Origin of the sequence: Streptomyces sp. NPDC046465 (assembly GCF_040646035.1) — a bacterium.
In the GTDB taxonomy this organism is placed as follows: domain Bacteria; phylum Actinomycetota; class Actinomycetes; order Streptomycetales; family Streptomycetaceae; genus Streptomyces.
The window spans coordinates 1-55712 of sequence record NZ_JBEYZK010000028.1 but is presented as its reverse complement, the minus strand read 5'-3'; the positions used below and the strand labels follow the sequence as shown (position 1 = coordinate 55712).

Annotated in this window: 53 protein-coding genes and 3 pseudogenes; 32 read left to right on the top strand and 24 right to left on the bottom strand. The window is 72.5% G+C overall.

The features are described 5' to 3' along the window. The first annotated feature begins 85 nt into the window (after window positions 1-85). Window positions 86-502 (top strand): ATP-binding protein, encoded by a 417-nt coding sequence (locus tag ABZ953_RS33420; protein WP_361732051.1) that lies wholly within the window; start codon window positions 86-88, stop codon window positions 500-502. Between the two features lie 150 nt (window positions 503-652). Here the strand turns inward: ABZ953_RS33420 and ABZ953_RS33415 are convergent, their stop codons facing one another. Further along, window positions 653-2605 carry a hypothetical protein gene (locus ABZ953_RS33415; protein WP_361732048.1) on the bottom strand — a complete coding sequence of 651 codons (1953 nt, stop codon included), beginning with the start codon at window positions 2603-2605 and terminating at the stop codon, window positions 653-655. A gap of 3 nt (window positions 2606-2608) precedes the next feature. Continuing rightward, on the bottom strand, window positions 2609-3478 hold the full coding sequence (locus ABZ953_RS33410; protein ID WP_361732045.1) for a hypothetical protein: 870 nt from the start codon (window positions 3476-3478) through the stop codon (window positions 2609-2611). Window positions 3479-3773: 295 nt separating this feature from the next. Between ABZ953_RS33410 and ABZ953_RS33405 the strand changes: the two genes are divergently transcribed. From ABZ953_RS33405 to ABZ953_RS33370, 8 genes are all read left to right on the top strand, one after another. Then, a complete protein-coding gene (locus tag ABZ953_RS33405) occupies window positions 3774-4355 on the top strand; it encodes a sigma-70 family RNA polymerase sigma factor (RefSeq protein WP_361732042.1) in 582 nt (193 codons plus the stop codon). Then, complete coding sequence (locus tag ABZ953_RS33400; RefSeq protein WP_361732039.1) at window positions 4352-4537, top strand: hypothetical protein; 186 nt, start codon at window positions 4352-4354, stop codon at window positions 4535-4537. Before ABZ953_RS33405 ends, ABZ953_RS33400 begins: the two co-directional genes overlap by 4 nt. A 21-nt stretch (window positions 4538-4558) precedes the next feature. Next, window positions 4559-6850 carry an Hsp70 family protein gene (locus tag ABZ953_RS33395; protein WP_361732037.1) on the top strand — a complete coding sequence of 764 codons (2292 nt, stop codon included), beginning with the start codon at window positions 4559-4561 and terminating at the stop codon, window positions 6848-6850. A gap of 64 nt (window positions 6851-6914) precedes the next feature. Further along, a complete protein-coding gene (locus tag ABZ953_RS33390) occupies window positions 6915-8918 on the top strand; it encodes a dynamin family protein (RefSeq protein WP_361732034.1) in 2004 nt (667 codons plus the stop codon). Beyond that, window positions 8915-9619: a hypothetical protein gene (locus tag ABZ953_RS33385; RefSeq protein ID WP_361732031.1), complete on the top strand. Its 705-nt coding sequence runs from the start codon at window positions 8915-8917 to the stop codon at window positions 9617-9619. Before ABZ953_RS33390 ends, ABZ953_RS33385 begins: the two co-directional genes overlap by 4 nt. After that, window positions 9612-10220 (top strand): hypothetical protein, encoded by a 609-nt coding sequence (locus ABZ953_RS33380; protein ID WP_361732028.1) that lies wholly within the window; start codon window positions 9612-9614, stop codon window positions 10218-10220. Before ABZ953_RS33385 ends, ABZ953_RS33380 begins: the two co-directional genes overlap by 8 nt. Continuing rightward, a complete protein-coding gene (locus ABZ953_RS33375; RefSeq protein ID WP_361732025.1) occupies window positions 10210-11787 on the top strand; it encodes a dynamin family protein in 1578 nt (525 codons plus the stop codon). Before ABZ953_RS33380 ends, ABZ953_RS33375 begins: the two co-directional genes overlap by 11 nt. 72 nt (window positions 11788-11859) lie before the next feature. Beyond that, window positions 11860-12813, top strand: a complete 954-nt coding sequence (locus tag ABZ953_RS33370; RefSeq protein WP_361732023.1) for a GNAT family N-acetyltransferase — start codon at window positions 11860-11862, stop codon at window positions 12811-12813. Window positions 12814-12842: 29 nt separating this feature from the next. Here ABZ953_RS33370 and ABZ953_RS33365 read toward each other — a convergent pair whose 3' ends face one another. The 3 genes from ABZ953_RS33365 to ABZ953_RS33355 form a co-directional block, all read right to left on the bottom strand. Beyond that, window positions 12843-13418 (bottom strand): dioxygenase, encoded by a 576-nt coding sequence (locus ABZ953_RS33365; protein ID WP_361732193.1) that lies wholly within the window; start codon window positions 13416-13418, stop codon window positions 12843-12845. A 174-nt stretch (window positions 13419-13592) separates the two neighbouring features. Then, the gene (locus tag ABZ953_RS33360) at window positions 13593-14579 is read right to left on the bottom strand and encodes a helix-turn-helix transcriptional regulator (protein WP_361732020.1); all 987 of its coding nucleotides are present in this window, start codon (window positions 14577-14579) and stop codon (window positions 13593-13595) included. Window positions 14580-14710: 131 nt separating this feature from the next. After that, window positions 14711-18373, bottom strand: a complete 3663-nt coding sequence (locus tag ABZ953_RS33355; protein ID WP_361732017.1) for a hypothetical protein — start codon at window positions 18371-18373, stop codon at window positions 14711-14713. Window positions 18374-18524: 151 nt separating this feature from the next. Between ABZ953_RS33355 and ABZ953_RS33350 the strand changes: the two genes are divergently transcribed. The 3 genes from ABZ953_RS33350 (at window position 18525) to ABZ953_RS33340 (ending at window position 21128) form a co-directional block, all read left to right on the top strand. Next, entirely contained in the window at window positions 18525-19151 is a 627-nt protein-coding gene (locus ABZ953_RS33350; RefSeq protein WP_361732014.1) for a TetR family transcriptional regulator, read from the top strand. A 14-nt stretch (window positions 19152-19165) separates the two neighbouring features. Further along, window positions 19166-19987 (top strand): SDR family NAD(P)-dependent oxidoreductase, encoded by an 822-nt coding sequence (locus ABZ953_RS33345; protein WP_361732011.1) that lies wholly within the window; start codon window positions 19166-19168, stop codon window positions 19985-19987. 100 nt (window positions 19988-20087) lie between these two features. Then, window positions 20088-21128 carry an NAD(P)-dependent alcohol dehydrogenase gene (locus ABZ953_RS33340; RefSeq protein WP_361732190.1) on the top strand — a complete coding sequence of 347 codons (1041 nt, stop codon included), beginning with the start codon at window positions 20088-20090 and terminating at the stop codon, window positions 21126-21128. A gap of 1 nt (window position 21129) precedes the next feature. Here ABZ953_RS33340 and ABZ953_RS33335 read toward each other — a convergent pair whose 3' ends face one another. From ABZ953_RS33335 to narJ, 4 genes and pseudogenes are all read right to left on the bottom strand, one after another. Next, window positions 21130-21735, bottom strand: coding sequence for an NAD(P)H-dependent oxidoreductase (locus tag ABZ953_RS33335; RefSeq protein ID WP_361732187.1), 606 nt, complete (start codon window positions 21733-21735; stop codon window positions 21130-21132). Window positions 21736-21815: 80 nt separating this feature from the next. Further along, entirely contained in the window at window positions 21816-22019 is a 204-nt protein-coding gene (locus tag ABZ953_RS33330; RefSeq protein ID WP_361732184.1) for a respiratory nitrate reductase subunit gamma, read from the bottom strand. A gap of 58 nt (window positions 22020-22077) precedes the next feature. Continuing rightward, window positions 22078-22146: pseudogene (locus ABZ953_RS33325) on the bottom strand (hypothetical protein); the annotation flags it as partial. A gap of 43 nt (window positions 22147-22189) precedes the next feature. Further along, window positions 22190-22591 (bottom strand): annotated as a pseudogene (narJ, locus tag ABZ953_RS33320) (nitrate reductase molybdenum cofactor assembly chaperone); the annotation flags it as partial. Between the two features lie 344 nt (window positions 22592-22935). Between narJ and ABZ953_RS33315 the strand changes: the two are divergent. After that, window positions 22936-23733, top strand: coding sequence for a thioesterase family protein (locus ABZ953_RS33315; RefSeq protein WP_361732008.1), 798 nt, complete (start codon window positions 22936-22938; stop codon window positions 23731-23733). Here the strand turns inward: ABZ953_RS33315 and ABZ953_RS33310 are convergent. Beyond that, complete coding sequence (locus ABZ953_RS33310) at window positions 23730-24257, bottom strand: cupin domain-containing protein (protein WP_361732005.1); 528 nt, start codon at window positions 24255-24257, stop codon at window positions 23730-23732. The genes ABZ953_RS33315 and ABZ953_RS33310 overlap by 4 nt on opposite strands. 80 nt (window positions 24258-24337) lie before the next feature. Here ABZ953_RS33310 and ABZ953_RS33305 point away from each other — a divergent pair, with 80 nt between their 5' ends. The 3 genes from ABZ953_RS33305 (at window position 24338) to ligD (ending at window position 27049) form a co-directional block, all read left to right on the top strand. Then, complete coding sequence (locus ABZ953_RS33305) at window positions 24338-25189, top strand: LysR family transcriptional regulator (RefSeq protein ID WP_361732003.1); 852 nt, start codon at window positions 24338-24340, stop codon at window positions 25187-25189. A gap of 224 nt (window positions 25190-25413) precedes the next feature. Next, window positions 25414-26091, top strand: coding sequence for an HAD family hydrolase (locus tag ABZ953_RS33300; protein WP_361732000.1), 678 nt, complete (start codon window positions 25414-25416; stop codon window positions 26089-26091). A gap of 31 nt (window positions 26092-26122) precedes the next feature. Then, entirely contained in the window at window positions 26123-27049 is a 927-nt protein-coding gene (ligD, locus tag ABZ953_RS33295; RefSeq protein ID WP_361731998.1) for a non-homologous end-joining DNA ligase, read from the top strand. A gap of 60 nt (window positions 27050-27109) precedes the next feature. Here the strand turns inward: ligD and ABZ953_RS33290 are convergent, their stop codons facing one another. Then, window positions 27110-28210, bottom strand: coding sequence for a Ku protein (locus tag ABZ953_RS33290; protein WP_361731995.1), 1101 nt, complete (start codon window positions 28208-28210; stop codon window positions 27110-27112). Window positions 28211-28346: 136 nt separating this feature from the next. Continuing rightward, window positions 28347-28640 (bottom strand): DUF1330 domain-containing protein, encoded by a 294-nt coding sequence (locus ABZ953_RS33285; protein ID WP_361731992.1) that lies wholly within the window; start codon window positions 28638-28640, stop codon window positions 28347-28349. A gap of 119 nt (window positions 28641-28759) precedes the next feature. On the opposite strand from ABZ953_RS33285, the gene ABZ953_RS33280 reads away from it, so the two are divergent. Next, the gene (locus tag ABZ953_RS33280; RefSeq protein WP_361731989.1) at window positions 28760-29698 is read left to right on the top strand and encodes a LysR family transcriptional regulator; all 939 of its coding nucleotides are present in this window, start codon (window positions 28760-28762) and stop codon (window positions 29696-29698) included. A 28-nt stretch (window positions 29699-29726) separates the two neighbouring features. On the opposite strand, the gene ABZ953_RS33275 is transcribed toward ABZ953_RS33280, so the two are convergent. Beyond that, window positions 29727-30518 carry a VOC family protein gene (locus tag ABZ953_RS33275; protein WP_361731987.1) on the bottom strand — a complete coding sequence of 264 codons (792 nt, stop codon included), beginning with the start codon at window positions 30516-30518 and terminating at the stop codon, window positions 29727-29729. 426 nt (window positions 30519-30944) lie between these two features. On the opposite strand from ABZ953_RS33275, the gene ABZ953_RS33270 reads away from it, so the two are divergent. From ABZ953_RS33270 to ABZ953_RS33255, 4 genes are all read left to right on the top strand, one after another. Then, window positions 30945-31331 carry a DUF6479 family protein gene (locus tag ABZ953_RS33270; protein WP_361731984.1) on the top strand — a complete coding sequence of 129 codons (387 nt, stop codon included), beginning with the start codon at window positions 30945-30947 and terminating at the stop codon, window positions 31329-31331. A gap of 100 nt (window positions 31332-31431) precedes the next feature. After that, window positions 31432-32616 carry an alcohol dehydrogenase catalytic domain-containing protein gene (locus tag ABZ953_RS33265; RefSeq protein WP_361731981.1) on the top strand — a complete coding sequence of 395 codons (1185 nt, stop codon included), beginning with the start codon at window positions 31432-31434 and terminating at the stop codon, window positions 32614-32616. Between the two features lie 38 nt (window positions 32617-32654). Next, window positions 32655-33638, top strand: coding sequence for an SDR family NAD(P)-dependent oxidoreductase (locus tag ABZ953_RS33260; protein ID WP_361731978.1), 984 nt, complete (start codon window positions 32655-32657; stop codon window positions 33636-33638). Window positions 33639-33772: 134 nt separating this feature from the next. Further along, window positions 33773-34927 (top strand): hypothetical protein, encoded by a 1155-nt coding sequence (locus tag ABZ953_RS33255; protein WP_361731975.1) that lies wholly within the window; start codon window positions 33773-33775, stop codon window positions 34925-34927. Between the two features lie 149 nt (window positions 34928-35076). Here ABZ953_RS33255 and ABZ953_RS33250 read toward each other — a convergent pair whose 3' ends face one another. Further along, window positions 35077-35265, bottom strand: a complete 189-nt coding sequence (locus ABZ953_RS33250; protein WP_361731972.1) for an antitoxin — start codon at window positions 35263-35265, stop codon at window positions 35077-35079. Between the two features lie 238 nt (window positions 35266-35503). On the opposite strand from ABZ953_RS33250, the gene ABZ953_RS33245 reads away from it, so the two are divergent. Beyond that, complete coding sequence (locus ABZ953_RS33245) at window positions 35504-36301, top strand: SAM-dependent methyltransferase (protein WP_361731969.1); 798 nt, start codon at window positions 35504-35506, stop codon at window positions 36299-36301. 43 nt (window positions 36302-36344) lie between these two features. Here the strand turns inward: ABZ953_RS33245 and ABZ953_RS33240 are convergent, their stop codons facing one another. Continuing rightward, window positions 36345-37388 carry a YihY/virulence factor BrkB family protein gene (locus ABZ953_RS33240; RefSeq protein ID WP_361731966.1) on the bottom strand — a complete coding sequence of 348 codons (1044 nt, stop codon included), beginning with the start codon at window positions 37386-37388 and terminating at the stop codon, window positions 36345-36347. A 66-nt stretch (window positions 37389-37454) separates the two neighbouring features. On the opposite strand from ABZ953_RS33240, the gene ABZ953_RS33235 reads away from it, so the two are divergent. From ABZ953_RS33235 to ABZ953_RS33215, 5 genes are all read left to right on the top strand, one after another. Beyond that, window positions 37455-38261 (top strand): phosphotransferase, encoded by an 807-nt coding sequence (locus ABZ953_RS33235; protein ID WP_361731963.1) that lies wholly within the window; start codon window positions 37455-37457, stop codon window positions 38259-38261. Between the two features lie 332 nt (window positions 38262-38593). Further along, complete coding sequence (locus ABZ953_RS33230; RefSeq protein ID WP_361731960.1) at window positions 38594-40276, top strand: FAD-binding oxidoreductase; 1683 nt, start codon at window positions 38594-38596, stop codon at window positions 40274-40276. Between the two features lie 144 nt (window positions 40277-40420). Further along, a complete protein-coding gene (locus ABZ953_RS33225; protein WP_361731957.1) occupies window positions 40421-40957 on the top strand; it encodes a DUF2243 domain-containing protein in 537 nt (178 codons plus the stop codon). A 56-nt stretch (window positions 40958-41013) separates the two neighbouring features. Continuing rightward, entirely contained in the window at window positions 41014-41793 is a 780-nt protein-coding gene (locus ABZ953_RS33220) for a cytochrome c oxidase assembly protein (protein WP_361732181.1), read from the top strand. Further along, window positions 41780-42829: a prevent-host-death family protein gene (locus ABZ953_RS33215; RefSeq protein WP_361731954.1), complete on the top strand. Its 1050-nt coding sequence runs from the start codon at window positions 41780-41782 to the stop codon at window positions 42827-42829. The genes ABZ953_RS33220 and ABZ953_RS33215 overlap by 14 nt, the downstream gene beginning before the upstream one ends. 36 nt (window positions 42830-42865) lie before the next feature. Here the strand turns inward: ABZ953_RS33215 and ABZ953_RS33210 are convergent, their stop codons facing one another. Then, a complete protein-coding gene (locus ABZ953_RS33210) occupies window positions 42866-43126 on the bottom strand; it encodes a hypothetical protein (RefSeq protein WP_361731951.1) in 261 nt (86 codons plus the stop codon). A gap of 119 nt (window positions 43127-43245) precedes the next feature. Then, window positions 43246-43698 carry a helix-turn-helix domain-containing protein gene (locus ABZ953_RS33205; RefSeq protein WP_361731948.1) on the bottom strand — a complete coding sequence of 151 codons (453 nt, stop codon included), beginning with the start codon at window positions 43696-43698 and terminating at the stop codon, window positions 43246-43248. Window positions 43699-43813: 115 nt separating this feature from the next. On the opposite strand from ABZ953_RS33205, the gene ABZ953_RS33200 reads away from it, so the two are divergent. The 3 genes and pseudogenes from ABZ953_RS33200 to ABZ953_RS33190 form a co-directional block, all read left to right on the top strand. Then, window positions 43814-45064 (top strand): MFS transporter, encoded by a 1251-nt coding sequence (locus tag ABZ953_RS33200; protein WP_361731945.1) that lies wholly within the window; start codon window positions 43814-43816, stop codon window positions 45062-45064. A 259-nt stretch (window positions 45065-45323) separates the two neighbouring features. Continuing rightward, a complete protein-coding gene (locus ABZ953_RS33195) occupies window positions 45324-46325 on the top strand; it encodes a peptidase dimerization domain-containing protein (protein ID WP_361731942.1) in 1002 nt (333 codons plus the stop codon). A gap of 70 nt (window positions 46326-46395) precedes the next feature. Next, a pseudogene (locus tag ABZ953_RS33190) lies at window positions 46396-46861 on the top strand (SDR family NAD(P)-dependent oxidoreductase); the annotation flags it as partial. A gap of 475 nt (window positions 46862-47336) precedes the next feature. Here ABZ953_RS33190 and ABZ953_RS33185 read toward each other — a convergent pair. Together ABZ953_RS33185 and ABZ953_RS33180 are read right to left on the bottom strand one after the other, a co-directional pair. Then, window positions 47337-48566 (bottom strand): cytochrome P450, encoded by a 1230-nt coding sequence (locus ABZ953_RS33185; RefSeq protein ID WP_361731939.1) that lies wholly within the window; start codon window positions 48564-48566, stop codon window positions 47337-47339. 165 nt (window positions 48567-48731) lie between these two features. Beyond that, window positions 48732-49919: a cytochrome P450 gene (locus ABZ953_RS33180; protein ID WP_361731936.1), complete on the bottom strand. Its 1188-nt coding sequence runs from the start codon at window positions 49917-49919 to the stop codon at window positions 48732-48734. A 442-nt stretch (window positions 49920-50361) separates the two neighbouring features. Here ABZ953_RS33180 and ABZ953_RS33175 point away from each other — a divergent pair, with 442 nt between their 5' ends. Continuing rightward, window positions 50362-50904, top strand: coding sequence for a cupin domain-containing protein (locus tag ABZ953_RS33175; protein WP_361731933.1), 543 nt, complete (start codon window positions 50362-50364; stop codon window positions 50902-50904). A gap of 237 nt (window positions 50905-51141) precedes the next feature. Here the strand turns inward: ABZ953_RS33175 and ABZ953_RS33170 are convergent, their stop codons facing one another. The 3 genes from ABZ953_RS33170 to ABZ953_RS33160 all read right to left on the bottom strand — a co-directional run bounded on the left by ABZ953_RS33170 (window position 51142) and on the right by ABZ953_RS33160 (window position 53644). Next, window positions 51142-51564: a peptidase inhibitor family I36 protein gene (locus ABZ953_RS33170; RefSeq protein ID WP_361731930.1), complete on the bottom strand. Its 423-nt coding sequence runs from the start codon at window positions 51562-51564 to the stop codon at window positions 51142-51144. Window positions 51565-51597: 33 nt separating this feature from the next. Continuing rightward, window positions 51598-52689 (bottom strand): helix-turn-helix domain-containing protein, encoded by a 1092-nt coding sequence (locus ABZ953_RS33165; protein WP_361731928.1) that lies wholly within the window; start codon window positions 52687-52689, stop codon window positions 51598-51600. A gap of 106 nt (window positions 52690-52795) precedes the next feature. Then, entirely contained in the window at window positions 52796-53644 is an 849-nt protein-coding gene (locus tag ABZ953_RS33160) for a shikimate dehydrogenase (RefSeq protein ID WP_361731925.1), read from the bottom strand. 203 nt (window positions 53645-53847) lie between these two features. On the opposite strand from ABZ953_RS33160, the gene ABZ953_RS33155 reads away from it, so the two are divergent. Further along, window positions 53848-54486: an NAD(P)H-dependent oxidoreductase gene (locus ABZ953_RS33155; protein ID WP_361731922.1), complete on the top strand. Its 639-nt coding sequence runs from the start codon at window positions 53848-53850 to the stop codon at window positions 54484-54486. A gap of 58 nt (window positions 54487-54544) precedes the next feature. On the opposite strand, the gene ABZ953_RS33150 is transcribed toward ABZ953_RS33155, so the two are convergent. Together ABZ953_RS33150 and ABZ953_RS33145 are read right to left on the bottom strand one after the other, a co-directional pair. Next, the gene (locus tag ABZ953_RS33150; RefSeq protein WP_361731919.1) at window positions 54545-55351 is read right to left on the bottom strand and encodes a putative protein N(5)-glutamine methyltransferase; all 807 of its coding nucleotides are present in this window, start codon (window positions 55349-55351) and stop codon (window positions 54545-54547) included. Between the two features lie 40 nt (window positions 55352-55391). Beyond that, window positions 55392-55712: biotin/lipoyl-containing protein (locus ABZ953_RS33145; RefSeq protein WP_361731916.1), on the bottom strand; the 321-nt coding region annotated here is incomplete at its 5' end.

Here is a 55712-nt window from a genome sequence, read left to right as displayed (position 1 = left end):
GGTCGCGCGCCACATGCCGCGACCCCGGTGGCGACATGGATCGCGGGTGGACACCGGTTTGTCCCAGGGAGGGGAGTGAGCTGCCATGCGTGCGCACCAGCGCGCCCATCGGCCGACGGAACGGGTCGAGTACGCGTTGCCGCCGGAGCCCGCATCGGCGGGCCGGGCACGGAGGCTGGCCTCCACGTTTCTCGCCGGATCCCGGCGCCGCAAGACCGAAGTGGCCGCCGAGCGCGTGGACGAGGCCACACTGGTCGTCTCCGAGCTCGTGTCCAACGCCGTGCGGTACGCGGACGGCGGCTGCCGGCTGCGCGTCGAGGTCACGGGCAACCGGGTGACCGTCGAGGTCACCGACGCCAGCCCGGAGCGTCCGCGCTTGAAGAAGCCGAGCATCGACCGGGAAGGCGGACGAGGCCTCGCGATGGTCCGGGAACTCGCCCACCGACTGGAGGTCGTGGGCGCACACCGCGGCGGAAAGACGGTCCGGGCCGTACTGGTCTGAAGGCGCCGCACGGCCCACGGCGCCGCACGGCCCACGGCGCCGCACGGCCCACGGCGCCGCACGGCCCACGGCGCCGCACGGCCCACGGCGCCGCACGGCCCACGGCGGGGCGCGGGCGGGGCGGGGCGGTATCAGGGTTCAGGTTCAGGTTCAGGAGATCTCCAGCGCCGCCTCGTCCGCGAGCGCCCTGAGCTGCGCGGCGATGGCCGCCGATACGTCACGCACCAGAGTGTCGCCGGTGTCCGTCAGGAACTGGTCCGCCATCTTCTGCGCCAGTTCGGTCTCCGCCTCCGCGGACTTCCCGCGCAGCTTCGCCGCGAGCGAGGCCTCGGACCTGGCGTGCCGCACCCACATCGGGAAGTCGGCCGTACGCATCCTGCGCATCATCTCGTCCCTGCCGAGCTTGACCCCCCACCAGACGGCGCCGAAGGTGACCAGGACCGCGAACGGCCCCGTCGTGGCGATGAGTGCGGTGCCCGCGCCGAACAGCACCGTCGCCACCACGGTGGCGACGGCGACGTTCATCACGCGTGCCACGTTCTCCACGATGCCGGTCGCCGCGCCCAGATCCACCTGGACATCGAATTCGCCCGCGCCCGTGACGCTCACCTCGGGCAGCTCCAGGGCGTGGGCGGGCAGCCGCCAGCGCTCCGCCAACGGCCGGGTGAGCTGCTCCAGTTCGGGAGCGATGGCGTTCTGCCAGTCGGCGATCACTTGCTTGAGGCGCGGGTTGGCGGGGTCCCTCAGCTCCTCGGCGATGTCCGCGGCCACCCGCTCCGCCATGTCCTGCAGCGTCACGAACTCGCGCTCGCGCCAGCGCTTGAAGGCCCCGATCACATGGCGCTCCGTCACCCCGCCCGCCACAGCGGTGCCGAGGGCGGCCGCGAGCTCCGGCAGGTGCTCCCGCGCGATCTCCTCGACCACCCCGCTGTGCAGCAACTCCTCGACCGCCGCGCGGAACCCGGCGGTGCGCACCGAGGTGCGGCCCGCGAGGGCCAGACCGCGGGCGATGGCGAACTCCGGCTCGCCGCCCAGGGCCACCCGGTCCGGATCGGCGACGAGCTCACGGCAGATCTCGCGCACGAAGGCCATCCGCGACGGGCCGCCGGTGAGGAGCACAAGACCGGCCGGGGCGGGGAGGTTCCCGAGGACCGTGGCGAGGTCCTTGCGGAAGGCATCCCGCCACGTCAGGCCGCCCAGCTCCGGGCGGGGACTGTCAAGGACCTCCTGCATGTCGGCGTACGAGAGGCGGATGTCGACCATGATCTCCTCGCCGTCGACCGCCTCGATGGTCTCCATCACGCCGATGCGGTTCTTCGGGTTCACCGCGAGCTGCTGCTGGTCCGTCCTGAAGTACTCCTCTTTGGCCCTGCGGCACAGGAGTTCGAGGTAGCGCGACTGGGCGGGCGAGATCGCGAGGGTTTTTTCGAGGAGCGGGCGCTGCGGGCTGCGGAGCACGAGGCGGCGGTAGATCTCCTTGTCGATCAGCGCCGCGCCGAGCCTGATGTTCCCGTGGTCGACGGGGCGTCCGCTGTGCTCGGACACATAGGTGTAGTCCTGGGTCGACGCCCCGTTGTCCACGATCAGGACCGAGCCGGTCACCCGGTGCGCGGAGCCGGACACCTCGCCGGAGTCGCGGGCGTACAGCAGGGCGGCCCGCGACTCCGAGACGACCTCCACGTGGCCGGGGCAGAGCTCGGAGAGGATCTTCGCGTACCGTCGGCGGGTCTCCGGCGGCCAGCCGGAGGGTGTGCCGAACACCCAGCGCAGCTCCTGCCCCGGGCGCGGCGGCGTCGTGTCCAGGACGTCCGCGACGATCCGGGTGACGAACAGCCGCAGAGGCGTGGCCACTTCGGGGCTGCCGAGGTCCGGACTCTTGAAGCCGAGGTACGGGCTGCCCTCGCGCGCGGTGATGGCGCTCTCCCCGACGAGCACGCCGAGCGTGGGGTGGTCGAGCACCGCGGAGATGTGCCGCCGCGCCCGGCTGCCCGGCAGGTCGAGCATCTCGGGCGGCGCGGTGCGGTCCGCGTGCGCCGAGGCGAGGGCGGTCTCGCCGTGCCCCAGGTCGAAGCCGATGACGATGGTGGTGGCCGGGTCGGTCACGGGTCAGCCCTCCTCGGTGGGTGGCGGTAGACGGGGACGATGCGGCGGCTGAAGGTCGGCGGCGGGCGGCTGAACGTCGGCGGCGGGCAGCGGGAGGACGGTGCCGCGGCGCAGCACGTGGGTGCCGTGGACCAGCGCGGGGACCTGGCAGCGGCCGGGGCCGCCCGGGACCGCGGGCGCGGCGAACTCGAAGAGCCGGGCGTCGTGGGCGGGATTGTGCGGGTCGTAGCCGATCGCCTCGATGCCGCGCTGCAGCCGCACCTTGTCGCGCAGGGCGGTGATCTTGGCGAGGGCGAGGTCGGGGCTGCCGCGCACGGCGGCCGTGAGGAGGTCGTGCAGGACCTCGACGAGGTCCTCGTCCTCGTCCCACGCGGGGGCCTTCGCGGGCTCGGCCGCCAGGGCTCCGAAGGACCGGTCGACCGCTTCGAGGGCGTGGCCGAGGGCGTCGAGGAGCCGGTCCTTCGACACGACGGGCTGCGGCGGCGGGGGAGGGGGCCAGGACGGCGGCCCCGCGTCGGCCTCGCCGCGCAGGAAGCGGACGAATCGGTTCGAGGACTGGGCGTGCCGCGGCCGGCCGGCGGCGGGACGCGGGGTGCCGGAGTACGGCGTGCCGAGCCCCCCGGGCGCGTGCACGAGGACGCCGCGCAGCGTGTGCCCGACGGCGATGCGGAGGGCGGCGAGCGCGTCGCGGACCGCGTCGCACCTCTCCCGCGAGGGGCGGTCGGCCTGGTCGAGCCACCGCTCGTGCAGCCGGTCGAGGAGGGCGCCGGTCTCCTGAGTGGCCTCGCGCACCGACAACCGCTCGCGGCGCGGGAGCACTTCGTCGCGGTGCCGGGCGAACAGCTCGGCGAGACCGGCCTCGGCGTACGCCATCGAATGCTCCCTCCGCTCACCGGGACGCTCAGCTCCCCGGGACCCCGGGACCCCGCGGATCCCCGGAACCCTGCCGACTTCGGACCGTCGCGGGCGCCGGAAAGTTCCCGGCCCGCCCCGCGGGACCGGATGGCCTACGCGTATGCCCCGGGCGCCGGATACTGCGACGGGACGACTTGGGAGTCGGTCGGGCCCGAGCGGGCGGAGCAGGCGCGGAAGCCGCCCTACCGTGGGACCGGCCGCGCTCCGCAGGAGGTGGCTCGCGCGGTCGCTCTCGGGGGACGGGTGATGCGTCGTGGACCTGACGCACAGCACGCTGGAACGGGTTTCGGACACCGAGCTGGTGTCACGCTGCAGAACCGGGGACCGGGAGGCGTTCGCGGAGCTCGCGGGCCGCCACCGGGCCAAGGTGTACGCCGTGTGCCTGCGCGTCACCGGCAACCCCGAGGACGCGGCCGACGCCGTGCAGGAGACGCTGACGCGCACCTGGCGCGGCCTGGTCGGCTTCCGCGGCACCGCGCGCTTCTCCACCTGGCTGTACCGCATCACCGTCAACGCGGCGCTCGCCGAGGTGGCGCGCCGCGCCGCGCGGCCGCGCCCGGCCGGACTCGACCTGCCGGACGAGGTGTACGACGTGCCCGCCGTCGCCGAACGGGTCGTGACGACCCTGTCGGTGCAGGATGCCCTGGACCGGGTGCCCCCGGAGTTCCGTGCGGCGATCGTGCTGCGCGAGTGCCTGCAGTGCAGTTACGCGGAGGTCGGCGAGATCCTCGGCATCCCGCTGAACACCGTCAAGAGCCGTATCTCCCGGGCCCGCCAGGCGCTCCTCGTCCTGCTTGGCCCGGAGCCGGAGGAGAGGCGGGGAGGGCGGCCGTGAGCGGTGAGGAGTGGGCCGACATGACGGTCTACCCCGACGTCGACCCGGACCGCGCCGGACCGGCCCCGCTGCTGCACCGGCTCTCCGCGGCCATCGGGAGCGTCCCGGACGACGCGTGGCGGCAGGCCGACTGGGAGCGGATGGTGGCGGCCGCGACAGGCGCCGCGGGCAGCGCAGAGTGACCGGAAGCGGGGGAAAGCACCATGGAACAGCCCGTCCTGGCCATCGACTTCGGCACGTCCGCGTCCTCGGCCGCGCTGCTGACCGCCGACGGCATACGGCTCCTGAAGGAGCACTCCACCGGCTCGTGGGCCTGGCCGACAGCCGTCTGCCTGCGGGACGACACCCTGCTGGTCGGGACCCCGGCGGAGCACCGCAAGAAGGTGCGCCCCGAGCTCTACCGCAGCGAGTTCAAGCGGGACATCGGGCAGGACGCGCCGATCCCGCTCGGGACACGTTCGTTCGCGCCGGGCGACCTCGTGGCCCAGGTGCTCACCGCCTTCCGCGCCGAGGCGACCCGGCTGACCGGCGCGCCGGTCGAGCGGACCGTGCTCACCGTCCCCGCCGCGTACGGACCGGCGGACCCCCGGCGGCAGGTCATGCTGCGGGCGGGCCGGGCGGCCGGTTTCACCGCCGTCGAACTGCTCGCGGAACCGGCCGCGGCGGCGTACGCGCCGGTGGCGGGGAAGCCCGTGGAACCCGGGCAGACCCTCCTCGTCTACGACTTCGGCGGCGGCACCTTCGACGCGGCCCTCGTGCGCCTGCGTGCGGGAGGCAGCCACGAGGTCCTCGGGCACGACGCGCTCGACGACTGCGGAGGCAGTGACATCGACGCCCTGCTGATCGCCGAGATCCGGGAGCGCGGCGGCGAAGGGATGGCGGCCCTGCTGCGCCCGCCGACGGAGACGGCCGCCGCCCGCACGGCGGCCCGCAGGAACGCCCTGGAGCTCGGCGACTTCGCCCGCGGACTCAAACACCAGCTGAGCGCGGACAGTTACGTCGAGGACGTCTTCGGCTCGACCGACGTCGTCGTCGAGCTCGACCGCAAACGCTTCGTCAAGATCGTCGCTCCCCTCCTCGCCCGCACCGTCGACTGCTGCCGGAACCTGGTGGCCGCCGCCGAACTGACGATGGAGCAGGTGGACGCGGTGCTCCTGGTCGGCGGCACCACGCGGATGCCCGCCGTCGCCGACCTGGTCCACCAGGCGCTCGGCCGCCCACTGCGCTCCGTCGAGGATCCCGAGCTCGCGGTGGCGCAGGGCGCCGCGCACTGGGCCGGATACGCGGGCGAACGCCGTCTGGCCCCGGCCGAACGCCCGCGCGGCGAGCGGCCGTTGAGCTGGCAGCTGCCCGGCGGCACGGCGGAGCTCGTGCAGTGGCTGCACGCGCCGGGCGCCCCCTACCCGCCGGGCCGGGCGCTCGCCCTGGCCCGCCCGTCCGACGGCAGCCTGTGGGAGCTGCGCGCCGACGACCGCCCCGGGCGGATCGTCGCGTGGCACGCGGCGGTGGGGCAGACGATCGTGTCGGGGGACTGGCTGGTGACGGTGGGCGGCCCGGCGCCCCCACCCCCGGGGCCGGGGGACGGCGGCAGCACCGCCTGGCTCCCCCGGGGAAGCCTGCTCCGCGAGGTCCGCCCCGAGCGGCCGGACGCGGAGATCACCGCCGTCGCGCTCTCGGCCGACGGACAGTGGCTGGCCATCGGCGCCGCCGACGGGACCGTGCGCGTACGGGAACAGGCGGGCGCCCGCGACCGTATGACCGTCCGCCATCCGGAGCCCGTCCTGGCCGTGGCGCTCAGCGGGGACGGGACGCTGGTCGCCTCCGGGTCGCGGGCCCCAAGGGTGCGCCTGGACCGGGGCGACGACAGTGCGGTCGTGGCCTCGGCGCACAGCGACTGGGTGCGGGCCCTGGCCCTGACGGCGGACGGGCGCTGGCTCGCCTCGGGGTCCGACGACGGGACCGTACATGTCCTGGACGTCCGGCAGGGCCGCCGTCTCGCCACCTTCCGGCACGAGAGCTGGGTGCTCTCCCTCGCGCTGAGCGCCGACGGCCGGTGGCTCGCGTCGGGGGAGCGCACCGGCGAATGCCGTGTCCGGTACGTGCCCGACGGGCGTGAGGTGTGGTCGATCCCCTTCGGCGCCCCGGTGAACAGTGTGGCGCTGAGCGCCGACGGGGAACGCCTCGCCCTCGGGGTGCAGAGCGGCCGTGTCCAGGTGTGGCAGGTCAGGGACCGCGTCCGCGAACTGACCGCGGACCACGGCGCGGGGGTCAACAGCGTCTCGCTCAGCGCGGACGGCAGCGTACTCGCCGTGGCGCCCGCACTGTGGAGGACCCAGGTCAGGGCGGTGCCGACGGGCCGCGTGCTGTGCGAGATCGAGCACCCGGAGGCGCTGACCGGCGTCTGCCTCAGCGGCGAAGGGCGCCGCCTCGCCACCGCCTGCCAGGACGGGACGGCCCGGGTCTGGGCCCTCACCCGCGAGGACACCGCGGACTGAGGTGCCCGGGAACATTCCGGGCCCGCCCCGGATCGAAGGTGCGGAACGCCGGAAGGGGAGGGCCATGCGTACGTACGACGCGTTGCGGGACCAGGTGCTCGGTCTGTTCGGGGGGCTTGAGCGCGCGGCCGAGGAACAGCAGGCCGCCGAGACGGTACGGCGCCTCGGCGCGGCCCGCGAACGGCTGCGGGACGGCGGACTGACCGTCGTCGTCTGCGGCGAGTTCAAGCGCGGCAAGTCCAGCCTGCTCGGCGCCCTGTTGGAGGATCCCGGTCTCTTCCCGGTGGACACGACGTACGCCACCCGTCTCGTGACCACGGTGCGGTACGGCGAGACGGAGCGGATCACCGTCGTCCTGGAGGGCGAGCGGGCGGGCCAGGACGGGGAAGGTGAGGTGGAGAGGCGCGCCATCGGCCGTGCCGAGATCGCGGACTACGCCACCGAGGGCGGCAACCCGCACAACATGCGCCGGGCCCTGCTCGTGGAGATCGAGACGCCCAACCGCAGACTGGCCTCCGGCGTGCACGTCGTGGACACCCCGGGTGTCGGCGGTGTCTACCGCGAGCACACCGCCGTGACGTCCGCCTTCCTGCCGACCGCGGACGCCCTGCTCTTCGTCGCGGACGCCACGCAGCCGCTGACCGAGAGCGAACTGGTCTTCCTGCGCCAGGCGGCCGAGGCGGCCAAAGTCACCGACGACATCGACGGCATCCTCTTCGTCCTCACCAAGACCGACGTGCCCACCGACAGCACGGGCATCCGAGAGAACACCGTCGCCAAGCTCGCCGAGGTCACCGGGCGCCGCGCCGCCGAACTGCCGCTCGTCGCCGTGTCGAGCCTCGCCAAGCTGCGCGCCCTGGAGTCGGGCAGCGAGCGCCATCTGCGGCTGAGCAACTTTCCCGCCCTGGAGGCGTTGCTGTGGCAGGCCCTGGAGCGTCGGCGCGCCAAGCTCCTCCTCGGCGGCGCGCTGGCCGACCTCGACGGCGCGGCGCTCGCGCTGTTGCGTCCCGTAGAGACCGAACTCGAGGTGCTCGCCCAGCAGACGGAGGACGAACTGGCCCGGCTCACACAGGAGTTGGAGCTACAGAAGAATCGTCTCGCGGGCCTCGGGAAGGGCGAGGCGGCCTGGCGCGCGGAGCTGCGGCGGCAGTTCAACGCGCTCGGCCGCGGGCTGCGCAGCAAGGGCCGCGAGGGCATCGACCGGGTGTGGAACACCTTCCAGACCGATTACCTCTTCCGGGACATGTTCCTCGCCGCCCCCGAGCGGCTCGTCGGCCAGCTCTCCTCGGACGCCACCGCCGTCGTCGCGAGCGTCGACGAACTGGCGCGCCGTCAGTCGGCCCGCATTCTGCGGGAGTTCAGCTCGGCGCACGGGCTCGACCTCGCCGAGCAGAAGGTCGGCGCGCTGCCCGACCCGCCGGTGCCGCCGCTGAAGGTGACCGGCCGTCTCGGGGACGACCGGGCCCCGGGCGCCGGGATGCGGGCCGTCCGCGAGACGTCCTTCGGTACGAGCACGGGCGCGGGCATGGGCTTCGTGATCGGCAGCTTCGCGGGCCCGGGTCCTGGCAGTGCGATCGGCGCCGCCATCGGGGCCCTGGTCGGAGCGGGCATCGGTCTCGCCAGTGCCATCCGGACCTCCCGGCACGGCAACCGGCAGCAGCAACGCAACGGCTTGCAGACCCAGTTGGCTCCGCTGCGCGCCGCCCAGCAGCGGCACATCGAGGACGCGGTCGCCGAGATGACCGACGAGCTGATCGCCGCCGTCATGACGGAGCTGGACAGCCGGATCCGCCAGGAGCACGAGAGCGTGACGGAATCCCTGGCCCGGATCAACGGCGCGCGGGCGGCGACCCGCGCCCAGGCCGCCGAGCGCACGACCCGGCTGCGGCAGCGGCGGGCCCCGCTCCTCGACGTACGCAGGAAGGCCGAAGCGCTGCGTGCGGAGACCGCGGCGCTGGGGCACGCGGAGCACGGGCCCGCCGCCGGTGGCGCCGACGCTGATGGTGATGGAGATGGTGACGGCGAGCGCGGCGGCCGGGACGACGACAGCGGGTGGGCGGACGCATGACCGAGCACGACGGCTACGACGGTGACGACGGCCACGAAGCCCACCACGCGGAGCCCGAAGCAGCCCACGCCGAGCCGGAGTTCACGGAGCCGGACCCGGGCCCGGGCCCGGACCTGTTCGGCCGCCCCGACGCGGACACCGCCGAAGCCACCGCCGCCCCGGAGGACATCGCCCGCTGGCACGAGCAGCAGGCCCACGACACATGTGCCGTCGTCGGCCAGGAGTTCCTGATCGACCGGTTCACCGGTGTCGACCACACCGAGGAGGAGCTGGTCGCCGTCGCCGAGGCCGAGGGCTGGTACCGGCCGGGCGGCGGCACCCCCATCGACGACGTCGGCAATCTCCTGGAGCACTACGGCGTGCCCGTCGAGCGCTCCGAGGGAGAGACCCTGGACGGCCTGGCGTCCGCGCTCTCCGACGGTGCGGGCGTGCTCGTCGCCGTCGACGGCGACGAGATCCTCGCCGCCGACCCGGAGAGCCAGCAGCTCGCCGACCGGATGGGAGTGCCGGACCAGGGCGCCGACCACGTGGTCCAGGTCATCGGGATCGACCGCGACGACCCCGACCACCCCCAAGTGATCCTCAACGATCCCGGCCGCCCGGACGGGGCGGGCCTCGAAGCGCCCGAGCGGGAGTTCCTCGCCGCCTGGGAGGACTCGGGCCGGTTCACGGTCACCGCCGGAGGGAGCCGCCATGCCTGATCCGTACGCGAGCCCGCCGAAGTCCCGCGGACCCGCCCCCGTCCGCACCGAGGAACTCCTCGTACGCCTGCGCCGCATGCCGCTGTTCCGGCAGCTCGCCCCCATGGAGTCCGGCCTCGGCTGGCCCGTGCCCCTGCGCCTCGGTCCGGCCTCGGGCGACGCGGGCCGGATCTGTCTGCGCGTGCCGCTCTTCGGCATGCGCCCGCGGACCGGCGGCGGCGCCGAGCTGTTCCCGCCGTTCGCGACGGTCACCCTCGACCGCGCCACCGGCCGCCCCATGGAGTACGTGGACCTGCGCCTCACCCGGCCGTGGCCCGTGCCGGACCGCCCCGAACCGGCGGGGAGCTTCCCGCACGCGGCCGTGAGCGGCACCGTCGCCGACTACCGCGCGGCCCGCGGCGAGCTCCTCGCGCTCTACGACGACCTCTGCGACCACCTTGCCGCGCGCACCCCCTTCGCCCGCGGGGCGCGCTTCTCCGCCCTGCTGCGCACGCTGCTCGAACCGGGCCTCGAACCGTACTACCGGGCGCTCGGACCGGAGTTCTTCGCCCACTTCCTCGGCACCGCGCTCGGCCCCGCGGAGGACACCGGTGCTCCATGACCGCGCGGACGCCGCGTTCGTCGCGGCGGACGAACTCCTGGGCATGTCCGAGGAGTTCGACCGGGCCAGGGCGATGCTGGCCGAGCAGCGCGCCAGGATCGCGGCGCCGCTGCGCATCGCCCTCGTCGGCCGGGTCAGCTCGGGAAAATCCACCCTGGCCAACGCCCTGCTCGGCGGTGATCGCGTCCCCACGGGCGTCGAGGAGCTCACGTACAACGTCAACTGGCTGCGGCACGGTCCGTCCCGGACCCTCACCGTGCACTTCACCGACGGCACGCCGCCGCAGCGCCGCGACATCGACGAGCTGGAGAAACTGACCGTGCGCGCGCGAGGCACCCCCGAACTCGCCGCGCTGCTGCGCCGCATCGACTACCTGGAGATCACCGACCCGCACCCCTACTTGCGCGCCTTCGACCTCGTCGACACCCCGGGCCTGGACTCGCACTTCGGCGAGGACTCCGCGAACACACTGCGGTTCCTCGCCCTCGACGAGGGCGACGTCCGGGCGGCGACGCTGGGCCAGGCCGCCAAGGCCGACGCGCTCGTCCTCGTCTTCGCGCGCGGCCTGGCGTCGTCGGAGGAGGAGCTCCTGCGCGACTTCACGGGCGCGGACGGGGGCGCGGGCGTCGGGGGCGCGGGGCCCGTCACCACGGTCGGCGCGCTCACCAAGGTCGAACTGTTCTGGCCGGCCCACGACGATCCGGTCGCCGAGGGGCGCCGGGTGGCCGGGCGCCTGATGGAGGCCGCGGGCGCCCGGCGGCTGCTCTACGACCTGTGCCCGCTGGCGAGTCTGGTCGGCGCGGCCGCGGGCAGCTGCACCGACGAGGACGTCGCGGACCTGACCGCCCTCGCCGCGCTGCCCCCGTCCGACCTCGCGGACCGGGTGTACTTCGGCGCCGAGTTCGCGGCGGGGGAGATGCCCGATGTGCCGGTCCGCGCCGCCCGCCGCCGCGCGCTCCACGGCCGTTTCGGCGGCTACGGCATCGTGCGGGCGGCCGGGCTGATCCGTGCGGGCGCCGACACCCGCGCGGAGCTCGGCGCCGAGCTGTACCGCGTCAGCGGCCTGGCGGACTTCCGCGCCCTCCTCGCCGACCACTTCGGGCACCGCGCCGAACTGGTCAAACTGGCGCGCGCCGTGCGGCAGTTGCGCGCCCTGCCGGACCTCGACGGGGGCTCGGCGCGCACGCGCGCGACCCTGCGGGGCGCCGCCGCGGCCGTCACGCGCCTGGAGCACGCGGAGCACGCCTTCGCCGAACTCGCCGTGCTGCGCGGCCACTACAGCGGCGCCGTCCTCCTGGAGCCGTCCGACGCGGCCGACCTGCTCCGGATCACCGGCGAGTACGGGCACGACCCGCACGTACTCCTCGACCTTCCGGCGGACGCGCACGGCCCGGACCTGCTCGCCCGCGCCCGCGAGCGCCTCACGCACTGGGCGGTTCTGACGGCCGACCCCACGTACTCGGGCGCGACACGGCGTGCCTGTCAGGTCGTCCGGCGCTCCTACGAGGTGCTGGTCGGCCGCCTCGCCGGTCCCGGCCGGTACGGCGCGCCGGGCCCGTACGCATGACGCCCGGCGGCCCGGCCCCCCCCCGCGGAAACTCCGTTGCGAGCCGGATCCCCGTCACCGGAGAGTGGAGCCATGACCACCTCCCTCGTACCGCCCCCCGGCCTGACCGTGCGCCCGGCGACGCTCGCCGACGCGGCGGCGGTGTGCGCCCTCCTGAACGAGGTCGATCTGCTGGAGATCGGCCGCGCCGACACCGAACTGTCCTTCGTCGAAAGTGACTTGAAGCACCCCGAGGTGGACCTGGACCGCGACTCCTGGCTGCTGTTCGACGGCGACCTGCTCGTCGGGTACGGACTGTTGTGGGACGAGTCAGCGGGCGAGCGCATCGACATCGACCACTACGTCCTGCCCGGCCGCCCGCAGGGAGCCCTGCACCTCCTCGACCTGATGGAGGCCCGCGCGGGCGAGCGCGCCGCGGCCAACGGCGCGACCCGCGCGGTCGTGCACCTCCACCTGACCGCCGAGCCCACCACGGACCCGCGGGCACTGCGGGAGCGTGGCTGGCGCACCGTGCGCCGCTACAACGTGATGGAGCGTCACATCAGCCCGGACGCCGACAAGTCGCCCGTGCCGCCGCCCGGCGTGGCACTGCGCACCTGCCTCGCCGAGGAGGACCGCCGACGCGCCCACGCCCTGCTCCAGGAGACGTTCCAGGAGCACTTCGACCACCAGCCGCGCACGTACGCGCAGTGGCTGGACGACATCGACGCCGAGCGCGTCGACTGGTCCCTGATGTGGGTCGCCCACGTCGAGGGCGTGGGCGACGCCGCCGTCCTGCGCACCCACAACGACCGCCCGTCGATGGGCTGGATCGGCCACCTCGGTGTCCTGGCCGCGGCCCGCGGACGCGGCATCGGCAGCCACCTCCTGCGCCACGCCTTCGGGCACTACGCGGCCCTCGGGCGCGACCGGATCGGCCTGGGCGTGGACACCGACAACAGCAGCGACGCGCTGTCCCTGTACGAGCGGCACGGCATGACGCTCGATCACGCCGTCGACACATGGGAGCTGACACGCCCGGTCTGAGAGCCTGTCTCTGAACCCCCGCCCGCGCCCTACTGCGGCACGTTCAGGACGAAGTCGAAGTCCGCCTCCTTCCGGTTGCCGACGGACCGTACGTTCATGAGCAGCCGGGCGTCGAAGATCGTGTCCGTGTTGTTGCGCGGTTCGCCGGGGAAGTACAGCTGCGTGGTGAGGATCCGGCGGCCCGGCGCCTGCACCTTGACGTGCAGGTGGCGGGTGCGGCCGGGGTAGAGGCCCGGCACGATCGTGGTGAGCTTGAACGCGCCGTTGGCGTCGGTGAACTGGTGTCCGCGGAAGCGGAACCCCGTGTTGTCGTACGTGCCGTAGGTGTCCGCCTGCCAGAAGTCCAGCAGGGCCCGGGCTATCGGCTTGCAGGCGAGTCCGAAGACGTAGCCGGTGACGGTGAGCGGCACGCCCGGGGTGCCGGGCTGGACGAGCGACGTGCGCTGCGGGGAGTTGGGCTTGAAGTACGGGCCTTCCGTCTGCGGGATCGTCGGGTCGTCGCCGTCGTCACAGGTCGGCGTCGCCTCGATGGCCTCGCCGCGCTCGTGGGCGGTCCGCGCAAGGGCGGGCACGCCCATGAGGGACACGGGCACGGCGATGCCCATCGCGGCGGCGGCCCGCAGGACGGTCTTGCGGGTGGGGCCCTTGCTGCCGTTGACCGGGCCTGGGGTGCCGTCCTCGTCGGGGGCGCCGTCGGCTGCGCCGGGGGTGCCGATCTCGTGGTCCATCGCTCCTCCTGAGCCTGAAAGGGGTGGGTGGGTTCCGGATCGGCTATGAAGCTATGCGGGGGAGGAGGGCCCGGCGATGGACTCCAGCCGGTGGTCGTGGTGAATATCGCCGCCGCCGCGCCGGAAGCTCCCGGGGCTCGCGCCGGTCTCGCGGCGGAAGAAGCGGCAGAAGTAGGCCGGATCCCCGAACCCGACCCGGCCCGCGACCTGACGTACCGACAACTCCGTGCGCAGCAGCAGCCGTTTGGCCTCGTGCACGCGGGTCTGGCGGATCAGTTCGCCGGGGGTGCGGCCGGTGCACGCCTTCACCGCCTCGCTGAGATAGCTCACCGAGACGCCGAGCCGCTCCGCGCTGGAGCGCACCGACTGCAAGGCGCCTTCGGCGGAGCCGAGCAGCGTCACGAAGTCCTCGGTCACCGAGACGGGGCGGGAGTGCGGGGGCGCGACCGGCGCGTCCGCGTGGGGTGGCGCGAGCGGTATCGCCGCGGCCCGGGGCGCCGGGAGCCGGGCCGCCCGCACCACGAGGACGTGCAGCAGGGCCCGCAGGACGCTCTGGAACCCGTGGGCCCCCGACCGGTACTCGCCGTCCAGGTCGGCGACGAGCCGCCCGGTCCAGCGCGCCGCGTCCTCGGGCAGGTCGAGCCAGGAGCGCCGGGCGAGCGTCCGCAGGACGTACCGGTCGGCGGGATGGTCCACGAGGAAGTCGTCGGTGAAGAGGATGACCTGGCCCTCCAGACCGGTGACGTTCTCCCACTGGTGGACCTGGCCGGGCGCGATGAAACACAGGTTCGGCGGCCGCAGCGTGAAGCGGTTCAGGTCGACGACGTGCCCGCCGGTGCCGCCGGTGACGTGGACGATCTCGTGGAAGGTGTGCCGGTGCGGGAAGGACGCACGCGACATGGGCCCGATGGTGTCGAACGTGCCGATGGCGAACGGCAGGGCGTTGGGCATCGGCACCTGCAGCCGGTGGGTCGGCATGCCGTCCTCGCCCGGCTCTCCGTTGTTTCCCTCACCCGGCAGAACCGTTGTGCCGCGCATGCGCAGAGCTCCTCATCGGCCGACAGTTGGTCCGGACCATTCGGCTCCCCACCCTGGCATGCGAGGGCTTGCCGGACAGGACCGCGATTGCGCCGAAACCCGGGGCCCGTACCACGCGCTCCGGCCGGAACTCACCAGGGTCCGGCGGGCCGCTCCCCGTCCGTGACGCCGTAGCGGCGCACGGACCGTGCCGCCGCGCGGTCGCCGATGGCGGCGTAGTGCGCCGCGAGAAGATCCGGCGCGCCCCGCGTCCCGCTGTCGACCGCCTGGTGCAGCAGTGAACGGACCGCGGAAGGGTCGTCGGCGTGCAGGCGGGCAAGGCCGAGCAGGGCCCGGCCGTCGCCGCACGCCCGCGCTCGTTCGTACGCGGCCTCGGCGGCGGCGCGCAGGCCTCGCTCCTCGCACAGCTCACCCGCCCTGATCAGCGCGGGCGCGCTGGACACGGCCGAGAGGGTCCGTTCGAACTCCGCGGCGGCGCCTGTCTGCGCGTACGCGGCCAGCAAATTGCCGACGGTCTCGGGCACTTGGGGGTCCCCGACGGACCAGTCGGCCTCGACCGTGTCGATCACCCCGGCCGGATCCTCCGCTTCCCACAGCGCGTCCGCGAGCTCACGCAGCGCCTGGCGGTCCCCCGCGCGGGCCAACCCCTTGGCGAGATCGAGCGCTTCGGCCGTATGCCCTTCGCGCAGCAGGCGGCGTACGAGGAAGAGGCCGGTCCCCGTGTCGCCGTGCTCGGCGGCGAGCAGGGCCTGGGCCTGGGCGGCGGCGTGCTCCCCGGCGTCGGCGTAGTGGCCGGGGAGGCGGCGCAGGTCCTCGGCATGTCCCTCTTCGAGCGCTTCCGCGATGGCCTGATCCCTGCGGGCCGGGTCCTTGGCGTCCTGCCACAGGCTCGCCAGATCGCCCCGGGCCGCGTGCTCGCCGAGTGCGACGGCGCGTCCGTAGGCGGCCGCCGCCTCCTCGGGGAGGTCCTGCTCGGCGTAGAAGTCGCCGAGTGCCCGCCAGACGTCGCCGTCCTCGGTCGCGGTGGCCTCGGCGAGCGCCTGCGCCTTCCGGGAGGCGTCCCCCACGTCGTCGGCGATGTGGGCGAGCAGCACCCAGCCCACGGGCCACCCGCCGACGATCGCCTTCTCCGCGGCCGCGGCCGCCGCGCCGTGGTCCCCGGCGGCCCAGAAGAGGGACGCGGCGGCCAGCGACCACCCCTCCCAGCCGGGGCACGACCCCAGCGCCAGCAGGGCGCGCGCCGAACCGGCCGTGTCGCCCGCCTCATCGCGCCGGTTGGCCAGGCGCTTGAGGGCCTTGCCGTAACGGTGCTCGACCGCCGCGCGGCGCCCCGCCGCCTCGGCCCCGCGCGCGTCGCCCGCCTCCTCGCGCAGATCCGTCAGGTACTCGTACGCGAGCGCCGAGTGGAGTCGCTCCGGTTCCGAGAGGAGGGCGATCGCCTCGGGTATCCGGCCCTCGGCCGCCAGCCGCTTCGCCTCGGCGACGAGCGCCCCGGAGTTGCCCGCGGCCGCGAGACGGCGGGCGAACGACAGCCGCCGCTCGCTCTGCTCTTTGGCGCCGAGCTTGTCGGCGAAGTGCTCCAACTCCCAGCTCTGCAAGCCTTCCGCGGTGTGCAGGGCCCGCTCGACGTCGCCGTGTTCGAGCAGGGTCAGGCTCAGCTCCCAGCGGACCTGATCGTCGTCGTCCGCCGTGTCCGCCACCTTCCGCAGCCACTCGATGGACCGGGCCAAGTCGCCGTCCGCGCGCAGCAGTCGCGCCAGTTTCAGTGCGGGACGCCGGTGTCCGAGGTCCAGCGCCCGCTGCGCGGCGTCGTCCGCCGCGTCCGCGTGCCCGGCGCCCTGGTGCAGGCCCGTCAGCAGGCTGTACGCGCGCACGGACGGGCCCGCGTCGAGGGCCTGCCGCGCCAGCCGGGCGCTGACGCGGTACCGGGCGCGGGAGCGTGCCGCCTCCGCGAGGTCCAGCAGGCGGTGCGGTGCGGGGACGTGCTGGACGGCCGCTTCCCACCAGCCCTCGGGCGGACAGGTCAGCGCGCGGTTCAGGGAGATCCGCTGGTTCAGGTAGTCGGCGAGTTGATACGTCGGTACGTCCCCCGGCGATCCGCCGGAATCGGTGCTGGTGCTGGTGCCGGTGCCGGTGCCGGTGCTGGTGCCGAGTGTCGTCAGCGGCCCCGGGACGCCCCGGCACGGCGCCCCGGCGTCGTCGAGCGCGCGCCGGAACCACGTGTCGCGCCAGTCGGGGCCCTGCATGCGCAGGTACGGCTCCGGAAGGAGCGCCCGCGCCGCCGCGGCCAGGAACGGTTCCGTGACGTCGTGGGCGTGGCCGAGGCGGGCGGCGTCCACGGCCGCGTCGACCAGCGCGCGCGTCTCGGTACCGCCCTGGTAGCGGGCGACGAGCTCCCGGCCGCCCGCCAGGTACTGGGTGGCCTGGGCCCGGTCGGCGCCGAAGGCCTCGGCGAGCCGCGGATCGCTCCGCACAGCCGCCGCGACCTCGGCCTCGGACGCGCTGCGGAAACCGGTGTCGGTCAGGTGGATCTCGCGGTCCTTCAGGAGCTGGGCGGCCGGGGTGTCGCGGGGGCCGGTCAGCTCCTTGTGCCGTTCGGGCCAGAGGGTGCCGAGGATCAGCACGGGCCCGCGACCGGGGGCGCCGAGCAGCTCCTGCAGGGCGCGGGCGGCGGGGTCGTCGGCCGAGGGGGTCAGATAGCGCTGGGTCTCGTTCAGCCACAGCACGGTACGGGGGATGACGGGACGCGCGGCAAGCCCGGCGACGAGGTCCTCGGCGCTCGGGGGATGCCAGAGCCGCCACTCGGGGCCGAGGAGGGCCAGCGCCTCGAAGCAGGCCCGGGTCTTGCCCGTCGAGGAACCGCCGATGAGGACGGCGAGCCTGCCGCGGCCCGCGGCCGCTTCGGAGACGACGGCGCGCAGCGCGCGGTCGTGCTCGCGCAGGACGTACGGAGGCTGCGGCGCGAGGCCGGTGTGCGGCGCGGCGGTGTCGATGGCCCGGTGGACGCCGAGGGCCGTGGCGTCCCGGTCCACGTCGCGGATGGCCGCGGCGGGCAGGGAACCGGGCGCGCTGGGCGGGTCGGTGCCGGTGTCGGCGGTCTTGAGGATGAGGCGGCGCAGCGAGACGTACGTCTGGTGCTCGGGCGAGTCCGGGCGGGCGATGGACGAGTGGTCGCCGTCCAGGCTGGTGGCCTCGGGGAACACGCTCTGCGCGGAGGCGGCCGTGACGATGTTGTCGGATGTGCCCGCGTACACGGAGAAGGGGATGGGGCAGGTGCGGGCGGTGATCTCGTGGGCATTGACGACATCACGCAGGACGATGCGCTGGGTGTACTTGATCTCCGGGACCAAGGGTCGCAGTCGGCTTTCCTGGGGGTGGCGCGACCCGAGGAACGCGCGGCGCAGTGACATGAGGATCTCGGAGCCGTCGTTGGGGCAGGCGAGGAGCACGATCCGGCCGATGCGCGCGAGATCCCTGCCGCGCCCGTCGGTGAGCATCCGGGTCAGGTAGCGCTGCACGATCAGGCCGCCCTGGCTGTGGGCGATCACCATGAGGCGGGGGAGCGCCTCGGTGCGGGTATCGATGTACTCCCGCAGGCTGTCGGCGGCGATGTCGAACGAGGGGAACGTCCGGGTGGGGGTGAAGCGCCGCAGTCCGGTGGCGTAGCGGAAGGCCAGCGTCTCCACGAAGCCCAACGCGGGGTCGGCCGCGATGAGTTGGCGCAGCGGGTCCCACATGGCCGGGCCGGACCGGATTCCGTGCACAAGGACCACGCCCAGTCGACGCTCGCTCAAAGCAACCTCCGGTGTGACGGCCGAGGCCGTGGATTATCCGGCAGGCGCACCCCTTCTCGGAAGTGTCCCAGCGTGACAGATGTCCCAGTGCGCCAGATGGCCCATTGAGTCAACTGTCCCACTGGGACAGTTTGAGGAGTACAGTCGAAGCATGAGCAACGGACAGGGCCGCAGGACCCGCAAGGTCCAGGAGAGCCGGGAGGCCATGGCGAACGCCGCCGTGGACCTGGTCCTCGCCCACGGCCTCGACCAGGTCACCGTCGAAACGATCAGCGAACGCGCCGACGTCTCGCGCCGCACCTTCTCCCGGTACTTCACCGGCAAGGAGGACGCCGTGGTCGACGCCCTGCGCGCCGACTACGCACGGATCAACGCGGCGCTCGCCGCCCGGCCCGCCGGGGAGAGCCCGCTCACGGCCTACTACCGCGCCCTGCGGAGCTGGCTGGACGGCGAACCGACCGCCTGGCACCGACTGGCCCGCTCGGGTGACCTGCTGCGCCTGCTCCACGCGGAGCCGTCGCTGCTGCCCGCCTATCTGCGGGTGCAGGACGAGGCCGAGACCGAGTCGGTGGCGATCGTCGCGCACCGGCTCGGCCTCGACGCCGAGCGCGATCTGCGCCCGGCGCTCGCCGTCTCGCTGGCGGTCGGCGCGTTCGGCACCGCCGTGCGGTTCTGGATCGCGCCCGGCGGGCACGCCTCTCTGCCGCAGCTCATCGACACGGCGTTCGTGGCCCTGGCCGACGAGCCCGCACCCCGTACCACCACCATCACCACGTGAAACCAGGCACCACCATGAGCACAAGCACCAACTCCACCAGCACCAACTCCACAAGCACCAACTCCACAAGCACCGCCTCCACGAGCGCCGCCTCGGAGTTCGCTGGGAAGACCGCCCTCGTCACCGGCGCCGCGTCCGGCATCGGCCTCGCGGTGGCGCGCCGCCTCGCCGCGGCCGGAGCGGCCGTGGTCGTCGCCGACTACAACGAAGAGGGCGCGCGTGACGTGGCCCGAGCGCTCACCGAGAGCGGTGGCCGGGCCGCGGCCGTACGGGTCGACGTCACCGACCCCGACTCCGTGCGCGACGCCGTCGAGTACACGGTCGAGACCTTCGGCGGGCTCCAGCTGGCCGTCAACAACGCCGGGATCGCCGGGGCCTCCGCCCCGACCGGGGAGTACGCGGTCGAGGACTGGCAGCGCGTGATCGACACCAACCTGAACGGTGTCTTCTACTCCCTCCGCCACGAGCTGCCGCACCTTCTCGCCGCGGGCGGCGGCGCGGTCGTCAACATGTCCTCGATCCTCGGCACCAACGGCTTCGCGGGCTCCGCCGCGTACTCCGCCGCCAAGCACGCGGTCGTCGGCCTGACCAAGACCGCCGCCGTGGAGTACGCGGCCCGCGGCGTCCGCGTGAACGCCGTCGCCCCCGGCTTCATCGACACCCCGCTGCTCAAGGACGACGAGGCCCAGCGCGGGCAGCTGATCGCGCTCCACCCCCAGGGCCGCCTGGGCACCGCGGACGAGGTCGCCGACCTCACGCTGTTCCTGCTCTCGGACCACGCCTCGTTCATCAACGGCAGCTACCACCTGGTCGACGGCGGCTACGCGGCCCGCTGAGGAAGCAGGCAAGAAGAAGCAGGCAAGAAGAAGCAAGCAGAGAGCAGAGAGAGGCACACCCGAGATGTCAGGACAAGAAGTCGCCGGACTGCCCGCCGAGATGAAGGCCGTCCAGTACCGCCGCATCGGCGCGGCCCCCGAAGTCGTCACCGTCCCACGCCCCGCGCCGGGCCCGGGCCAGGTGCTCCTGAAGGTCACCGCCGCCGGCGTCTGCCACTCCGACATCGCTGTGATGAGCGGCCCCGCCGAATCCCTGGGCTTCCCGCTGCCGCTCACCCTCGGCCATGAGGGGGCCGGGGTGGTCGCGGCCCTGGGCGAGGGCGTCACCGGGCTCGCGCTCGGTGAGTCCGTAGCCGTGTACGGGCCGTGGGGCTGCGGGACCTGTCTGATGTGCGCGCAGGGCAAGGAGAACTACTGCACGCGCGCCGCCGAGCTGGGCATCCGCCCGCCCGGACTCGGGGCGCCCGGCGCCATCGCCGAGTACATGATCGTGGACGACCCGCGCCACCTCGTGCCCCTCGACGGCCTCGACCCGGTGACCGCCGTGCCGCTCACCGACGCGGGCCTCACCCCGTACCACGCGATCAGGACCTCGCTGCCCAAGCTGACCCCCGGCAGCACCGCCGTGGTCATCGGTACCGGCGGTCTCGGCCACGTCGCCATCGAGTTGCTGCGCGCGCTGACCCCGGCCCGCGTGATCGCCCTCGACGTCACCGAGGAGAAGCTGCGCCTGGCCCGTGAGGTCGGCGCCCACGCTGCCGTCCTGTCGGATGCGGCAGCGGCGGGCGAGGTCCGCGAGCTGACCGGGGGCCTCGGCGCCCAGGCGGTGTTCGACTTCGTCGGGGCGCCGCCCACCGCCGCGACGGCGATCGCGTGCGCCGCGGTGGAGAGCGACGTCAGCATCGTCGGCATCGGCGGCGGGGCCGTCGCCGTCGGCTTCGGCACGACCCCCTACGACACCGCGGTCCGCTCCCCGTACTGGGGCAGCAGGGCCGAGCTGATAGAGGTCCTTGACCTGGCCCGGTCGGGCGTGATCGACGTCCATGTGGAGACGTACGCGCTGGACGACGCGCCCAAGGCCTACGCGCGCCTGCACGAGGGCCGGGTGCACGGCCGGGCGGTCATCCTGCCCAACGGCTGAGCTACTGGGCGGGCGCCTGGAAGGGCGCGCCGCTCAGCAGCCCGGCCAGATGCGCGGTGTTCGCGGCGAGGGTCCGGGTGGTGGAGGCGACCGCGTCCGGCGTCTCGTCGAGGTCCTGGTAGTCGGTGCCCTGCATGGCCTCGCCCACCCAGTACGTCACGGCGCCCGGGGCGAGCGAGAAGCCGACGTCGTTGAGGCCCTGGAAGACGTCGGCGCTCACCTTGTGGGCGCCGTCCTCGTTGCCCACCACCGCCACGGCCGCCACCTTGCCGTAGTACAGCGGGCGGCCCTGGTCGTCGGTCTCGGAGGAGTCGGCGTTCAGGCGTTCCAGGACGCGCTGGCAGACGCTCGCCGGGTGGCCGAGCCAGATCGGCGTGGCGATCAGCAGGATGTCGGCCGCGAGAACCTTCTCCCGCAGCGCGGGCCAGGCGTCGCCCCCGCCCATGTCGGCCTCGACGCCGGGCTTCACGTCGTGGTCGGCGACCCGCACGGACTCCACGGTCACCTCCCGCTTCTCCAGCTCGGCGAGGACCTGCCCCGCCAGCTTCTCGCTGTTGGACGCGGCGGGGGAGGGGGACAGGGTGCAGACGAGGGCCAGAGCGCGCACGGTGACTCCTTGATCGGTTCCTCTGGGGTTCATCGGTTCCCCAGGGTGAGCGGCAGAGGGGTCTCCAGTCCCCTTGATCGTCACCGACGAAACACGGCCGGACGGGAGCGGTAGATGACGTAGGGGCGGACGAGGTAGCCGACCGGGGCGGTGAAGGCGTGGACGAGGCGGCTGAACGGCCACAGGGCGAACAGGGAGCGGAACCAGACCGAGACGCCGAGCCGGTAGTCGTAGGAGTGGGGCTCGAGGGTGGTGGCCGTGGCGGTGATCCCGGCCAGGATCACAGAGCAGGACCGGGTAGACGGCGCGGTCGCTGCGGCTGGTGGCGGCGCGCACGGCGGGCACGCGCAGCCGCCGGTGGAGCAGGATCAGGAGCCCGGCGAGGGTGGCGAGACCCGCGGTGCCGCCCACGAGCAGGGCGTTGGCGTGGTAGAGCCACTCGTGGACGCGGGCGCTCGGTGAGGAGCCGTGTCCCCGCCTCCGGGACGCGGGCGGCGAACTCCAGCATCAGGGGCAGGAAGTCGGGCAGTTCGTCCTCGGGCGGTCGCCAGCCGTGCTCGCGGTAGAGCGCCTTGAGACCGGCCAGGGTCGGCCCGCGCCTGCGGGTGTCGCCGTCGGTGTAGTACGTCAGGTACAGACAGCGCCGACGGCTGCGGTCGAACGTGGCGACGTACCGGGCGGCGAGCGTGAGCGGGTCCGTGCCACCGACCTGTTCACAGAATCGCTCCAGGAGACGGATATCGGCGCCCGGCACGGGCTCGAGCACCGTGCGGACGGTGTGCAGTCGCTGCGGCCAGCCCGGATCGGGGTAGCCGAGCAGCAGAGAGGCGGCCTGGTGGACGACGGCGCGGCTCACTCGGCATCGCCCGAGGTGCGCGGGAAGAGCCCGTCGGGGCGTCGTGCGGGTAGCGGACCCGTGTCGGGGAGTACGTGTACCAGAAGAACGAGGCGCCGCGCGGGCAGCACGCGCCTTTCAACGAACGAGGCTCAGACTCCTCTCGCCCGGGACGTGATGTGGATCTCAATCAGGCCAGTTGGTTGTACCTAGAAGTTATTTTTCTTGCTCTTGACAATGGGCGTTGCGGTACGAGGCCGGACTAGCACGGTTCCTTTACCCCCGGGGGCTTACTGACGGGTGGTCGGCGAATCCGTCGCGACCCGCCGGAACCCGTCGCGCCGAACACCGGAGGCAGGCACCCCTTGAACACCGGCAGCTACTTCGAGCTCATCGACGACCACCGCTACAAGCCCACCCCGCACGCCAGCGGCGCCTGGGCCACCGACGAGTACCACTTCAGCCCGGTCGGCGGCCTCCTCGTCCACGCCATCGAGGGGTATCTCGCCGCGCGGCCCGCCACCGACCTGGTCCTGTCCCGCATCAGCTTCGACATCCTCGGGCGCCTCGCCCTCGACGAGTGCGAGATCCGGGTCGAGACCATCCGGCCGGGGCGCACCATCGAACTCGTCGAAGCCGTCGCCCTCATCGCCGACCGCCCCGTCGTACGGGCCCGCGCCTGGCTGCTCGCCTCGTGGGACACCGGCGCCGTGGCGGGCGGGGCCCCCGACCGGCTCCCCGCGCCCGACGGCCTCGCGCCCTGGGACATGGGCGCCGTATGGCCCGGCGGATACGTCGCCTCCCTGGACGTCCGCCCGGTGACGCCCCCGCAGCCGGGCCGCGGGACGGCGTGGATCTCCACCCCGCTCGACCTCGTCGCCGGGCAGAGCGCGAGCCCGCTCGCGTCCTACGTCGCGCTCGTCGACACCGCCAACGGCATCGCCGTACGCCAGCCGCCCACCGCCTGGATGTTCCCCAACGTCGACCTCACCATCCACCTCCACCGCCGGCCCGAGGGCGGCTGGACGGGACTCGACACCACGGTCACCTTCGGGCCCACAGGCCAGGGCGTCACCAGCACCGTCCTGCACGACGTCACCGGTCCCGTCGGGTACGCGCAGCAGATCCTCACCGTCCGGCCGTCGGCGGGGGCTGACGGCTAGTCAGTGGCCGGTTCGGTCGCGAAGCGGCTCATCGTCCTGATGTTGGCCTCGGGGGTCATCGGCTCACCGTCCTCCAGCGTGTCCCGCAGCTCCCGGAAGTACTGCACGTACAGGTCGGGCGTGAACGTGCTGAGCATGACGGCGGGTTCGCCGGTCACGTTGGCGAAGGTGTGCGGGGCGCCGGCCGGGACCATCACAAGGGTGCCCGGCGTGGCGTCGTGCTCGTCCTGCCCGACCGTGAACCGCACCGTGCCGTCGATGACGTAGAAGCCCTCGTCGTGCTGGGCGTGGCGGTGCTGGGGCGGTCCCGGCGTGTGCGGTGCGAGGACGGACTCGGCCATCCCGAGGCGGTGTTCGGTGTTGCTGCCGTCCTCCAGCACGCGCATGCGGGTGGTGCCGATGACGATCGTCTCGCCCTCGCCAGGACGGACCACGGACACGGTGGGCCGGGCCCTCTCGGTGTTCGGGGTGTTCTCGGCGTGATCGGCGTGCTCGGTCTCGGTGCTGCTGCTGTCGTGAGTCATGCCCCGATTCCACCGCCGGAGCCCGGCAGCCGTCCAAGACCTGTTCCGAGGCGTCGATACCGCACGGGTATCGTGGCGGCATGGAGCTGCGCGCACTGCACTACTTCGTGGCAGTCGCCGAGGAACTCCACTTCGGCCGGGCCGCCACCCGGCTGCACATGAGCCAGCCGCCCCTGAGCCGGGCCATCAAACGCCTGGAGACCGAACTCGGCGCCACGCTGTTCGACCGCTCACCGGCCGGTGTCACCCTCACCCCCGTGGGAGCCGTCCTGCTCGACGAGGCGCGCGCCCTGCTCGACCGGGCCGACCGGGTCCGCGTACGCGTGGCCGCCGCGGCCGGTGCCGCGACCGTCACCGTCGGAGTCCTCGGCGGCGACACCGACCCGGGCGTGGCCCGCCTCGCCGCCGCCTTCCACCGGCTGCACCCGCGCGTCGAGGTCCGCGTCCGCGAGAGCGACCTGACCGACCCCGCCTGCGGCCTGCGCGCCGGACGCGTCGACGTCGCCCTCACCCGCGGGCCGTTCGACACGACAGGGCTGACCGTACGCGAGCTGCGCGCCGACCCGGTGGGAGCGCTGCTGCGCGCCGACGACCCGCTGGCCCGCCGCGACGCCCTGACCCTGGCCGACCTCGCCGACCGCCGCTGGTTCGTATTCCCCGAGGGCACCGACCCCGCCTGGCAGGCGTACTGGACCGGCGGCGCGCCCCGCACAGGGCCGGTCGTGCGCGCCGTCCAGGAATGCCGACAGGCCGTCCTGTGGAACGGCACGGTCGGCATGACCCTCGTGGACGACGAGCCCGCGGAGGGGCTCACGGTGGTGCCGCTGCTCGACATGGAGCCGAGCCGCGCGGTGGTGGCCTGGGCCGAGGGCGACACGAACCCGCTGATCCGCTCGTTCGTACGGACCGCGATCGCCGCGTACCGCGCGTGAGTCGGAGCGCCCCATACCCGTGAGGGGACGGCGTCTCGTGTGACAGGTGATCGGTGGGGTACCCGCTGCGTGCGACCGCGCCGGTTCACCCGTCGGCCCCGCCCGGTGTGTGGCGCGTCGTGAACTGCGTGAACCTGTGAGAGGGACCCGTACGAAGGAGCGCCGCACGCCATGACCGTCCACTTCCACCGCACCAGCGTCCTCGCCCGATCCAGGAGCGGCGCGTGACTGCCGGACGCGCGGCGCTGTTCGACGTCGACGGGACCCTGGTGGACACCAACCACCTGCATGTCACGACCTGGTGGGAGGCGTTCCGCCAGGCCGGTCACCGGGTGTCGACGCACGCCATCCACCGGTCGATCGGGCTCGGCTCCGGCGACCTCATCGAGCACCTGCTCGGCGAGGACAGGGACAAGGATCAGGACGAGCGGATCAGCTCCGCCCACAAGGCGCTGTACGGCGCCTACTCCGAACGCCTCGCGCCGCTCGACGGAGCACACGATCTCCTGCACGCCCTGGCGGACCGCGGCTGGCGCAACGTCCTCGCCACCTCCGCGGGAGGCCGCGAGCTCGACGCCCTGCGCCGGGCGATCGACGCGGACGAGGTGATCGTGGGGACGGCGAGCGCGGACGACGTGGCCGAGGGCAAACCGGCCCCGGACCCGGTGCACCGGGCGCTCGAACTGGCCGACGTGGCCGCGCATGACGCCGTCTTCGTCGGGGACACGGTCTGGGACATGCGGGCCGCCGCACGAGCCGGCGTCCGCCCCGTCGCCCTCCTCTCCGGCGGCATCCCGCGCGCCGACCTGACGGAAGCCGGTGCGCTCGCGGTCTACCGGGACCCCGCCGATCTCCTCGCACAGCTCGACGACAGCGTCTTCGCCCGCCTGGAAGACGGCTGACCGCGTACGCCCCTACGAAGGAGGCGGTGACATGAGCCCCACCCGTGACACCCGTGAGCTGCGGGTCGGCCGGCGCACGGTCGAAGTGAAGCGGGCCGGGAAGGAGCTCTTCCCCCAGGACGGCATCACCAAGGCCGACCTCGCCGAGTACTACCGCCGGGTGGCCCCGCGCATGCTCCCCGAGCTGCGCGGCAGGCCCCTCATGCTCGAACGGATGCCGGACGGGATCGACGGGGACCGCTTCTACCAGAAGGAGATCTCCGACTACTTCCCCGACTGGATCCACCGCGCCTCCGTGGCCAAGGAGGACGGCGAGGTCACCCATGTCCTGTGCGACGACACCGCGACCCTGGTGTACCTCGCGGGCCAGGCGTGCATCACCCCGCACCGCTGGCTGAGTCGCGCCGACCGGCCGCGCAGCCCCGACCGCCTGGTGTTCGACCTCGACCCGCCCACCGACGGCTTCGAGCCCGTACGCCGCGCGGCACACCAGGTGCGCGAGCTCCTCGACGAGCTGGACCTCCCCGCGGTCCTGATGACGACGGGCTCGCGCGGTCTGCACGTCGTCGTACCACTGAACCGGCGCGACGACGTCGACGACGTGCTCGCCTTCGCCCGCGCGGTCGCGGACACGCTCGCCGCGCGGTACCCGGAGCAGCTGACGACCGAACCGCGCAAGGACGCCCGCAAGGGCCGGCTGTACCTGGACGTCGCGCGCAACGGCTACGCCCAGACCGCGGTCGCCCCCTTCGCCGTCCGGTCGAGGCCGGGCGCCCCCGTCGCCGTACCGCTGGACTGGGACGAGCTGGACGTACCGGAGCTGACCGCCCGCCGCTGGACGGTGACCGACCTCGGGGACCGGCTGGAGAAAGACCCCTGGGCGGGCCTCGCACGCCGTGGACGCGGGGTGGCCCCGGCAGCGCGCCGCCTGGAGCGTCTGGAGCGCACGCCGACCTGATCGAGCTGTGCGGCCTGTGTGGCGGCGGGTCCGGGGCCGGGGCCGGGGCCGGGGCCGAGGTCAGGAGGTCGCTTTGTGCTTCCGCGCGCCGCGGAGGGCGTCGACGAGTTCCTCCCGGTTCATGGAGGAGCGGCCGGGGATCGCCGCGTCCGTGGCTCGTTCGTACAGCTCGGCCTTGGTCAGGGCGTCGAACGACCGGCCTCGCGCGCTCCCTTTCCGCTCGGTGGCCTTCGAGTCCGTGGCCTTCGAGTCCGTGGCCTTGGCCTTCCGGTCTGTCGCCTTCCGGTTCCTGCTCCCCGCGGACCGGCGCTTGGCGGCGGCGTCGCGGATGTCGGTCGGCGGCGCGGCGCTGTCGTCGGACTTCTTGCCGCCGCGTTTCGAGGGGTTCTTCGCCCGGTCGACGCTCGCCCGCAGCGCGTCCATGAGGTCGACGACGTTGGTGGACTCGGCAGGCGGCGCCGCCTTCTCGACCGATTCTCCCGTGCGTTTGGCCTCGATGAGAGCGGCGACCTGCTCCTGGTAGGTGTCGTGGAACTCCTCGGGCTTCCAGTCGATACGGAGGGTGTCCACGAGTTGTCGCGCCATCTTCAGCTCACGGTCGGTGACCTCGGTCTTCTCCGGGAGGCCGTCGATCTCGGTGCGCGGGTCACGGATCTCGTCGGCCCAGTGGAGGGTGTGCAGCGTCAGGAGGCCGCCCTCGGCCTTCACCGCGACCAGGTACTGGTGATTGCGCATCACGAACGTGGCGATCCCCACGCGGTCCGCCTCGGCGAGGGCCTTCTCCAGCAAGGCGTAGATCTTGGTGTACTCCTTGCCCTTCGGGCCGAGGTAGTACGTCTTGTCGAAGAAGACCGGCTCGACGTCCTTCAGGTCGACGAACCCCGTGATCTCCAGCGTCCTGGAGCGGCCCGGGGCGATGTCCGCCAGCTCGTCGGGCTCTACCAGTACGTACTCGTCGCCCGCGTCGAAGGCCTTGACGATCTCGTCGAGGGGCACTTCCTCGCCGGTGCGCTCGTTCACCCGTTTGTTGCGAACCCGATCGGACGTACCGCGCTGCAACTGGTGGAAGCGGACGGTGTGGCTGTCCGTGGCGGTGAACATCTGGACGGGCAGGGACACGAGCCCGAAGGTCACGGTGCCGCTCCACACGGGACGCGCCATGGCGGTGTCACCCTTCCTGTCTCGTCTTCTCTCGTCTTCCTCGGTGAACTGCCTAGGGACAGTCTCCAGGCAGCACGGCCGGTCAGCATCCGGCCGACGCCGGGGGTACGGCGTCGACCTACGCCGGGCACGCCGGTCAGTCGATGCCTTCGACGATGCGGAAGTCGCGCTCGACGCCGTCGGGGAGGGCCACCAGCGCCCTCTGGTAAGCCTCGCTCTCGTATGCCGCGACGGCCTGTTCAAAGCTGTCGAACTCGATCAGAACGACGCGCTGCGTGATTCCGGCCTCGTGGGCGACGACTCTGCTGCCACGGGACAGGGTGTGCCCGCCCCCGGCCCGGACAGCCACACCGGCCAGCTTGTCGTAGGAAGTCAGCCTCTCGGGGTCAGAAATCGCGGGGTAGACACTGACCCAGTAACCCTTACCCATGGAAGCCTCCTGTGTTCGGAATCGACATACGCGCAGGCTAGGGCTGGATGTGCGGTCGAGGGAAAGACCGGTGATGGATAGGCTCAGAACGGATCGCTATCAATCGGCGGGGAGGGCACGTGGCGCCGGACACGGTGAGCCTTCGGTACTTCCTGGTGCTGGCGCAGGAGTTGAACTTCACCCGTGCGGCCGCACGGATCGGTATCGCACAGCCCGCACTCAGCGCCCGGATGCGCCGTTTGGAGGCGGAACTCGGTACGGCCCTGCTGGTCCGCGATACGCGGAGCGTCGTACTGACCACGGCCGGTGCGGCTCTGGCGGAGTCCGCGCCGCCCGCGCTGGCGGCGCTGGACCGGGCATGGGACACCGCCCGGAGCGCGGCGGCCGGTGAACTGGGCACGCTGCGCATCGGATACAGCCTCAGCGCCGGGGCCGAGACGGCACCGGCCCTGGTGGACAGGCTGCTTCGCGACAACAGCGGACTCGAGGTCGGCGCGGTCCCGATGGCGACACCGGAGATCTCGCCCGCGGTCGCCGACGGCCGCATCGATGCCGGGATCACCCGCGGCGAACAGCCGGGCCGTGGCGTGCGCCGGTTCCTGCTGCGGCGTGCGCGCATCGGGGTCCAGCTGGCGCAGCACCATCCGCTGGCCGAACACCCGGAGATCGAGATCGCCGACGCGGCCGCGTATCCGCTGCGACTCCCGGACCGTGCGGCCAACCCCGTGATCCACGATCAGCTGTCCGCACTGTTCCGGGGCGCCCGGCCACACCCCCGATTCCACCCGCCCGCAGTCTCTTTCGACATGTCCCAGCGCGACCTGCGCGACGGGGCCACCCTCGCCCCGGCCGGCGAAGCCGCGGCTACGGCACAACCGGCCGGTCTCACCTGGCGACCGCTGCGGGGCGCGCCCAGCCTGACGATCCACCTGGTCCTCCCACGCGAGCAGTCGCCGCTGCACCGCCGCATCCGTGCCGTCGCCAAAATCCTGGCGCACGAGCTGCACTGGCTGCCTGAGGACGAGCAGAGAGCGGCAGGCCACCGCGTCGGCACGTGACGCGCGTGCTGAGATCCCGCACTCGGCCCTACCGCGCGTTCACCACGAAGCGCGCTCCGTCGGGGTCCCGCAGGACCGCCTCAGCCGAGCCCTCCTCGCGGAGCAGGACGCTGCCCCCGTGGGCGCGCGCGGCCCGCACGCAGGCCTCCACGTCGTCGACCGTGAAGTGGATCTGCCAGCGGGGCCGGACGGCGGGGTCGGGCGCCGAGTCCACGGCGCCCGAATGAATGCGGGCCACCACGTCCCCCTGGCTGCGCAGGACGACCTCCTCGTCCTCGTAGTCGACCTCGCAGGCCCCCGGCTCGGCGGACGCCCAGCCCAGCACCTCGCCGTAGAAGATGGCCGCGTCGAAGGCGTTGCGGGTGTGCAGCTCGGCGAAGGTCGGCGCCGCGCCGCGCCATTTCTCCCAGCCGACGACGAGCTCGCCCTCCCAGATGCCGAAGACGGCCCCGTCGCGGTCGGCAAGGAGGGCCGCCCGGCCCGGCGGGAACGAGAGCGGGCCCACGGCGGTCGTCCCGCCGCGCTCCTGGCTGCGGCTGACCGTCCGGTCCGCGTTCGACACGGCGAAGTACGGGGTCCAGGCGACGGCCATCTGGCCCAGGCTGTCCATGGCGGAGACTCCCGCCACCGGCACGCCGTGCACGCTCGCGAACCTGTACTCGTCACCCAGCCTGCCCTCGCGCCACTCCCACCCCAGTACGGCCGCGTAGAACCGCTCCGCGGTCCGCAGGTCACGTGCGGTCAGGCTCACCCAGCAGGGCGCGCCGAACACCGAGTCGCTGGCCGCGACCTCGCTTGCGAGTGCTCCGTGGCTGTTCATCGCCGTTCCGTCTTCCCGAGCTGTCCGTACCGTCGTGGTGTCGTGAACGCCCTAAATCCCATGTTCACCGCAGGTCAGAGGGATGACGGCAGCGGTGAGGGCGCTGGTCCCGGGCCCGGGGAGGGGCTCGGTCCCGGGGTCGGGACGGGTCCCGGACCCGGGCGGGGTCCCGGTCCGCCCGGCCCGGGGCCGGGGCCGGGAGTGGGCGGCGGCGCGGGGCGCGTATCGGGGTCCGGCGGGACGGGCACGCTCATGGCGCTCTTCCTCTCAGCGACGTCACCTCGGGCAGGATGCGGTCCGCGACCGAAGCACCGGGTCCTCTCATGGTCTCCGCGATCGCTCCCGCACGCGAACGCGCGCGGTGGATCGGCGCGTACCGGTCGGTCGTGGTCCATTTTAGGGGTTTTTGTCGCTTAAGTTCCGGGTATGTCGACACTCATGATCACGGCAAGGGGCGAACTGTATGACCTGGCTGCCTCCGACGCGGTATTCGGGACGATCGGCGCCTTCGTAGGCGGTCTCGTCGTCGTCGGTGTGCTGCTCTGGGCTTTCAGGCTGGGCAAGCGGGTACGGGACAGGGAGCCCGCGCCACCGCGCCCGGACGAACAGCCGAAGCTGCCCGAGTCCGGCCCGGTCCACGAGATCCGGGAGATGCGGGAGCCGGACGAGGTCCCGCATGCCGGGGACGAGAGCGAGCGGCTCCGCCCGGAGAACCTGCACAACGGGGACAAGCGGAGCGACGACCAGGACCCGCCCCGCTGGACGCCGGGGTCCAGCGGCTCCTTCGGGAGCGGCGGTCCCGGCAAGGGCTGACGCCCCACGGATTCACACGGCGCGCCGTGCACAGGCATGGCAGCGCGCTCCCGGGACACCCGGGGCGAACCGAGCGCCACTGAGACAGGAGGAGACCCCGATGCGTGCACTCACTTGGCACGGCAAGCGGGACGTACGGGTGGAAAGCGTCCCCGACCCCGAGCTCAAGGACGCGACCGACGTCATCGTCCGGGTGACTTCCAGCGGTATCTGCGGATCCGATCTGCACCTGTACGAGGTCCTCGGCCCCTACCTCGATCCCGGCGACATCCTGGGCCACGAACCGATGGGCATCGTCGAGGAGGTCGGCCGGGACGTCACCGAGCTGGCGGCCGGCGACCGCGTGGTGGTGCCCTTCAACGTCTCCTGCCAGCACTGCTACATGTGCGACCGGGGCCTGCACTCGCAGTGCGAGACCACCCAGGTCAAGGAGCGCGGCTCGGGGGCCGCGCTCTTCGGGTTCACCAAGCTCTACGGCCAGGTGCCCGGCGGGCAGGCCGAGCTCCTGAGGGTGCCGTTCGGCAACAGCCTGCCCATCAAGGTGCCCGAGGGGCCCCCGGACGACCGCTTCGTCTTCCTCTCCGACGTACTGCCCACCGCCTGGCAGGCCGTCGAGTACGCCGACATCCCGCCCGGCGGCACGGTGACGGTCCTGGGCCTCGGGCCGATCGGCGCCATGGCGGCACGCATCGCGCTCCACCGGGGCGCGAGCCTCGTCGTGGGGGTCGACCTGGTGCCCGAACGGCTGAGCCGCGCGCACGCGGACGGCGTCAAGGCCCTCGACCTGCGCCGCCACGGCAAGGATCTCGGCGACGTGATCCGCGACCTCACCGACGGGCGCGGCACGGACGCCGTCATCGACGCCGTGGGCATGGAGGCGCACGGGGCGCCGCTGGCCAAGGCGGCCCAGTGGGGCGTGGGCATGCTGCCCGGCGCCATGGCGGAGAAGCTCATGGACCGCGCCGCCATCGACCGGCTCAACGCCCTCTACTCGGCCATCGACATCGTCCGGCGCGGGGGCACCATCTCGATCTCCGGCGTCTACGGCGGCGCGATCGACCCGATGCCGATGCTGACCATGTTCGACAAGCAGATCCGACTGCGGATGGGCCAGGCGAACGTGAAGCACTGGGTGGACGACATCCTGCCGCTCCTCACCGACGAGGACCCGCTCGGCGTCGACGGCTTCGCCACCCACCACCTGCCGCTGGAGGACGGTCCGGAGGCGTACCGGCAGTTCAAGGACAAAGAGGACGGGATGATCAAGACGCTGCTCAGGCCCTGAGCGCGGCGGGAGACGACCGAGAGGGAAGGGGCGTCAGGATGCTCGTGCCGCACTCCACGGAGTCATTGTCAGGAGCGGCAGCGCTCGTCACCGGCGGGTCGCGGGGGCTCGGTCTCCTCATGGCCGACCGGCTCGCCGCACGGGGCGCCGCGGTGGTCATCGCCGCCCGCGACGCCGACGAACTCGCCGCGGCCCAGCAGAAGTTGCGCCACCGCAACCCCGGCGCCACGATCCACACGGCCGTGTGCGACGTCCGGGACCAGGAGTCCGTGCACCGCATGTTCCGGGCGGCCCACGACGCCTGCGGCGGCCCCGACCTCGTCATCGCCAACGCGGGGATCATCCAGGTCGCCCCGGTGGAGTCCATCGGCGCGACCGAGTTCAGGGACGCCATGGAGACCCTGTTCATGGGGGCCGTGCACACCTCCCTCGAGGCGCTCCCGTACCTCAGGGAGAGCGAGTGGGGCGGGCGCCTGGGGCTGATCTCGTCGGTGGGCGGGCTCCTTGGAGTCCCGCATCTGCTACCGTACGCGAGCGCGAAAGCCGCGACCGGCATCCTGGCCGAGGGGCTGAACGCGGAAGCGGGGCCCAGCGGGGTGAGCGTCACCGCGGTCTACCCCGGCCTGATGCGGACCGGATCGCATCTGCACGCGCGGTTCGGCGGCGACCGGAGCGGCGAGTTCGGCTGGTTCTCCGCGCTGGCCGGCGCGCCCGTGGTGTCGATGAACGCCCAGCGGGCCGCCGAGCGCATCGTCAAGGCCGTGGTCCGGCGCCGCACCCGGCTGGTCCTGACGCCCGCGGCCCGCGCCGCGGACCTGGCCCACGGCCTGGCACCCGCGACGACGACCCGCCTCAACGGCGTCATGGCGCGGCTGCTGCCCGGGGCGCCGGGGGGCCGCAGGGCCATGCGGCGCGGCGCGGACATCGACCCGCCCGACTCCGCCCTGGGCGGCACGTTCCAGGCGTGGGGCAGCGCCCTGAACGACAAGGCGGCCGACGCCTACAACGCGCGCCGGAAGTGACCGGACACCGTGCGCCGACGGTCGGCGAACCGTTTGTGGAGACGAACGTGGGGAAGTCAATGAAGCCATACCACTTCCATTGACAGGAGCACGGGCCATACTGGTCGGGCCCTGATCACTCACAGAACGACTCCATGACCAAGAACAGCACCCCATCGGCCACTGTCCCCGACACCGCGTGGCTCGCGCGCGGTCGCCATCTCGGAGCGGAACCCGAGCAGGACGTCCGGCGTAACCTCATCGCCCTCAAGGCGGCCGGGGTGCTCGACGACTTCCTGGACCTCGATCCCGTCGAGGCGGCCCGCTCCACCGTCCTGTACCCGCGGGACGAGTCCGCGGACCCCGGTCCGTCGGCCCGCCGTCTCTTCGAGGCCCGCTGGCGCGTGGCCGACGACGTCACCGTGCGCGCACAGCTGATCACGTACGACCCCGACGCGCGCCGCAAGGAAGGCGGGGGAGTCGACTGGATCATCGCCGCCGAGGCGGAGCGGACGTGGGACGCGCACTGGCCCTCGCCCGCCACCATGTTCTGGCCGGACATCGACCGCATCGCCTGGGACCACGACATGGTGCCGGGCGTGCTCCTGCGGTCGGCCAACCACCTGCCGAAGGACGACGACGAGCTGCGCCACCGGCTGCGGGACTGCACCCGGCAGAGCTGGTACATCCATGTCGTCGTGCACGAGGCCATGACGCCGGACGCGAAGGGCCAGCGGCCGGTCTCGGTCCATCTGCCGCCGAGCCTGCGCCACCAGGTGGTCGAGCACCGGGGCACGCCGGAGCAGGCGCAGATCGTCGACTTCGCGATGAAGCGCGAGCTGAGTGTGCGGATGCCGCGCGGCGGTGGCGTCGTCCTGCCCGCCGGTCCGAAGGACCCGCAGTACGACGCGGATCGCTTCACGGTGCGCAGCGTCTTCCTCGACGGTTCGGAACCGACCGAATTCCTCGACAGGATCAAGGAGTTCGCGGCGCTGCCGCGGCCGCTGTGGCCCGAGGCCGAGCAGGCCCTCGCGCGGCTGCGCCAGGGCTGGCACCTGCTCACACCGGACGAGGAACTCGCGCACGCGCAGGGCATGGTCACCAAATACGCCGAGGCGCTGGAGGCGATGACGAACTCCTGCGACCTTTACCGGGAGGCGGCCGAGGCGGCGCAGGCCGCGCTGGCCGAGGCGGGCGGGGGCGACGGGCAGGCCGGGCCGCTCAAGCCGACGGGGTCCAAGGCGGACGGCTCCATCCTGAGCAGCCTCACGAAGCCGTTCGGGCGCTTCCGGGATCCCCACGGCAAGTAGCCGTACCGGCCGCTGTGTCCCTGCGCCTGCGCCTGCGCCTGTGCCTGTGTCTGGGACGTCGCCGCCCCGCGCCTGAAGAGTCCAGGCGCGGGGCGGCGACGTCAGGGCGGGCTCACGACGCCCGTGACCTCACGGACACGTCCCAGGTCTTAGGACTGCGGCGGCTGGCCCTGGTCCCTGCCGAACTGGTCCCTCAGCTTGTCCTGGGCGGTGTCGACCTGGCCGCTGTACTTGCCCTGGGTCTTGTCGTCGACGAAGTCGCCTGCCTTGTCGACGCCCTTGCCTGCCTGATCCTCGTGGCCCTTGAGCATCTGCTTGAGCTTGTCCATGACTGACATGCGGTTGCCTGCCTCTCTGCGTCTTCGCCCCCACGGTCCAGGCTTGCAGTGCGAGGCGCGGTTCGCATCCGCTGGCGGGTCGACGGCACGCAAATAGAACGTATGAGCGAATGCAGGGTCCTGGCCCGTGCCCCCTCGACGCGTGTAACTGCAGGCAGGAGAAGTGCAGTTGGTATGGGAAGCTGTCGACTGCCGTCGGCGGACACGGGGCCGCGGCGGTTTTCGAGAGGAGCGCAGCGTGCGACAGGACGGTTTTCCCGCCGAGGCGATAGACACCAGCAGGCCCCACCCTGCGCGGATCTATGACTATCTGCTCGGCGGCAAGGACCATTACGAGGTGGACCAGGAGGCCGCCGACGCCCTCGCCGCCGCGGCGCCCGAGGTGCGGATCGGCGTGCGGGCCAACCGCGCGTTCCTGCAGCGCGCCGTCCGCTACGTGGTCGGCCGTGGCGTGCGTCAGATCCTCGACATCGGCACCGGCCTTCCCACCTCGCCGAACGTGCACGAGACCGCGCAAGAAGCGGCCCCGGACGTGCGCGTCGCGTACGTCGACAACGACCCGATCGTGAAGTCGCACGCCGACGCGCTGCTCAGCCGCTCCGGCGCGACCAGCATCGTGCTCGGCGACCTGCGCGACCCGCGCGCCGTCGTGGACCACCCCGACGTGCGGCGGATCATCGACTTCGACGAGCCGGTCGCCCTGCTCCTCGTCGCCGTCCTGCACTTCCTCACCGACGCGGAACGGCCCGACCAGGTCGTCGCCACGCTGCGCGACGCGCTGCCGCCCGGCAGCTTCCTGGTGCTCTCGCACGCCACGGGCGACTTCGCCGACCGCAGCGAGGCCCAGGCCGTCTACAAGAAGGCCACCGCCACGCTGAACCTGCGGACCCGCCCCGAGGTCGAGCGGCTCTTCGACGGCTTCGAGCTCGTCGAGCCAGGCCTGGCCCAAGTCCCGTTCTGGCGCCCGGACGCACCACCTCCGGAACGTTCCCGGGAGATCGGCTTCTACGGGGGCGTGGCGCGCACGTCCCGTTGAACGTCCGGTTGGGCCACGGCGTCGTGCCCGGTGGCCCAACCACTCAGGGGTCGAGGCGACGGCGGTCCTCCTCGTCCCACGCGCGGGTGTCGCGAGGCTGCACATACGGCTCCTGATCGGCCGGGAGGCCACCGGCGACGGCACGCTGACGGGCCAGTTCCGCGTCGAACTCGAGCCCGAGCAGGATCGCGAGGTTCGTGATCCACAGCCACACGAGGAAGACGATCACGCCCGCGAACGTGCCGTACGTCTTGTTGTACGAGGCGAAGTTGGCCACGTACAGCGCGAACCCGGCGGAGGAGACCATCCAGATCGCCAGCGCCAGGAAACTCCCCGGCGTGATCCAGCGGAACCCGCGGACCTTCGCGTTCGGCGTCGCCCAGTACAGGAGCGCGATCATGGCCGTGACGAGGATCAGAAGCACCGGCCACTTCGCGATCGACCACACCGTCAGGGCCGTGTCACCGAACCCGAGCAGGTTCCCCGCCTCCTTGGCGAGGCCGCCGGTGAACACGACGATCAGCGCACTGACCACCGCGAGGACCATCAGCACCACGGTCACGCCGAGCCGGAGCGGCAGCACCTTCCACACCGGCCGCCCTTCCGGCATGTCGTAGACGGCGTTCGCGCTCCGGATGAAGGCCGCGACGTAGCCCGACGCCGACCACACCGCGAGCAGCAGACCCACGATCGCCATGACCGACCCGGTCCCGGCATTGCCCTGCAGTTGCTTCACAGCACTGCTGAGGATGTCCCGCACGGCGCCCGGCGCGAGGTCCTGGATGCTGTCGAGCACTTCCCGGCTCGCCGACCGCCCGATGATCCCGAGCAGCGAGACCAGCGCGAGGAGTGCCGGGAACAGCGACAGGATGCCGTAATAGGTCAGCGTCGCGGCCCGGTCGGACAGCTCATCGTCCTTGAACTCTTTTGCGGTGCCCTTGAGCACCGCCCACCAGGAGTGTTTGAGCAACTCGGCCGGAGAGTCCGGCGCCTGCCGCTCCACCTGCTCGTCGAGCCCGTCGTCGAGCCCGTCGTCGACCCGGCCGTGCTCGCCGGGTGTTCCGTGCCGTTTCGGTGTCCATACCATCCCCCACGAGTATCCGGATGGGCGCCGTCCATCCCTGCCGCGGGCGGGGCACGCTAGAACAGTGCCATGGACGACGCGACGGACGGGAACGACGAGAAGAGGTTGCCCGGCGGCAGGACGGTGGGAGCGGTGCGCCGCGGTGGCGCGGTCCACCGGACCGTCCAGCCGTGGACGCCCGCTGTGCACGCGGTGCTGAGGCACCTGGAGGCGCTCGGCTTCGAGGGCGCGCCGCGGGTTCTGGGCATGGACGAGCGAGGCCGCGAGGTACTGACCCACCTCGACGGCGAGACGGTGGGCGAGGAACTGCCCTGGCCCGGCTGGGTGTACTCGGATTCCGTCCTTGAGGACGTCGGCCGGTGGGCCAGGAAGCTGCACGACGCGACCCGGTCCTTCGTGCCGCCACCGGACGCGCGCTGGCTCGCCGGGCAGGCGTGGCGGCCCGGCCTGGTCATCGGCCACCATGACGCCGCGCCGTGGAACGCGGTCCGGCGCGACGGACGTCTTGCGGGCTTCTTCGACTGGGACACGGCAGGCCCCTCCACGCGCGAGTTCGACCTGGCCTTCATGGCCCTGACCTGGGTCCCTCTGCACGCGCGCGGGTTCGCCGAGCAAACCGGGTTCACCGCCTTCGACGACCGCTCCCGGCGGCTGCGTCTGCTGCTCGACGCCTACGGATACGAAGGCGACCGCCCGGCGTTCGCCGCCGTGGTGGCCGCGCGGGCCCGGACCAACGCGGACGTCATCCGGCGCATGGCCGCCGGCGGCGACCCGGTCTACACGGCGCTGGAGCCGGTCGCCGCCGAGCTGGAACAGGCCGCCCGCGAGGCCGACGCGCTGCCCGCCTCCTTCTGGACCGGCGAACGCGACGGGTGAGCCGTCCGGCTATCGCTCGTATGAATTCTCGTATGAATTGCCGCCCCGGCCCTCATTTAGGGCATGCATAGTTGCACATGTTGCAATCAACCATTATTTGACCGGCAGTTCGGACAGTTTCCTCATTGGAGCTATTGCGTCCCCCCTGTCTCGCTGGGCTACTGTCGTGATCGATCATCGTTCGATGCATCTTCAACTTCCTTTGTGCACAGACCCGTTGGGGGAGTGTGGCCATGCGTGAGACAAACAAGGCAAGTAAGGCAAGCAAGGTGAACAAGTCAGACAGGGCGAGCAGCGCCAAAAACGCGGAGGCGCCGAAGCAGGACAGACCCTTGGGGCGAAGATCCCTGCTCTCCGGAGCCGCCGCTGTCGCCGGCGGAGCGGCCCTCACCACCGCGCTGCCCACGACCGCCGAGGCCGCTGCCCGCCCCGGCGCCGCCGCCGCGACCGCCGCGGCCACCGGCACGCAGACCGCCGTCGGCACGCCCGACTACATCACCGTCGCCCCGGGCGACCCCCGCTTCCCCGACCTGGTGCGCGGCATCAACCAGCGCTGGGTCGCCACCCCTGACTACGTCCGCCTGGTCACGACCACCTCGCAGGCCGTACGGGCCGTGCAGGAAGCCGTCTCCGCGGGCAAGCGGCTCACCGTGCGCAGCGGCGGCCACTGCTACGAGGACTTCGTCTTCAACAAGGACGTCCAGGTCGTCATCGACATGTCCGGGATGACGCAGGTCTACTACGACAGCGGACGCAACGCCTTCGCCGTCGAGGGCGGCGCCTCCAACCTCCACGTCTACGAGACGCTCTACAAGCTGTACGGCGTCACGCTGCCCGCCGGGTCCTGCGCCTCGGTCGGCGTCGGCGGCCACATATCGGGCGGCGGCTACGGACTGCTGTCCCGCCTCCAGGGCCTGACCGTCGACCACCTCTACGGAGTCGAGGTCGTCACGGTCGACAAGAACGGCACCGCCAAGGCGGTCGTCGCCACCCGCGAGTCCGACGACGCCGCGCTCAGAGACCTGTGGTGGGCGCACACCGGCGGCGGAGGCGGCAACTTCGGCCTGATCACCCGCTACTGGCTGCGCTCGCCGGGCGCGACCAGCACCGACCCGGCCAAGCTGCTGCCCAAGCCGCCGTCCGAGGTCTTCGTGCACGCCACCGCCTTCCCCTGGAAGGACATGACCGAGGCGTCGTTCACCCGGCTGCTCCAGAACTGGGGTGCCTGGCACGAGAAGAACAGCGCGCCGGACTCCAAGTACAACTCGCTGTTCGGTCTGCTCAAGCTGAACCACAGCTCCAACGGCTCGATCGTCCTGCTGACGCAGATGGACGCCACCGTGCCCGGCGCCCAGGGGCTCCTCGACGACTACCTGGCCGCCGTCACCGCCGGGGTGGGCGTCACCCTGCGGGCGATGACCGAGCGGTCGGGCGAGCACGCGGCCATGCCGCAGTTCGCCGCCCCGCGCAAGCTCCCCTGGTACATCGCGACCGACTACCTCAGCGGCGGCAACCCCACGCTGTACGGCAAGTACAAGTCGGCCTACGCCCGCAAGGGCTTCTCCGCCACGCAGATCAAGGCGATGTACAAGCACCTGTCCCGGACCGACTACAGCAACCCCGACGCCCTGGTCCAGGTCGACTCGTACGGCGGCCGCATCAACGCCGTCAAGCCCGGCGACACCGCGGTGCCGCAGCGCGACTCGGTGCTCAAGCTCCAGTACCAGACCTACTGGACCGACCCGGCCGACGAGGCCCGGCACCTGAAGTGGATCCGGGAGTTCTACCAGGACGTGTACGCGGAGACCGGTGGCGTCCCCGTACCGAACGAGGCCAACGACGGCTGCTACGTCAACTACCCCGACAAGGACCTGGGCGAGGCCGCCTGGAACACCTCGTCGACGGCGTGGAACAGCCTGTACTACAAGGAGAACTACGCCCGGCTCCAGAAGGCGAAGGCGGCCTGGGACCCGAAGGACGTCTTCCGGCACGCGCAGTCCGTCCGCCTGCCATAGCCCGCACGCGGTGGCCGCACGGACATGGCGCTCCACGGCCATTGCGGGCCGATACCCGACGGCCGGGTGAACTTCGGGATCCGCCGGGGAACACGTGCTGTCCGGGGCCCACGGGCCCGCAGCACGCCGCGGACGGAGACAGGCATGGCCACCACGGGCGAGGACCGCGCGGGCACAGCGCCCGCGACCATCCGGCTGCCGGGCATCATCCTCGGGGTGGGGCTCGGCGGCTTCGTCGACGGCATTCTCCTGCACCAGCTCCTGCAGTGGCACCACATGCTCACCAGCACCGACCACGACCGCATCGGCGTCAAGTACTACAGCCCCCACACCGTCTCCGGCCTGGAGATGAACACCGTGTGGGACGGCATCTTCCACACCGTCTGCTGGCTCGCCGTCCTCCTGGGCCTGGCCCTCCTGTACTCCCGCGTCACCCACAACCGGCGCCGCGTGTGGGCCTCGCGGGTGCTGTGGGGGTGGATCCTGGCAGGCTGGGGCCTGTTCAACCTCGTCGAAGGACTCCTCGACCACCAGATCCTCGGCATCCACCACGTCCACGGGGGCCCTCACCAGGCGTGGTGGGACGCCGGATTCCTCGTCCTCGGCGTCCTTCTCCTCATCGGCGGCCACCTGTTCCAGCGCGGCGGCAGGGGGTTCGACCCCGAGGACCGGAGCTGGTGATGCACCACGACACGCCCATGGACGGCCGCGCCACCTCCGGCAACCCGCTGGAGACGATGTGGCCCGCCCTCCCGCTGCTGCTCGTCGCGGTCGCCTACCTCTTGCTCGCCCACCGGGCCCGCCGCCGCAACCCCGTCCAGGGCTGGTCCCGGTGGCGGACCGCCGGTTTCCTGACCGGGCTCGTCCTGCTGGCCGTGGCACTGCTGCCGCCCCTCGCGCCGTTCGCCCACGACGACTTCCGCGGTCACATGGCCCAGCACATGCTCATCGGCATGTACGCGCCGCTCGCACTCGTCCTCGGCGCACCCGTCACACTGCTCCTGCGTACGCTGCCGCCCGCCCGTGGCCGACGCCTCACCACGGCCCTGCACAGCAGGACCGCCCGGATGCTCTCCCGTCCCGCCGTCGCGCTGCTGCTGTCCACGGGCACTCTCGGCCTGCTCTACTTCACCCCGCTGTACAACGCGACCATGGGTCACCCGGCAGGACACTGGCTGCTGCACGCCCACTTCCTGCTGTCCGGCTGCCTGTTCGCCCACGTCATCGCGGGGCCCGACCCGGCGCCCGCACGGCCCGGGGTGCCGGTCCGCCTGGTCTGTCTCGGCGTCGCCATCGCCGCGCACGCCGTGATCTCCCAGCTGATGTACGGCGGCTTCCTGACCGACATCCACGCACCCGTCGAGGAGGTGCGGGGCGGTGCGGAGATCATGTACTACGGCGGTGACATCGCCGAACTCCTCCTGGCCGCCGCCCTGGTGGCCACCTGGCGCCCCGCGCGCAGGCCGCGCTCTCTGTCAGTGGCCGCCGGTAGTGTCCGCGCGTATGGACAACGTTGAACTGAGCGCTTTCATAGCGGACTTCGGGCCCCTGGTCGGCCGCGTCGAGGAGACCGGCGAGCGGCTGGGCGTCATCGACGACGGCGTGCCGACGGCGGTACTCCTCCCGGCGGCCGAACTGGCCGAGATCGAACACTTCGGGCAGCGGGCCGACGGCGGCGCGAGACACCGGCCGAGACCCGTGCGCAAGTCTTCGTTCGGCCCCGAGCGGCAAGGCCCGTACGTCCGGTACATGCATGCGGACGGCGTGCGGATGACGTTCGTGCGGGACCGCGCCGTTGTGGCCGAGCTGCGGTCGGTGGCCGAGCTCGACTGGCTGGACGACCGTGCGGCGCGGGGCCGTCAGGGCTACATGGACCCGAAACAGGCGGCCGCCTTCGAGGAGTTCCTCGCCCGCCAGCGCCCGGTCGGCGACGGCATCGCGTGGATCGCCGACAGCTGGAGAGGGCAGGATCCCTTCACGGTGCTCGAATTCATCAAGGGCCCGCCCACCGAGGACATCGTCCTCGCCTACGGGGCCGACCCGCAGGACCTCGCCGACGGGCTCACGCTGCGTCAGGTCGAGGAGCGGGACGCGCGCGACGGCACGGACGACCTCAACCGTGTGCTGGTGTTCGGGGAAGAGGCCGGGTGGACGTGGCTCGGCTACCACGACTTCGACCACGCCTTCTCCCGCTCACTCGACACGCCTCCCGCGCAGCAGATCACGCTGACCGCGACCATGGCCAAGGCCATCTACGACTTCAGCTACAGCGAGGACGGGGTGTACCAGAACCCGTACCCGCTCGAGGACGGCGAGGCCGAGACGCAAAGGGACATGTACGAACTCATCTGGTACACCCCGGGCGAGCCGCCGTTCGTCCCGGACGCCCCGCTGTCCTTCCTCAACCCGCACATCCGCCGCGCGGAAGAGGCGAACGAGTGGACGGGCGGCATCCCGCTGTTCTTCGCGGGCCTGGAGCGTGCCTTCGGCCTGTCCCTGCCCCGGGACGAGATCACCTCAGGTCAGGTGCGCTGCGCCCGGCCCGCTCGCTGACGCTTGCTCGCTGCGGCCCGCCGAGGGGGAGGGGTGTCAGGCCCCGCCGCCGCCCGAGAGGCCGCCGAGGAGCCCGCCCAGAAGGCCGCCCACGAGGCCGTTCAGGAGTCCGCCGAGGAGGTCCTGGCTGTTGTTCTTGGCGGGGGCGGCGGGGCTGTCGCCGGGGGGCGGGGGCGGGGCCACGTCGGTCATCAGGGTGGTGGGGGGTGCCTGGGGCTCGGCGGCCGCGGTGCCCGCGCCGCCGAGTACGGCCGAGGCTACGAGCATCACTGTGACGAGTGCGGTACGGGTGCGCATGAGCTTCCTTTGAACGGGTCGGAAGGGGTTGTTCCCTGACTCCATTCACCCGGGCGATCCGTCCGACCGCATCTGCTCGACACCCATCCGGCGGGTGGGCACCCGTATCAGCGGTCGGCTCAGCGGTCGGAGACCTTGTGCACGGTCGTGTCGCCGGGGTTGAGGCGGCGCCCGTCCGCGGACAGCACCTCCAGCGCGCGCAGGTGCTGTCCCTCGTGGCGGTCGACCAGCTCCGAGTGGGGTTCGCCGGGGGCGAAGAAGTTCTGTTCGCCCCACTGCCGCAGCGCCACGATGACGGGGAAGAGCGCCGTGCCCTTCGGCGTCAGTACGTACTCGCGATAGGCGCTGCCGTCCGAGGCGGGGACGGATTCGAGGATGCCGCCTGCGACGAGGGAGCGGAGGCGCGCGGTGAGGATGTTCTTCGCCACGCCGAGGCTGCGCTGGAACTCCCCGAAGCGCCGGCTCCCGTCGAAGGCGTCCCGCACGATCAGCAGGGACCACCAGTCGCCGATCGCGTCCACCGACCGGGCGACCGGGCATTCACTGTCGTCGAAGCGCGTCCTGGTGACCATGCCGTCCCTCACTCCTCGCTTCGCACGTCCCGCATTGGTTGCAACATGCTACCAAGAAAGTTACCGTCACAAGTGGTAGCAAGATGAAACCATGATGCGGAGGGGAGCCGAAGTCATGCCCGGCAACTGCGAGACCGTGACACGAACGACCGAGGGCCGCAGCGGGACGGAGGCCGCGTTCGTCCTGTCCCGCGGCGTCGTCGCCCTGTTCGCCGTCGCCGCCGGGGCCGCCGTGGCCAACGTCTATCTGTCCCAGCCGCTCCTCGTGACCATGGGCCACGACCTCGCCATGAGCCCGGCACTCGTCGGCAGCGTGGTCACCCTCACGCACGTCGGATACGGGCTCGGGCTCTTCTTCCTCGTGCCGCTGGGCGACGTGGCCGACCGCAGGCGGCTCATCGTGGCCCAACTGCTGCTCCTCGTCACCGCGTTGAGTGTGGTGGCCGCCGCTCCCACGGCGGCGGCCCTGCTCGCGGGCATGGCGGCGACCGGGCTTCTCGCCGTCGTCACGCAGACGTTGGTCGCCTTCGCGGCGTCCCTGGCCCCGCCCGCCGAGCGCGGCCGGGTCCTCGGCCTGGTCACCAGCGGCGTGGTCATCGGCATCCTGCTCGCCCGCACCGCGTCCGGCCTCCTGGCCGACCTCGCGGGCTGGCGCTCCGTCTACGTCGCCTCGGCGTCGCTCACCGCGCTGCTCGCCCTGGTCCTGTACCGAGTCCTGCCGCGCCGCAGTGCCGCCCCTCCGGCGACGGCACCGCGCTACGGACAGCTCCTTCGGTCCACGCTCACCCTGTTCGCGCGGGAGCGACTGCTGCGGCTCCGGGCCCTGTTCGGGCTGCTGGTCTTCGCCGCCTTCAGCACGCTGTGGAGCAGCGTCGCGCTGCCGCTCAGCGAGGCCCCGTACTCCTTCTCGCACAGCGCGATCGGCGCGCTGGGGCTGATCGGCGTCGCCGGCGCCCTGGCCGCGACGGTGGCGGGCCGCCTCAACGACCGCGGACTCTCCCGACGGACCACCGGCATCGCTCTCGCCCTGCTCGCCGCCTCGTGGCTGCCCCTGGCCTTCACCCGCAGCTCGCTCTGGGCCCTGTGCGTCGGCGTGGTCCTGCTCGACCTCGCCGTGCAGGCGGTCCACGTCACCAACCAGACCCTGATCCACGCGCTGCACCCGGCCGCGGGCAGCCGCCTGATCGGCGGATACATGATCTTTTACTCGATCGGCAGCGCCGTCGGCGCCATCGCCGCGACCTCCCTCTACACGGTGGCCGGCTGGGGCGCCGTGTGCGCGCTGGGTGCCGCGTTCAGTTGCGTCGGACTCGTGCTGTGGGCGTGCACGTCGGGCGTGGGCGGCGAGGGCGAAGGGAGTCGGTGACCGCTGCCGCCGCTCACCGCCATGCTGGTCGGCGCCGCCCGGTTGCTCGCCGGTCGACGCGAACTCCTCACGGGCCGCGTGGTGTTCATGTTCCAGCCCGGCGAAGAGGGGCACGGCGGCGCCGCCGGCGGCCCGGTGGAAACGGCCTTCGCCCCGCACGTCATGACGCGGATGGAGTCGGGAACGGTCCACCTGCGCGGTCACGTGCAGCAGGTCGGAGGCGGCGAAGGCAGGTCCCGGGCAGGCCCTGCGGACGGTGGTGACCCGCACGGTGAACCTCTTCGATCCGGCCGTCGTGACCGTGACCCGTGTCGACGCGGGCACCGCGACCAACATCATCCCGGCGACCGCCGAGATCCACGGCACCTTCCGCACCCTGACTCCCGCCACCCGGCAGGCAGTTCGCGACGGCATCACCAACGACCCGGCCTCACCGCCGCCGGGGCCGGTCCCCGACTGCCATTCCAACCGCGTCGTCCAATCGCGTCGTCTTCGACGAGAACGTCCTGGCCGCGGGCAGCGCCCCGCACGCGGCTGCCGCCCGTGCGGGCAATGCTGGTCGGACTCCGTCCCTGACACAGGAGGCTCCGTGATTCACGTCAGCGAGACCTTTGTCCTGCACTCGGTCGAGGAGTTCCTCACCGACGAGGAGATCTCCCAGCTCAACAAGATCGTCGAAAACGACGCGGTGCGCCCGCCCGGCGAGACGGGATCGCGCTACGAACACGCCCCCGACGCCGCCGAGGCGATGCTCCAACAGGCTTTCGTGCGGGCGCTGCCGTCGCTGCGCGATGTCATGCCGAACGTCGCGGGCACGGGGCGGTGGGCGTACGCCGAGGTGGCCGAAGGGGACTGCATCCCGGTGCACGTCGACGGCATCCCCGACCCCTCGGCACGCCCGCGGCGCATCGGCCGCATCGGCATCGTGGTCCGGGCCGCCCAGGCGGGCGGAGAGTTCTACGTGGCCACCACGTCGAGCCCGGCGCTGTGGAGCGGCGCCGAACTGGGCGAGGCCGACGGCTTTGAACCCGGCACCCGGCAGACCAGGAGCATGCCGCACGAGCTGAGCCCGTCCCCGGCCGTCCACGCCGCGCCGAACTGGGCACAGGACATGCCCCAGACCCGCTGGACGACCGACGCGCCCGCGGGCACCGCGGTGGCCTACGGCGCACAGCTTCTGCACGGCGTCGCTCCCGTCACCCGCGGCGTCGTCCGCAAGTTCGTCACCGACCTGCTGGACACGGACACCTCGCTCTCCTGACGCGTGAGGCGACGGGCGGCCCCCGCGCCGACCGCCGGAAGCCGCGTTGACCGCAGAGCTCGCGGGCCGGGTGGCGCTGGTCAGCGGCGCTGCCGCCGGGATCGGCGCGGCGGGGCCGCGTCCTCGACGTCACGGACAGCGCCGCGGTCGACGCCGCGGTGGACGACATCGCCCGGGACCACGGCGGCAGACTGGACATCCTCGTCAACGTGGCAGGGGTGCTGCGTCCGTCGACCGGTCTCGGGGCCACCGACGAGGACTGGGCGCACACGTTCGCCGTCAATGCCATGGGTGTCTTCCACCTCTGCCGCGCGGCGGGACGGATCATGGTCCGCCGGGGTGGCGGCTGCATCGTCACGGTGGGATCCGACGCGGCCCGCGTGCCACGTACCGGGATGGCCGCCTACGCCGCGTCCAAGGCGGCGGCCGTCCACTTCACCCGCTGCGTCGGCCTGGAACTCGCCGCCCACGGCGTCCGCTGCAACGTGGTCTCGCCCGGCGCCACCGACACCGCCATGCAACGGCAGTTGTGGACGGCCCCGGACGCGCGGGAACACGCCGCCCGAGGGGACCTGGGGCGCTACCGGTTCCCCGTTCCGCTGGGCTGCATCGCGCCCTCGACCCGCACCCCCGTCGGCATCGGACGGCCCGCCCCGCGCCCCGCTTCGCCGCTGCACGCCTTCCGGCCCGGCGCGGACCTCTTCTTCGCCTCTCCGCGCGGCACACTGCTGGCCCGCGGAGTGCACAGGGCGGTGCCCACGGCCCGCAACCGCTGCCGCAACGGGTGCACGCCACACTGACCGCGGCCCGGTCGGCCGGATGTCCCCGACCCGTCGTGGAGGGAGCCGCCCCCTTCGACTTGGACCAGCCATGCCATGGGCGAGCAGCGGTGCCAGGACGGTGGCCGCCATGATGAGGAGCAGCGTTCCCGGCTCTGCCACGCCGCGGCCCCGGCGCGCGAGAGCGGACCGTGCGGGTGAGAAGACCCCCGCGGGCGGGGGCGGTGTGCCATCAGCGGAGGGTGAGCTCGCCGTGGAACTTCTGCGGTACGGGAGCGAAGCGGTACGCCATGGTGACGTGCTCGGCGGCGGGCACCACGAGGCGGTAGCGCGTGCACATCAGATGGCACAGCGCGATCAGTTGGACGGTGCCGATGTCGGCGCCGATGCACTTCTTGGGCGCCCAGCCGAAGGGCACGTAACAGCCCCTGCCGAGCGGTCCGTGCGGGGCTCCGGGCAGGAACCGGTCCGGGTCGAAGACGTCCGCCGCGTACCAGAACCGGTGATCGCGATGGATCATGTGCGGGCTGAGGACATAGCCGCGCCCCTCCTCCAGCGTGGTGCCGCCGAGGTCGAACGAGGTCCGCGCGCGCCGCATGAGCAGCAGCGGCGGGCTCCACATGCGCAGCACTTCCTTGACGAAGCGGTGGGTGACCGGCGCCGCCTTCACCGGAGCGGCGCGGAATTCGTCGGGATCGGCCCCCGCGAGTTCGACGGTCAGCCGTCGGGCCCACTCCGGCCTGCGGGCCAGCTCGTACAGGACGCTCGCGGCCGCCGCACCGGGCGGCCCGCCGATCGCCGTGAGCACCGCGGTGACCACGTCGACCGCACGGTCCATGCCGAGTTCCGGCAGCAGGTCGACGAACGGATCCGCGAGGTCGCGCTCCCGCGCGCGGAGCCCGGCGGCCCGTTCGCGCAGCACCCGCCGTACGACGAGCCCCGTCCGGAACTGCACGGCGGCGAACCGGAGTCGGTGCCACCCTGGCCCGCTCCCCGGAGAGCGGTCGATCAGCCGCATCAGCTGCTGGTCGAGATCCTGGACGACCGACGCGGTCTCGCCCGCGGTGAGCCCCGAAAGCGCGATGGGCAGCAGCGCCCGTACGGCGACGTCCTGCGCGAGCAGGACCAGATCGACGTCGTCGCCGAGCCGCGCGTCGATGATCCGTTCCATCCGCGTGATCAGGCCGGTGTGGTGCTCGGCGGTGGCGAGCGAATGCAACTGGGTGCGCCACTCGGCGCGTACGCGGGACCACGGCACCTGGGTGCTGCCGCGCCGCCGGACGATGTCGACGAAGCGGTCGCTCATGAGGAGGCCCTGCCAGTTCGCGGCGCTGACCCTGCGCGCCGCGTCCGGCTCGAAGACGGCAAGCAGGTCGTCGTTGATCCAGAAGACGCCGCCCTCGGCCGCGCTGCGCGTCCGCAGGTCCTGGAGGAAGTCGGTGGGATGGTGCGGAGTGGTCATGGCGTCGCCTCTCGCGCCGCACGGGAAGCCGCCCGTCGCAGGCGACTTCCCGCACCCGGCCGGATCAGATGTGGTGGTAGAGGTACCAGAAGTGGTGGATCCCGCCGTAGCCGGACCGGATGTTGAGGGCCGACTTGGCAGAGCGGTAGAGCTTCCTCATGCTGTTCACCTCCCCCCGGGTGAATCGGTGCGGTCGCTCAGCCGCGCGGTGAAGCGCGGCGGAGCCAGCGCGGGGCCCAGATGGGGACCGCTCCCCGCGGCTGTGACCGTGAGGCGCCACTCCCGGGTGATGATGTGGACCAGGTCCGTCAGCAGCGCCATCGTCACCGTTGCTCCCGCGCAGCTGTGTGGCCCGTACCCGAAGGGAATGAACGCCGGATCGTGCGGGGGCGCCGCCCACCGTCGCGGCACGAACTCGTCGGGACGGTCCCAGTGCAGCGGGTGCCGGTGCATCAAGTACGAGCACACGTCCACGTCGTCGCGCGGGCCGACCGCGACTCCGGCCAGGTCGTGCGCGCCGCTCGGCTTACGGGTGAACAGCCAGGCCACCGGCCACAGCCGCAGCGCCTCCCGGACGATCCACTCCGGCTCCGCCGCCTCGGTGCCCGGGTGCGTACCGACCAGGTGGACCGCCCAGCCCAGCGCGAAGCCGACCGAGCCGACCGTGGCGAACAGCAACGACAGATAGACCTCGGCGAGATCGCCCGGCCGCGCCGCGGGGCCGCCCCCGGAGACGACCACGTCAAGCAGGTCACGTGGCTCGTCCGCACCGGCCGCCCGGCGCGCCCGGATCTCCGCGGCCAGGACGCGCATGACCTTCCGGCGGAACACGAGCCGGGAGGCCGCCGCATGGCGGTCGCGCGCGCCCGCAAGCACCGCACGGTCCACAACGCCGTCGACCACCTGCCGCAGAGGCACCGACGCGTCCGGGCCGAGGAGTACGTCCGCCACGTGCGCGCGGACCAACAGGTTGCCCGCGTCCGGCCAGTCGCTCACCGGCACCAGCCGGTCCCTGACGAGGCCGGGCAGTTCGGCCCGGCCCGCGTCGAGCCGACGGCGCAGCAGGGCGCGTGCCGCACGGCCGATGTCGATCTGCGCGGCACGCGGCCCGAAGACCCCGGTACGGGTGTGGAAGAAGTCCGAGGTCTCGACGAACATGCCCCGCCGGTTCCCCAGCACCGCACGGGCGGCCTCGGGGCCGACCACACACAGCCGTCCTGACGCGGAGCGCCACATGTCCCGCGTTCCGTCGAATTCCGCACCCAGAAGGGCCAGCGGGTCCCGGCGCAAGGAGGCCGCACCGCGGCGCCCCGGGGCAGGCCGCTCCGCCGCCGCGCCGGTCGACGACTCCATGAAGTCCCCCTCCACCTCGCAGGGGGAAGACCGCGCGCGGCCAGACCGCACCACCGCGTCACCGCATCCGGCCGTCCGGCCGACGTATCCGTTCCCCCGCTGCCGGACGGCCAGCCTGCTCCGACGAAGCCGGTCTGTCACGCCCCGCACCGCCCCCGCCGCGCCCCGGCCGACGAACGCCCACCGCGCGAACCACACCGTCGATACGGCCCCGAGCCCATGAGCTGCACAAGTCGCCGCCCCACGGTCAACGACCCACGGCCCCCGCCGTCCGCCCGCCCTCCGGCACCGGCTGACTCCCCTTCGGCCGGGCTCTGTAGAGCGCCGGACAACGGATGGACTACGTACGGGCGGGGAGGCGGCCCGAGTCCCGCTTGAGGTAAGGGTCCTAGGTTGGCAGTGCTCGCTACCGTCTATACCGTCTACGCAAGGAGTCGATCACATGAGTGACCTCATTCGCCTGCCGGGGGAGGGGCACAAGCTGGTCACCAAGGCCCAGGAAGTGACGTTCAAGGCCACGGGAGCACAGGGCTCGTCGGCGTCCATCTTCGAGGTGGTCGTGCCGCCCGGGTTCGACACGGGAGGCCACTTCCACGAGCAGTCGGAGGAGTTCTTCTACATCCTGGAAGGCGAGTTGGAGCTGCTGGCCTTCGAGCCCACCGAACGTACGGATGACTGGCTGGACTGGGAGTCCATCGACGGTGACAGAGTCGTACGGGCTCCTGCGGGCAGCAGCATGTTCGTGCCGCCCAACACCCCGCACGCCTTCAGGAACGCCACGGACCAGCCGGTGCGGATGCTGTTCCAGAGCAACCCGTCACCCGAGCACGAGCACTACTTCGAAGAGATCGCGGAGATCTGGTCGGCGGGCGACACGGTGGACCCCGAAGCGGTGAAGCGCATGCGGAGCCGTTACGACGTCAAGCAGATCACGCCCATGCGGTTCGAGCCGCCCGTCCGTACGGCGGTCCCGACCGCAGGCTGAGCATCCCGGCATCCCCGTGATGTGGGCCGGGCCCTCCGGGGCGCAGGCCGCCGGTCGCCGGCCCCCGCCTCTTGCCGAGGCGGGGGCCAGCGACCTCACCATGTCCCGCCGGAAAGGGGCAGCAGGCGGTCTGCCCGCCCACTGCCCCCTCCCTCCCCTCCTCTCGCTCCCCTCCTCTCGCTCCCCTCCCTCCCTCACACCCGCCGAGTGGGTCATGCGTACCGGCGCGTCACGCGCTCAGCAGTCCGCGAAGACGGCACTCATCACGTCGTTGTGCGCGGAGGCGAGGCCGCCCTTGAACCAGGCGGGAACCGTGCCCAAGTACCCGCTGTAGTCACTGTGCTTGTAGATGTGGATACGGGTGGGCGTCCGGTTCCAGGCCGAGCTCGCCCGGTCCTCGAACCAGGAAGGCACCTTGTGGTGGCCGCAGCTGGGCACCACCCACAGCCAGCCGCCGCCGCCGGAGTTCTGGAAGAAGCACGAGCCGCTGCCGCACTCCGTCCAGGCCCGGGCGCCGTAGTCGCCGCCGCTGAGCCAGTAAAGACCCTCCACGCCCGGCATCTTGGTGACGCTGGTCTCCTCGGCGCTCGCCGCTGTCGGTGCGGCGAGCGCGAAGACGGCCGCCGTGGCCGCGACGGCCGCCGCGATTCTCTTGCGCATGTCCCCTCCAGGAGTCGCTGGAACGCTGTGCGTTCACTGTCTCCCGGGGCGGCCCGCCGATCGTCGGCAACGAGCGCACGCTTCCTGGGCATCCAGCGCACGCGCCCGTACCCGGGCTCCCGCCCGCACCTCGCTCGGCGGGATTCCGTACGCCTTGCGGAAGGCGCGGCCGAAGTCTGCGGGGTGGCGAAAGCCCCAGCGGGTGGCCGTCGTGGCGAGGGTGCGGTGGCCAAGGGCCGGATCGGCCAGGTCCGCGTGGCAGCGCTCCAGGCGCAGCCGCCGGATCATGGCGCCCACGGTCTCCGGCTCGCGCCGGAACAGCAGGTGGAGGCCGCGCACGGAGACGTGGTGGTGGGCGGCGATGGCCGAAGGCGTCAACTCCGGATCGCCCAGGTTGAGTTCGATGAAAGCCCTGATCCGGGCCCGCAGCGCGGTCTTGCGGGTCTCGGTGGGCAGCGTGTCCTGGGCCCCGAGCCGACCCGCAAGGACGGTCGCGGCCAGATCGATCCCGATCACGCCCAGTCGGGTCAACTCCGCAGGGCCGCAGGCGCGGGCGGCCGTCGGCAGCCCGCCCAGGTATGAGCCGAGCAGTGCCGCAGGCCCCGACTCGGGCCGGGTGGACAGCGGTTCGGCAAGGAGCGGGTCCGCACGGCCGCCGGCCAGCGGCAACGCCGTCCGCGGCAGCCGCAGCAGCGTCAGGCGGGTCTGCCGGCCCCGGTCGAGGAAGTCGCAGACGAGCGGAGCGGAGGTGGAGAACAGAGCCATGTCCCCGGCTCCGAGACAGGCCACGCCACGGGCCTGCTCCAGCCGGATGGGGCTCCCGTGCACCAGGACCAGGTAGTACTCCTCCGGATCGTGGCGCCGGATCTGCACGGGCGAACGGCTGGCCGTCATCGGGGAGAAGCTGAAGGCCGCCACCTGGCTGTGCGGCATCCCCACGGCCTCGACGCTGCCTCGGAAGCGGGCCGCGTGCGGGCTGCGGATCGTCACGGGCATGACCTCGTCGCCGACCATCTCGGTCCACCAGCCGAACCGCTCCGCCGCCGGAACTCCGTCGGTGTTCGCGGACACGACAGGGCCGTCCGCGCCGTCGGCCTGCCACGCCGCCTCATTGATGATGGACATTCAACGATGCTCGCGTCCGGCCACCCGACCGGAAAGCCGACGACCGGTCAGGTGGCGTCGCTTTTCCACCTTTCAGGGCGGATGCGGTTGCGTCACAAGCGGGGTCTCACGCTCCGGGCGAGTCCGTATCGGCGGTGGCCTCGTCCAAGCCGAAGAAGACGCGGTAGAGGCCGAGTTGGTGGTCGAGCATGGGTGCCCCGGGCACCACCGGGCGGCCCAGAGCGGCGGCGGCGCGCAGCAGTGCGGTCTCCCTCGGCTTCATGATCACATCGGCGACCACGCACTCCGGCCGCAGGTCAGCAAGAGAGAACGGCAGCGGATCGTCCGCGCGCATCCCGAGCGGGGTCGCGTTGACCACGAGGTCCGCGTCGGCGGACGCGGGTGTGCCGGTACCGAGCGCGCGGCCCGGCCAGTACGAGCCGAGGCGCGTGAGCAGGGTCCGCAGCTTCGCGGTGTCCGGATCGCAGAGGGACACCCGTGCCGCGCCCGCCGACAGCAGGGCCGCGGCGATGGCACTGCCGGCCCCGCCCGCGCCGACCACGCTGACCTGCTTGCCCTCGGGGAGGTGCCCGGCGGCGGTCAGGCCGCTGACGAAGCCGACACCGTCGAAGTTCTCGCCGGTCCAGCGCCCGTCGGGTTCGCGGCGCAGCGCGTTGACGGCGCCCGAGGCGGCCGCGGCAGGGCTCACCTGGTCGGCCAGGCGCAGGGCCGCCGCCTTGTGCGGAATGGTGACGAGTATCCCGTCGAGGTTCTCCGTCCTGCGCAGACCCTGGAAGACCTCGGCGAAGGAATCCGGGCGGGCGTGTACGGGGAACAGCACAGCGTCCAGGCCGAGCTCCGCGAAGAGCGGGTTGAGAAGGGACGGCGCCCGCACCTGCGCGACGGGGTCGCCGAGAACGGCGTAGAGCCGGGTTCGCCCCGAAATCGGAAGGGAGCGAGAAACGCTGCTGTCCATGGGTTACCTGCTTTCCCTGAGGTTGGAGCGGCGCTCCGCGCGGAGCCGGGCACGGAGATCCGAGCCGGGAGTGCGCGAGGCGCCAGAAGTCAGAACCGTCAACATGGGGGATGCCTGAGCACCCCGGGAGGGTGGCCGCACCCCCTTCTCCGGGGCGATCATGGAGCGGATTCCCCCCAAGGCCCCACGAACGAAAAGCGAAAATGACCTACCTGCTCCACATCGACTCCTCCGCCGTCCCCGACCGCTCGGTCTCCCGGGATGTCGCGGCCACCTTCCTCACCGCCTGGCAGAAGGAGCACCCCGACGCCTCTGTCGTGCACCGCGACCTCGCCGCGGCCCCCTTGCCGCACCTGACCGCGGACGGTGTCATCGGGCGCATCACCGGCCCCGACGACCGCACGGACGGCCAGGCGGCCGCCATAGCGCTCCAGAACACCCTCATCGAGGAGTTCCTCGGGGCGGACGCCTACCTGTTCACCGTGCCGATGTACAACAGGTCGGTGCCCTCCGTCTTCAAGGCCTGGATCGACCAGGTCTTCGTGAACGGGCGCGTGCTCTTCGCCGTCCCCGACCAGGTTCCCACCCGCGGCCGCCGCGCCGTCGCCGTCACCAGCCGCGGCGGCGGCTACGGGCCCGGCACCCCGCACGAGGGCCACGACCACGTGGTCCCGTACCTCACGACGGTGCTCGGCGGATCCCTCGGTCTCGACCTGGAGTTCGTCGTGCCCGAGCTGACGATGGCCCACCGCAGCCCGGCCATGGCCGCACTGCGGCCCAAGGCCGACGCGTCCCTCGCGCAGGCCCACGAGGAAGCCGAGCGGCTCGCCCGGCAGCTCTGAGTCCCGCCCGCACCGGCCGACCGGGGACGCGTCCGCGGCCGGCCGGTGCGGGAGAGCGTCAGGACAGAGACGCGATGATCACGGTGGCGTCGAGCTCGTCGTCGGTGGCGATCCTCGCCCGCAACCCCGTGGCGGCGACCGCCGCGACGGCCTCGTCCGCCTGCCGCTCGCTCGTCTCGAACAGCAGGATGCCGTCCGGGGCCAGCCACTCGGCCGCCCCGGCGACCACGCGCCGCAGCACCTCCAGGCCGTCCACACCGCCGTCGAGCGCCACGCGCGCCTCGTACTCGCGGGCCTCGGCGGGCAGCAACTCGATCTCCACCGTGGGCACATACGGCACGTTGGACAGCAGGACGTCGACGCGGCCCTTGAGTCCGGCGGGCAGCGGATCGAAGAGGTCGCCCTCGAACACCTCGCCACCCGCGGCCGTGACATTGCGCCGGGCGCAGCGGACGGCGGCGGCATCCACGTCCGACGCGTACAGCTCGACCTCGTCGAGCCGGTCCGCCAGCGCCACACCGAGCGCACCGGAGCCACAGCACAGGTCCACGACGACCGCCCGCGCCGGGGCGAGCGCGACAGCCTCCTGAACGAGCGCCTCGGTGCGCCGCCGGGGCACGAAGACCTCGGCGTCCACCGCGATGCGAAGCCCGCAGAACTCCGCGTACCCGACCACGTGCTCAAGCGGCAGACCGACGACCCGGCGCTCGACCATCTCCTCGAGCTCGGCGGGATTGCGCGCCGCGGACATGATCATCTCTGCCTCTTCCTCGGCGAAGACGCACCCCGCGGCGCGGAGCCGGGCGACGATGGCGGATTCGGACTGATCGGACTGATCGGGCTGATCCAACGAAGGAACCGACATGAAAGCCTTTCAACTGCAGGTGTGATGAAACAATTCAACGCTATCCGGAGGACTCGCCCTGCTCCGGTCCGGGCCGGGTGCCCTTCCCCTCTGCCTTCTCGGGGGTGTCTGCCTTCTCGGGGGTGACGACGGCGAGGATCTGGTCCATGGCGACGGTGGTGCCGGGGGTGACGTCGAGTTCGGTGACGGTGCCGGTGTGGGGGGCGGTGAGGACGTGTTCCATTTTCATGGCTTCGACGACGAGCAGGCTCTGGCCTGCGGTGACCGTGTCGCCGGGGGAGACCTTGACGACGGTGACGGTGCCGGGCATGGGCGCGGTGAGGGCGTCGGCCCCCGCGTGCGCCGCGCCGGTCAGGGAAGC

Coding starts and splice junctions, on each gene's coding strand:
- ABZ953_RS33420 (WP_361732051.1), top strand. CDS start 86: ATGCGTGCGCACCAGCGCGCCCATCGGCCGACGGAACGGGTCGAGTAC.
- ABZ953_RS33410 (WP_361732045.1), bottom strand. CDS start 3,478: ATGGCGTACGCCGAGGCCGGTCTCGCCGAGCTGTTCGCCCGGCACCGC.
- ABZ953_RS33395 (WP_361732037.1), top strand. CDS start 4,559: ATGGAACAGCCCGTCCTGGCCATCGACTTCGGCACGTCCGCGTCCTCG.
- ABZ953_RS33390 (WP_361732034.1), top strand. CDS start 6,915: ATGCGTACGTACGACGCGTTGCGGGACCAGGTGCTCGGTCTGTTCGGG.
- ABZ953_RS33385 (WP_361732031.1), top strand. CDS start 8,915: ATGACCGAGCACGACGGCTACGACGGTGACGACGGCCACGAAGCCCAC.
- ABZ953_RS33380 (WP_361732028.1), top strand. CDS start 9,612: ATGCCTGATCCGTACGCGAGCCCGCCGAAGTCCCGCGGACCCGCCCCC.
- ABZ953_RS33370 (WP_361732023.1), top strand. CDS start 11,860: ATGACCACCTCCCTCGTACCGCCCCCCGGCCTGACCGTGCGCCCGGCG.
- ABZ953_RS33365 (WP_361732193.1), bottom strand. CDS start 13,418: ATGGGCATCGCCGTGCCCGTGTCCCTCATGGGCGTGCCCGCCCTTGCG.
- ABZ953_RS33360 (WP_361732020.1), bottom strand. CDS start 14,579: ATGCGCGGCACAACGGTTCTGCCGGGTGAGGGAAACAACGGAGAGCCG.
- ABZ953_RS33350 (WP_361732014.1), top strand. CDS start 18,525: ATGAGCAACGGACAGGGCCGCAGGACCCGCAAGGTCCAGGAGAGCCGG.
- ABZ953_RS33345 (WP_361732011.1), top strand. CDS start 19,166: ATGAGCACAAGCACCAACTCCACCAGCACCAACTCCACAAGCACCAAC.
- ABZ953_RS33340 (WP_361732190.1), top strand. CDS start 20,088: ATGAAGGCCGTCCAGTACCGCCGCATCGGCGCGGCCCCCGAAGTCGTC.
- ABZ953_RS33310 (WP_361732005.1), bottom strand. CDS start 24,257: ATGACTCACGACAGCAGCAGCACCGAGACCGAGCACGCCGATCACGCC.
- ABZ953_RS33305 (WP_361732003.1), top strand. CDS start 24,338: ATGGAGCTGCGCGCACTGCACTACTTCGTGGCAGTCGCCGAGGAACTC.
- ligD (WP_361731998.1), top strand. CDS start 26,123: ATGAGCCCCACCCGTGACACCCGTGAGCTGCGGGTCGGCCGGCGCACG.
- ABZ953_RS33290 (WP_361731995.1), bottom strand. CDS start 28,210: ATGGCGCGTCCCGTGTGGAGCGGCACCGTGACCTTCGGGCTCGTGTCC.
- ABZ953_RS33285 (WP_361731992.1), bottom strand. CDS start 28,640: ATGGGTAAGGGTTACTGGGTCAGTGTCTACCCCGCGATTTCTGACCCC.
- ABZ953_RS33275 (WP_361731987.1), bottom strand. CDS start 30,518: ATGAACAGCCACGGAGCACTCGCAAGCGAGGTCGCGGCCAGCGACTCG.
- ABZ953_RS33270 (WP_361731984.1), top strand. CDS start 30,945: ATGTCGACACTCATGATCACGGCAAGGGGCGAACTGTATGACCTGGCT.
- ABZ953_RS33265 (WP_361731981.1), top strand. CDS start 31,432: ATGCGTGCACTCACTTGGCACGGCAAGCGGGACGTACGGGTGGAAAGC.
- ABZ953_RS33260 (WP_361731978.1), top strand. CDS start 32,655: ATGCTCGTGCCGCACTCCACGGAGTCATTGTCAGGAGCGGCAGCGCTC.
- ABZ953_RS33255 (WP_361731975.1), top strand. CDS start 33,773: ATGACCAAGAACAGCACCCCATCGGCCACTGTCCCCGACACCGCGTGG.
- ABZ953_RS33250 (WP_361731972.1), bottom strand. CDS start 35,265: ATGTCAGTCATGGACAAGCTCAAGCAGATGCTCAAGGGCCACGAGGAT.
- ABZ953_RS33240 (WP_361731966.1), bottom strand. CDS start 37,388: ATGGTATGGACACCGAAACGGCACGGAACACCCGGCGAGCACGGCCGG.
- ABZ953_RS33235 (WP_361731963.1), top strand. CDS start 37,455: ATGGACGACGCGACGGACGGGAACGACGAGAAGAGGTTGCCCGGCGGC.
- ABZ953_RS33225 (WP_361731957.1), top strand. CDS start 40,421: ATGGCCACCACGGGCGAGGACCGCGCGGGCACAGCGCCCGCGACCATC.
- ABZ953_RS33220 (WP_361732181.1), top strand. CDS start 41,014: ATGTGGCCCGCCCTCCCGCTGCTGCTCGTCGCGGTCGCCTACCTCTTG.
- ABZ953_RS33215 (WP_361731954.1), top strand. CDS start 41,780: ATGGACAACGTTGAACTGAGCGCTTTCATAGCGGACTTCGGGCCCCTG.
- ABZ953_RS33210 (WP_361731951.1), bottom strand. CDS start 43,126: ATGCGCACCCGTACCGCACTCGTCACAGTGATGCTCGTAGCCTCGGCC.
- ABZ953_RS33205 (WP_361731948.1), bottom strand. CDS start 43,698: ATGGTCACCAGGACGCGCTTCGACGACAGTGAATGCCCGGTCGCCCGG.
- ABZ953_RS33200 (WP_361731945.1), top strand. CDS start 43,814: ATGCCCGGCAACTGCGAGACCGTGACACGAACGACCGAGGGCCGCAGC.
- ABZ953_RS33185 (WP_361731939.1), bottom strand. CDS start 48,566: ATGACCACTCCGCACCATCCCACCGACTTCCTCCAGGACCTGCGGACG.
- ABZ953_RS33180 (WP_361731936.1), bottom strand. CDS start 49,919: ATGGAGTCGTCGACCGGCGCGGCGGCGGAGCGGCCTGCCCCGGGGCGC.
- ABZ953_RS33175 (WP_361731933.1), top strand. CDS start 50,362: ATGAGTGACCTCATTCGCCTGCCGGGGGAGGGGCACAAGCTGGTCACC.
- ABZ953_RS33170 (WP_361731930.1), bottom strand. CDS start 51,564: ATGCGCAAGAGAATCGCGGCGGCCGTCGCGGCCACGGCGGCCGTCTTC.
- ABZ953_RS33165 (WP_361731928.1), bottom strand. CDS start 52,689: ATGTCCATCATCAATGAGGCGGCGTGGCAGGCCGACGGCGCGGACGGC.
- ABZ953_RS33160 (WP_361731925.1), bottom strand. CDS start 53,644: ATGGACAGCAGCGTTTCTCGCTCCCTTCCGATTTCGGGGCGAACCCGG.
- ABZ953_RS33155 (WP_361731922.1), top strand. CDS start 53,848: ATGACCTACCTGCTCCACATCGACTCCTCCGCCGTCCCCGACCGCTCG.
- ABZ953_RS33150 (WP_361731919.1), bottom strand. CDS start 55,351: ATGTCGGTTCCTTCGTTGGATCAGCCCGATCAGTCCGATCAGTCCGAA.